Source organism: Gemella haemolysans (assembly GCF_001553035.1).
GTDB lineage: Bacteria > Bacillota > Bacilli > Staphylococcales > Gemellaceae > Gemella > Gemella haemolysans_B.
This window is the reverse complement of sequence record NZ_KQ959965.1, coordinates 1-57,671: the sequence shown is the minus strand read 5'-3', so window position 1 is coordinate 57,671 and position 57,671 is coordinate 1. Positions and strand designations below refer to the sequence as shown.

The 57,671-nt window shown below is 29.6% G+C and carries 57 protein-coding genes (1 of these 57 running past the window's edge); 5 read left to right on the top strand and 52 right to left on the bottom strand.

What is annotated here, in order from left to right; all coding sequences use genetic code 11:
* The 41 genes from HMPREF3186_RS05785 to HMPREF3186_RS05585 form a co-directional block, all read right to left on the bottom strand.
* Positions 1 to 274: the 5' portion of a LapA family protein gene (locus HMPREF3186_RS05785; protein WP_060914333.1), read on the bottom strand. Its footprint begins 2 nt before the window's first position; only the first 274 of its 276 coding nucleotides appear in the window; the start codon lies at positions 272 to 274; the stop codon is cut by the window's left edge — 1 of its three bases falls inside, at position 1.
* Complete coding sequence (gene ligA / locus HMPREF3186_RS05780; RefSeq protein ID WP_060914332.1) at positions 274 to 2,265, bottom strand: NAD-dependent DNA ligase LigA; 1,992 nt, start codon at positions 2,263 to 2,265, stop codon at positions 274 to 276. Before ligA ends, HMPREF3186_RS05785 begins: the two co-directional genes overlap by 1 nt.
* A gap of 6 nt (positions 2,266 to 2,271) precedes the next feature.
* Positions 2,272 to 4,455, bottom strand: a complete 2,184-nt coding sequence (locus HMPREF3186_RS05775) for an ATP-dependent helicase (RefSeq protein ID WP_060914331.1) — start codon at positions 4,453 to 4,455, stop codon at positions 2,272 to 2,274.
* A 356-nt stretch (positions 4,456 to 4,811) separates the two neighbouring features.
* Entirely contained in the window at positions 4,812 to 5,951 is a 1,140-nt protein-coding gene (gene recA, locus HMPREF3186_RS05770; RefSeq protein ID WP_003145575.1) for a recombinase RecA, read from the bottom strand.
* A 12-nt stretch (positions 5,952 to 5,963) separates the two neighbouring features.
* Positions 5,964 to 6,881, bottom strand: a complete 918-nt coding sequence (locus HMPREF3186_RS05765) for a fumarylacetoacetate hydrolase family protein (RefSeq protein WP_060914330.1) — start codon at positions 6,879 to 6,881, stop codon at positions 5,964 to 5,966.
* Between the two features lie 132 nt (positions 6,882 to 7,013).
* On the bottom strand, positions 7,014 to 8,762 hold the full coding sequence (gene uvrC / locus HMPREF3186_RS05760) for an excinuclease ABC subunit UvrC (RefSeq protein ID WP_060914329.1): 1,749 nt from the start codon (positions 8,760 to 8,762) through the stop codon (positions 7,014 to 7,016).
* Between the two features lie 85 nt (positions 8,763 to 8,847).
* A complete protein-coding gene (pknB, locus tag HMPREF3186_RS05755) occupies positions 8,848 to 10,752 on the bottom strand; it encodes a Stk1 family PASTA domain-containing Ser/Thr kinase (RefSeq protein WP_060914328.1) in 1,905 nt (634 codons plus the stop codon).
* Positions 10,745 to 11,488 carry a protein phosphatase 2C domain-containing protein gene (locus tag HMPREF3186_RS05750; RefSeq protein ID WP_060914327.1) on the bottom strand — a complete coding sequence of 248 codons (744 nt, stop codon included), beginning with the start codon at positions 11,486 to 11,488 and terminating at the stop codon, positions 10,745 to 10,747. The genes pknB and HMPREF3186_RS05750 overlap by 8 nt, the downstream gene beginning before the upstream one ends.
* A complete protein-coding gene (gene rlmN, locus HMPREF3186_RS05745; protein ID WP_060914326.1) occupies positions 11,466 to 12,599 on the bottom strand; it encodes a dual-specificity RNA methyltransferase RlmN in 1,134 nt (377 codons plus the stop codon). Before rlmN ends, HMPREF3186_RS05750 begins: the two co-directional genes overlap by 23 nt.
* A complete protein-coding gene (gene rsmB, locus HMPREF3186_RS05740; RefSeq protein WP_060914325.1) occupies positions 12,580 to 13,917 on the bottom strand; it encodes a 16S rRNA (cytosine(967)-C(5))-methyltransferase RsmB in 1,338 nt (445 codons plus the stop codon). Before rsmB ends, rlmN begins: the two co-directional genes overlap by 20 nt.
* A complete protein-coding gene (gene fmt, locus HMPREF3186_RS05735) occupies positions 13,910 to 14,872 on the bottom strand; it encodes a methionyl-tRNA formyltransferase (protein ID WP_060914324.1) in 963 nt (320 codons plus the stop codon). The genes rsmB and fmt overlap by 8 nt, the downstream gene beginning before the upstream one ends.
* A gap of 88 nt (positions 14,873 to 14,960) precedes the next feature.
* Positions 14,961 to 15,464, bottom strand: coding sequence for a methylated-DNA--[protein]-cysteine S-methyltransferase (locus HMPREF3186_RS05730; protein ID WP_060914323.1), 504 nt, complete (start codon positions 15,462 to 15,464; stop codon positions 14,961 to 14,963).
* A 111-nt stretch (positions 15,465 to 15,575) separates the two neighbouring features.
* The gene (gene lspA, locus HMPREF3186_RS05725; RefSeq protein ID WP_060914322.1) at positions 15,576 to 16,031 is read right to left on the bottom strand and encodes a signal peptidase II; all 456 of its coding nucleotides are present in this window, start codon (positions 16,029 to 16,031) and stop codon (positions 15,576 to 15,578) included.
* A 13-nt stretch (positions 16,032 to 16,044) separates the two neighbouring features.
* On the bottom strand, positions 16,045 to 16,689 hold the full coding sequence (gene nth / locus HMPREF3186_RS05720; protein WP_060914321.1) for an endonuclease III: 645 nt from the start codon (positions 16,687 to 16,689) through the stop codon (positions 16,045 to 16,047).
* Positions 16,670 to 17,191 (bottom strand): DnaD domain protein, encoded by a 522-nt coding sequence (locus tag HMPREF3186_RS05715; RefSeq protein WP_060914320.1) that lies wholly within the window; start codon positions 17,189 to 17,191, stop codon positions 16,670 to 16,672. The genes nth and HMPREF3186_RS05715 overlap by 20 nt, the downstream gene beginning before the upstream one ends.
* Before the next feature lie 9 nt (positions 17,192 to 17,200).
* Positions 17,201 to 18,487 carry an asparagine--tRNA ligase gene (asnS, locus tag HMPREF3186_RS05710; protein WP_060914319.1) on the bottom strand — a complete coding sequence of 429 codons (1,287 nt, stop codon included), beginning with the start codon at positions 18,485 to 18,487 and terminating at the stop codon, positions 17,201 to 17,203.
* A gap of 129 nt (positions 18,488 to 18,616) precedes the next feature.
* Entirely contained in the window at positions 18,617 to 20,467 is a 1,851-nt protein-coding gene (locus tag HMPREF3186_RS05705) for an exonuclease domain-containing protein (protein WP_060914318.1), read from the bottom strand.
* A gap of 28 nt (positions 20,468 to 20,495) precedes the next feature.
* The gene (locus HMPREF3186_RS05700) at positions 20,496 to 21,656 is read right to left on the bottom strand and encodes a CCA tRNA nucleotidyltransferase (RefSeq protein WP_060914317.1); all 1,161 of its coding nucleotides are present in this window, start codon (positions 21,654 to 21,656) and stop codon (positions 20,496 to 20,498) included.
* 61 nt (positions 21,657 to 21,717) lie between these two features.
* Positions 21,718 to 22,902, bottom strand: coding sequence for an acetate/propionate family kinase (locus tag HMPREF3186_RS05695; RefSeq protein WP_060914316.1), 1,185 nt, complete (start codon positions 22,900 to 22,902; stop codon positions 21,718 to 21,720).
* A gap of 281 nt (positions 22,903 to 23,183) precedes the next feature.
* Entirely contained in the window at positions 23,184 to 23,522 is a 339-nt protein-coding gene (locus tag HMPREF3186_RS05690) for a hypothetical protein (protein WP_060914315.1), read from the bottom strand.
* Positions 23,522 to 23,815: a glycosyltransferase gene (locus tag HMPREF3186_RS05685; RefSeq protein ID WP_231724169.1), complete on the bottom strand. Its 294-nt coding sequence runs from the start codon at positions 23,813 to 23,815 to the stop codon at positions 23,522 to 23,524. The genes HMPREF3186_RS05690 and HMPREF3186_RS05685 overlap by 1 nt, the downstream gene beginning before the upstream one ends.
* Before the next feature lie 172 nt (positions 23,816 to 23,987).
* Positions 23,988 to 25,367: a Fe-S cluster assembly protein SufB gene (sufB, locus tag HMPREF3186_RS05680; protein WP_060914346.1), complete on the bottom strand. Its 1,380-nt coding sequence runs from the start codon at positions 25,365 to 25,367 to the stop codon at positions 23,988 to 23,990.
* Positions 25,368 to 25,402: 35 nt separating this feature from the next.
* The gene (sufU, locus tag HMPREF3186_RS05675; RefSeq protein ID WP_060914313.1) at positions 25,403 to 25,831 is read right to left on the bottom strand and encodes a Fe-S cluster assembly sulfur transfer protein SufU; all 429 of its coding nucleotides are present in this window, start codon (positions 25,829 to 25,831) and stop codon (positions 25,403 to 25,405) included.
* Complete coding sequence (locus tag HMPREF3186_RS05670; protein ID WP_060914345.1) at positions 25,821 to 27,047, bottom strand: aminotransferase class V-fold PLP-dependent enzyme; 1,227 nt, start codon at positions 27,045 to 27,047, stop codon at positions 25,821 to 25,823. Before HMPREF3186_RS05670 ends, sufU begins: the two co-directional genes overlap by 11 nt.
* 5 nt (positions 27,048 to 27,052) lie before the next feature.
* On the bottom strand, positions 27,053 to 28,339 hold the full coding sequence (gene sufD / locus HMPREF3186_RS05665) for a Fe-S cluster assembly protein SufD (RefSeq protein WP_060914312.1): 1,287 nt from the start codon (positions 28,337 to 28,339) through the stop codon (positions 27,053 to 27,055).
* 1 nt (position 28,340) lies between these two features.
* The gene (sufC, locus tag HMPREF3186_RS05660; RefSeq protein ID WP_060914311.1) at positions 28,341 to 29,081 is read right to left on the bottom strand and encodes a Fe-S cluster assembly ATPase SufC; all 741 of its coding nucleotides are present in this window, start codon (positions 29,079 to 29,081) and stop codon (positions 28,341 to 28,343) included.
* A 200-nt stretch (positions 29,082 to 29,281) separates the two neighbouring features.
* A complete protein-coding gene (locus HMPREF3186_RS05655; protein ID WP_060914310.1) occupies positions 29,282 to 30,178 on the bottom strand; it encodes a C39 family peptidase in 897 nt (298 codons plus the stop codon).
* 12 nt (positions 30,179 to 30,190) lie between these two features.
* Positions 30,191 to 31,054, bottom strand: coding sequence for a DMT family transporter (locus HMPREF3186_RS05650; protein ID WP_060914309.1), 864 nt, complete (start codon positions 31,052 to 31,054; stop codon positions 30,191 to 30,193).
* Positions 31,044 to 32,192 (bottom strand): glycerate kinase, encoded by a 1,149-nt coding sequence (locus HMPREF3186_RS05645; protein ID WP_060914308.1) that lies wholly within the window; start codon positions 32,190 to 32,192, stop codon positions 31,044 to 31,046. The genes HMPREF3186_RS05650 and HMPREF3186_RS05645 overlap by 11 nt, the downstream gene beginning before the upstream one ends.
* A 497-nt stretch (positions 32,193 to 32,689) precedes the next feature.
* Positions 32,690 to 33,550 carry a polyprenyl synthetase family protein gene (locus tag HMPREF3186_RS05640; RefSeq protein ID WP_060914307.1) on the bottom strand — a complete coding sequence of 287 codons (861 nt, stop codon included), beginning with the start codon at positions 33,548 to 33,550 and terminating at the stop codon, positions 32,690 to 32,692.
* Positions 33,543 to 33,743, bottom strand: coding sequence for an exodeoxyribonuclease VII small subunit (xseB, locus tag HMPREF3186_RS05635; RefSeq protein ID WP_003145059.1), 201 nt, complete (start codon positions 33,741 to 33,743; stop codon positions 33,543 to 33,545). The genes HMPREF3186_RS05640 and xseB overlap by 8 nt, the downstream gene beginning before the upstream one ends.
* A complete protein-coding gene (gene xseA / locus HMPREF3186_RS05630) occupies positions 33,743 to 34,999 on the bottom strand; it encodes an exodeoxyribonuclease VII large subunit (RefSeq protein WP_060914306.1) in 1,257 nt (418 codons plus the stop codon). The genes xseB and xseA overlap by 1 nt, the downstream gene beginning before the upstream one ends.
* Positions 35,000 to 35,012: 13 nt before the next feature.
* On the bottom strand, positions 35,013 to 35,408 hold the full coding sequence (gene nusB, locus HMPREF3186_RS05625; RefSeq protein ID WP_060914305.1) for a transcription antitermination factor NusB: 396 nt from the start codon (positions 35,406 to 35,408) through the stop codon (positions 35,013 to 35,015).
* A gap of 14 nt (positions 35,409 to 35,422) precedes the next feature.
* Positions 35,423 to 35,728 carry an Asp23/Gls24 family envelope stress response protein gene (locus HMPREF3186_RS05620; RefSeq protein ID WP_060914304.1) on the bottom strand — a complete coding sequence of 102 codons (306 nt, stop codon included), beginning with the start codon at positions 35,726 to 35,728 and terminating at the stop codon, positions 35,423 to 35,425.
* A 186-nt stretch (positions 35,729 to 35,914) separates the two neighbouring features.
* A complete protein-coding gene (gene alaS, locus HMPREF3186_RS05615) occupies positions 35,915 to 38,536 on the bottom strand; it encodes an alanine--tRNA ligase (RefSeq protein ID WP_060914303.1) in 2,622 nt (873 codons plus the stop codon).
* A gap of 299 nt (positions 38,537 to 38,835) precedes the next feature.
* Complete coding sequence (locus tag HMPREF3186_RS05610) at positions 38,836 to 39,204, bottom strand: S1 RNA-binding domain-containing protein (RefSeq protein WP_060914302.1); 369 nt, start codon at positions 39,202 to 39,204, stop codon at positions 38,836 to 38,838.
* Positions 39,194 to 41,170, bottom strand: coding sequence for a transketolase (gene tkt, locus HMPREF3186_RS05605; RefSeq protein ID WP_060914301.1), 1,977 nt, complete (start codon positions 41,168 to 41,170; stop codon positions 39,194 to 39,196). Before tkt ends, HMPREF3186_RS05610 begins: the two co-directional genes overlap by 11 nt.
* Before the next feature lie 16 nt (positions 41,171 to 41,186).
* On the bottom strand, positions 41,187 to 41,783 hold the full coding sequence (gene recR, locus HMPREF3186_RS05600; protein ID WP_060914300.1) for a recombination mediator RecR: 597 nt from the start codon (positions 41,781 to 41,783) through the stop codon (positions 41,187 to 41,189).
* 1 nt (position 41,784) lies between these two features.
* Positions 41,785 to 42,102 carry a YbaB/EbfC family nucleoid-associated protein gene (locus HMPREF3186_RS05595; RefSeq protein ID WP_003144870.1) on the bottom strand — a complete coding sequence of 106 codons (318 nt, stop codon included), beginning with the start codon at positions 42,100 to 42,102 and terminating at the stop codon, positions 41,785 to 41,787.
* Between the two features lie 115 nt (positions 42,103 to 42,217).
* Entirely contained in the window at positions 42,218 to 43,927 is a 1,710-nt protein-coding gene (gene dnaX / locus HMPREF3186_RS05590; protein ID WP_060914299.1) for a DNA polymerase III subunit gamma/tau, read from the bottom strand.
* A gap of 421 nt (positions 43,928 to 44,348) precedes the next feature.
* Entirely contained in the window at positions 44,349 to 44,669 is a 321-nt protein-coding gene (locus tag HMPREF3186_RS05585; RefSeq protein WP_060914298.1) for a hypothetical protein, read from the bottom strand.
* Between the two features lie 250 nt (positions 44,670 to 44,919).
* On the opposite strand from HMPREF3186_RS05585, the gene HMPREF3186_RS05580 reads away from it, so the two are divergent.
* Positions 44,920 to 45,366 carry an FxLYD domain-containing protein gene (locus tag HMPREF3186_RS05580; RefSeq protein ID WP_060914297.1) on the top strand — a complete coding sequence of 149 codons (447 nt, stop codon included), beginning with the start codon at positions 44,920 to 44,922 and terminating at the stop codon, positions 45,364 to 45,366.
* Positions 45,367 to 45,429: 63 nt separating this feature from the next.
* On the opposite strand, the gene HMPREF3186_RS05575 is transcribed toward HMPREF3186_RS05580, so the two are convergent.
* Genes HMPREF3186_RS05575 through HMPREF3186_RS05555 form a run of 5 tightly spaced genes read right to left on the bottom strand, consistent with a single transcriptional unit; the run spans position 45,430 to position 49,777 of the window.
* Complete coding sequence (locus HMPREF3186_RS05575) at positions 45,430 to 46,509, bottom strand: ABC transporter substrate-binding protein (protein WP_060914296.1); 1,080 nt, start codon at positions 46,507 to 46,509, stop codon at positions 45,430 to 45,432.
* A 1-nt stretch (position 46,510) separates the two neighbouring features.
* Positions 46,511 to 47,311: an ABC transporter permease gene (locus HMPREF3186_RS05570; protein WP_003145718.1), complete on the bottom strand. Its 801-nt coding sequence runs from the start codon at positions 47,309 to 47,311 to the stop codon at positions 46,511 to 46,513.
* Positions 47,311 to 48,129, bottom strand: coding sequence for an ABC transporter permease (locus HMPREF3186_RS05565; RefSeq protein ID WP_060914295.1), 819 nt, complete (start codon positions 48,127 to 48,129; stop codon positions 47,311 to 47,313). Before HMPREF3186_RS05565 ends, HMPREF3186_RS05570 begins: the two co-directional genes overlap by 1 nt.
* Before the next feature lie 3 nt (positions 48,130 to 48,132).
* Positions 48,133 to 49,221, bottom strand: a complete 1,089-nt coding sequence (locus HMPREF3186_RS05560) for an ABC transporter ATP-binding protein (RefSeq protein ID WP_003144999.1) — start codon at positions 49,219 to 49,221, stop codon at positions 48,133 to 48,135.
* 10 nt (positions 49,222 to 49,231) lie between these two features.
* On the bottom strand, positions 49,232 to 49,777 hold the full coding sequence (locus tag HMPREF3186_RS05555; protein WP_060914294.1) for a helix-turn-helix domain-containing protein: 546 nt from the start codon (positions 49,775 to 49,777) through the stop codon (positions 49,232 to 49,234).
* A 334-nt stretch (positions 49,778 to 50,111) separates the two neighbouring features.
* Between HMPREF3186_RS05555 and HMPREF3186_RS05550 the strand changes: the two genes are divergently transcribed.
* Positions 50,112 to 50,960: an RluA family pseudouridine synthase gene (locus HMPREF3186_RS05550; RefSeq protein WP_060914293.1), complete on the top strand. Its 849-nt coding sequence runs from the start codon at positions 50,112 to 50,114 to the stop codon at positions 50,958 to 50,960.
* Positions 50,961 to 51,023: 63 nt separating this feature from the next.
* On the opposite strand, the gene HMPREF3186_RS05545 is transcribed toward HMPREF3186_RS05550, so the two are convergent.
* From HMPREF3186_RS05545 to rpsB, 6 genes are all read right to left on the bottom strand, one after another.
* Positions 51,024 to 51,269, bottom strand: a complete 246-nt coding sequence (locus HMPREF3186_RS05545) for a YneF family protein (protein WP_003145224.1) — start codon at positions 51,267 to 51,269, stop codon at positions 51,024 to 51,026.
* A 2-nt stretch (positions 51,270 to 51,271) separates the two neighbouring features.
* Positions 51,272 to 51,481, bottom strand: a complete 210-nt coding sequence (locus HMPREF3186_RS05540) for a DUF896 domain-containing protein (protein WP_003145137.1) — start codon at positions 51,479 to 51,481, stop codon at positions 51,272 to 51,274.
* A gap of 4 nt (positions 51,482 to 51,485) precedes the next feature.
* The gene (frr, locus tag HMPREF3186_RS05535; RefSeq protein WP_003145637.1) at positions 51,486 to 52,043 is read right to left on the bottom strand and encodes a ribosome recycling factor; all 558 of its coding nucleotides are present in this window, start codon (positions 52,041 to 52,043) and stop codon (positions 51,486 to 51,488) included.
* Between the two features lie 24 nt (positions 52,044 to 52,067).
* Positions 52,068 to 52,781 (bottom strand): UMP kinase, encoded by a 714-nt coding sequence (pyrH, locus tag HMPREF3186_RS05530; RefSeq protein WP_003145677.1) that lies wholly within the window; start codon positions 52,779 to 52,781, stop codon positions 52,068 to 52,070.
* 119 nt (positions 52,782 to 52,900) lie between these two features.
* Positions 52,901 to 53,788 carry a translation elongation factor Ts gene (tsf, locus tag HMPREF3186_RS05525; RefSeq protein WP_060914292.1) on the bottom strand — a complete coding sequence of 296 codons (888 nt, stop codon included), beginning with the start codon at positions 53,786 to 53,788 and terminating at the stop codon, positions 52,901 to 52,903.
* 57 nt (positions 53,789 to 53,845) lie between these two features.
* Entirely contained in the window at positions 53,846 to 54,580 is a 735-nt protein-coding gene (gene rpsB / locus HMPREF3186_RS05520; RefSeq protein ID WP_003144977.1) for a 30S ribosomal protein S2, read from the bottom strand.
* A gap of 364 nt (positions 54,581 to 54,944) precedes the next feature.
* Here rpsB and HMPREF3186_RS05515 point away from each other — a divergent pair, with 364 nt between their 5' ends.
* The 3 genes from HMPREF3186_RS05515 to HMPREF3186_RS05505 all read left to right on the top strand — a co-directional run bounded on the left by HMPREF3186_RS05515 (position 54,945) and on the right by HMPREF3186_RS05505 (position 57,600).
* Entirely contained in the window at positions 54,945 to 55,976 is a 1,032-nt protein-coding gene (locus tag HMPREF3186_RS05515) for a metal ABC transporter solute-binding protein, Zn/Mn family (RefSeq protein WP_060914291.1), read from the top strand.
* 126 nt (positions 55,977 to 56,102) lie between these two features.
* Positions 56,103 to 56,813, top strand: a complete 711-nt coding sequence (locus HMPREF3186_RS05510; RefSeq protein ID WP_060914290.1) for a metal ABC transporter ATP-binding protein — start codon at positions 56,103 to 56,105, stop codon at positions 56,811 to 56,813.
* Positions 56,806 to 57,600, top strand: coding sequence for a metal ABC transporter permease (locus HMPREF3186_RS05505; RefSeq protein ID WP_060914289.1), 795 nt, complete (start codon positions 56,806 to 56,808; stop codon positions 57,598 to 57,600). The genes HMPREF3186_RS05510 and HMPREF3186_RS05505 overlap by 8 nt, the downstream gene beginning before the upstream one ends.
* Positions 57,601 to 57,671 lie beyond the last annotated feature (71 nt).

The window sequence follows — 57,671 nt, the reverse complement described above, 5'->3', positions numbered from 1 at the left end:
ATTCAGTTTTATCTTCTATTTTTTCTTTTGTAAATAATAATTTTTCTGTTCTTTCGTATTTTTTAGCTAAACTTTTATACTTTTGATACCAATAAAAACTGGCTGCTATAATTCCCATAAAAAAACATACGAAGAATAAAATTGTTAAAGGTAATTTAACTGTAAAAAATATAAATGATACCGGTACTGAATTGTAGTTCATAATGAAAAAAGTTATTATAGATACTATTACAATAACAATACCAAACACTTTATACGGTAATTTATTGTCCATTATTCCACCTCTCTTACCATGTTAGCAAATTGTTCTTCATTTATTACCTCAATACCTAATTGCTCAGCTTTAGCAAGTTTAGACCCTGCCTTCTCGCCTGCAATTACTAGATCAGTTTTTGAAGTAACACTTCCAGTAACTTTTGCTCCGTTTTTTTCTAAAAATTCTTTTGCTTCATTTCTCGTTAATTCTACAAGCTTACCAGTTAATACTACTGTTTTCCCAGAGAATATATTATCTGTATTCACTGCATTTATTTCATATTGAGGATTCATTCCAATATTAATTAAATCTTTGATAAACTTAATATTATTATCATCAGATAAATAATCTAAAATAGATTCTGCTGTAATTTGTCCTATATCATCAAGATTAATTAGTTCCTCTAATGTTGCATTCATAAAATTACAAAGGTTCAAATATTTTTCTGCGAGTATTTTTCCTGCTTTTTTACCTACATTCAATATTCCTAGAGCATAGATAACTTTATCTAAAGAACTTTCTTTTGATTTTTCTATTGCGTTTAATAGATTATCAACAGACTTTTCACCCATTCTTTCTAAATCAATAAGTTTTTCTCTGTCTAATGAATATAAGTCTATTGTATGTCCAATAATACCCTTATCATATAAAGTCGCCACTACTTTATCACCTAATCCCTCAATATTTAAAGCATCCCTTGAAGCAAAATGGATTATTCTTCTAATATTTTGATCAGGACAATCAGGATTTTTACATCTAGTAAAAGGATCATTCTCTTTCACATAAGTTTCCTGATGACACGATGGACAAGTAGATGGCATTTGATATTTTGTAGTTCCCTCAGCTCTTAACTCTTTAATAACACGAACTACCTTAGGAATAATCTCACCAGCTTTCTTAACTACTACCATATCCCCAATATGAATATCTAGTTCTTCAATAATATCTTTATTATGTAAAGATGCTTTTGATACTGTAGAACCAGAGATTACAATTGGATCGAGTATAGCAACAGGTGTAATTATCCCTGTTCTACCTACACTAAGTTCTACATCTAATAATTTAGTAGCAAGTTCTTCTTCAGGGAATTTATAAGCCGTAGCCCATCTAGGACTTTTTTGGGTATAACCTATCTCTTCTTGCAGGTTATATGAATTCACTTTAATAACAATTCCATCAATATCATACGGTAAATCTTGTTTGTGTTCGGTCCAGTAGTTAATATAGTCAATTACTTCATCAATACTTTTACAAAGTTTAAAATTTGGATTTACAGGAAGTTCATATTCTTTCGCTGTATTTAAAGCACTCTCTTGTGAACCAATGCTATCATCGCCAACTATTGAATAAATAAAAGCCGATAACCTTCTTTTTGCTGTTATTTTAGAGTCAAGTTGTCTTAAAGATCCTGCTGCTGCATTACGAGGATTCGCAAATAATACCTCATTATTTTCTTCTCGCTCTTTGTTAAGTATATTAAAAGATTTCTTTGGGAGATAAACCTCTCCCCTAACCTCAAATGATTTTTTATCTTTTAATACTTTTGGAATCGAAAATATTGTTTTTATGTTCTCAGTAACATCTTCTCCGACTGTTCCGTCTCCACGAGTAGCTGCACTTACTAATTTACCATTATCATAGTTAATAGAAATGGCAAGACCATCTATTTTTAGCTCACATATATACTCAACATTTTCACCAGAAACTAATTTTGATACTCTAGCATCAAAATCTATCAAATCTTCAGTAGAAAATGTATTTGATAAACTTAACATCGGAATTTTATGAGTAATTTTCTCAAACTCATCAAGAACTCTATCTCCTACTCTTTGTGTAGGAGAATTTTCTAGTATTAACTCAGGATATTTTTCTTCTAGTTTCTCTAATTGTTTATATAAAGTATCATACTCAGTATCAGTTATTTGCGGATTGTCTTCAACATAATACTCATATGAATATTTATTTAGTAGTGAAACTAGTTTGAAAATTTCTTCTTGAATTTGTTTCATAATTTATTAATCCTTTCTAGTCAGATTAGCATACTCAATTAATAAAGTTTTTACACCAACCTCACTAAATTCAACTTTTACACTATCTGTAGATATGACTAAGACTTTACCTTCTCCAAATTTCTTATGAAGCACAGTGTCACCTACACCATAATTTGTACTAACTGAAGACTTAGGTTTCTCAGAAATTTTAATTTTTGGACTAAGTCTGCTGATAAACTTATTGGCTTGATCTACATTTGACTCAGTACTTTCAAAACTTCCTCCGAATGAAGATTCAAAATGCATTAATTTGTTAGGAACCTCATCTAAGAACCTAGAACGTTTATTCATCTTGATAGAACCAAATTGCATTCTTCTGTTTGCATAAGACATAAATAATCTTTCTTTTGCACGAGTAATAGCTACATAAGCTAATCGACGTTCTTCTTCCATTTTATTCTTTTCGTCAGCGCTACTCTCAGCATCTCTAATAGATGGGAATAAATTCTCCTCTAACCCCATTATGAAAACTACTTTATACTCTAATCCTTTAGAAGCATGAACTGTAGATAGTACTACTGCATCTTCTTGATTCTCATCATCAGAATCAGAAGTAAGTGACATTTCTGAGATAAAATCAATAAGACTATCATTCATATTAGAGAATTGTTTAGCAGAAGATACTAACTCAGAAATATTTTCAATTCTACTTTCTGCATAAGGATCATTAGATTCTTTTAGCATATTTTCATATCCAGAATCTTTATAAATACCAATAATTAATTCATCTATTGAGTATTTATCTATTTCTGAATATTTCTCAATTAGATTTGTTAGTAGTTGGATGTTCGTTACTATTTTTTTAGAGACTCCTACTGCTTCGATATTTTTTAAAGCTTCAAATAAAGAAATACCGTATTGTTCTGCATACTTATCAATTTTATCCATTGAACTAGCACCAACACCTCTTTTTGGTACATTAATAATTCTTCTTAAACTAAACTCATCGGCTCTATTAACAATAACGTTTAAATAAGCAAGTAAATCACGCACCTCTTGGCGTTGTAAGAATTTTAGAGAACCAATTAACTTATATGGTATTCCGAAAGATAAACATGAATTCTCCATTTGACGTGATAGGTAGTTAGCTCGATATAAAATTGCAATATCTTTATAATCGATACCTTCTTTTTTCAATTCAAGTATTTTTTTAGCAATATCATCTGTTTCATCTTTATCATTAGAAGCAGCGTAAACAGATATTTTGCCTCCACCTTTATTTTCAGACCACAATGCTTTTTCTTTTCTATCAGTATTATTTTTAATTACGGCATTAGCAGCATCAAGAATTGTTGAATTAGAACGGTAGTTCTGATCAAGGAACACTAGTTCAACATCGTCAAAATCTTTTTCGAAATTTATTATGTTATCACTACATGCACCACGCCAGCTATAAATACTTTGGTCATCATCACCAACAACACATACATTTTTATGAACAGCAGATAACATCTTAATTAATCTGTATTGAATAACGTTAGTATCTTGATACTCATCAACATGAATATATTGAAATTGATTTTGATAAATCGCTAAAACTTCAGGGAATTTTTTAAATAATACAATTGTTTTAAGCATTAAATCATCAAAATCTAAAACACTATTTTTCTTTAAATAACTTTGGTAGTGTGCATAAATTTCTGCTACATTTTTCATGAACCCAAAACGAGATTGTTCTCTCATTTTTTTTACAGAAATTAAACTATTCTTTGCATTTGAAATTATTTTTAATACGTTAGCTGGTTGATATGCATCTTCTGATAAATCTAAAGACCTAACAATATTTTTTATAATACTTTTTTGCTCACTTGTATCAAGTATTGTAAAGTTTTTATTATATCCTAAAAGTTCTATATGTTGACGTAAAATTCTTACACACATAGAGTGGAATGTATTTATCCAAATATATTTTGAAGTCTCACCAACTAGAGCATATATTCTTTCTTTCATTTCCTTAGCGGCTTTATTGGTAAAGGTAATAGCCAAGATATTATTTTCTAATATATTTTTTTCAGAAATTAAATAAGCTATTCTATTTGTTAAAACACGAGTTTTACCACTACCTGCTCCAGCTATAACCATTACGGCACCTTCTGTTTTTAATATAGCTTTTAGCTGATTATCATTCATATTTTGTACTAAATTCACTATTATTTCTCCTATTCATTCTCTAATAATATTTTATCATATTTTCAAAATAAAAGGGAGTGACTCAAAAATCGTGATTTCAGAGAAATCGATTTTGTCGAGTCACCCCCGCAAAGTTTATCGATATCTAAAAAACTTTTACAAAGTGTGTTTAGATATCAATAAACAACTGCGTCTATGAGTTCTCATATAAACTTTTTTAAAAATTTATGACTTTTGGGGCATCCCCTTTTATTTTCATTTACTATGTATCTAGATTATAAGAATATTGCTATAGCTGAAATAAATCCACTAGCTAATATAATAAAAATCATTAACCATAATACAATTTTAAATAATTTTTTATTCATATACTACTATTCAACCTCACCTAAAGTTTCTATCCCTAAATCAAGTTCATCAATATTATCATTTGATTCTTCTTCGTCTACTGAGTTATTCTTTTTCCCAGTTTTACTCATAATTTCATCCCTTACTAGGCCGTAAATTTCATTATATAGTTCTTCATTTTCTTCGAATACTTTTTTAACATTTTCACGTCCTTGACCTAATCGCTCTCCATTATATGAAAACCATGATCCAGATTTGTTAATAATATCTAAGTCAACTGCAAAATCAAGAGTTTCTCCGATTTTTGAGATTCCTTCACCGAACATAATATCTACTTCAGCAACTTTGAATGGTGGAGCTACTTTATTTTTTACAATTTTTATTTTAGTTCTATTACCTAAAATTTCACTATCAGCACCTTTAATTGCTTCACCTTTACGTACATCGATACGTACAGTTGAGTAGAATTTTAATGCACGTCCACCTGTTGTAACTTCAGGACTACCAAACATAACTCCAACTTTTTCACGAAGTTGGTTAATAAATAGTGCAATAGTATTAGCTTTATTTATTTGACCAGTTAATTTACGAAGAGCTTGTGACATAAGTCTAGCCTGTAAACCAATATGGTTAGCTCCCATTACTCCATCAATTTCAGCTTTTGGTACTAATGCAGCTACTGAGTCAATTACAATAATATCAATTGCACCAGATAAAATAAGTTTTTCAGCGATATCCAGTGCTTGTTCACCACTGTCAGGTTGTGATAAGAAGAATTTACCAGGAGTAAAATCAACCCCTAATGCTTTAGCATATTCAATGTCTAAGGCATTTTCAGCATCTATGAATGCTGCTATTCCTCCAGTTTTTTGTACCTCAGCAATCGCGTGTAGTGCAATTGTTGTTTTACCTGATGACTCTGGACCATATACTTCAACAATACGTCCTTTTGGATATCCGCCTATTCCTAGAGCTGAATCAATTGCTAATGATCCTGAAGATACTGCTTCTACTTTAATTGGATTTTCTGATGAAATATCCATAATAGCACCCTTACCGTATTCTTTTTCTATAACTTTAATAGCTTCATTAATCGCGGCTTGACGTGCTTTTAAATCGTCTTTTTCAATATGTGTAACTTGTTTGTCTTTTGATTTCTTTGCCATTGTTTTTCCTTTCTACTTGTCTCCAATAACAGTAGTTAATGTACCAATTCCTTCGACAGTAATTTTAATTTCATCCCCTGGTTGTAAGAATCTAGGTGGTTTTTGAGCAGAACCTACTCCTGCAGGTGTTCCAGTAGCAATAATATCCCCAGCTTCTAAAGGAACTACTTTACTAATTTCAGCAAGAACATCATCAATTCTAAATAGCATCTCAGATGTCATAGCATTTTGTTTGATTTCTCCATTAACTTTTGTCACAATACTCATAGATTCTGGTGAGCTAACTTCGTCTTTTGTAACTAAGTAAGGCCCAACAGGTGCTGATTTTTCCAATGATTTCCCTAAGAAAAATTGACCGTGTTTATATTGTAAGTCTGTAGCTGTGATATCATTCAAAATTGTATATCCGAAAATATAATCTAAAACTAGAGGTTTTAGTATGTTTTTCCCTGGTTTTGCTATTACTACAGCTAGTTCCCCTCCAAAATCTAAACTATCTGTAATATCCTTATGAGATGGCACTACTTCATTATTTCCAGCTAAAGCTGTTGTAGCTTTTGTAAAGATAAGAACATCTTTAGGAGTTTTTGCCAACTCATCACCAAGTTCATTAACATGAGCTTCATAGTTGTGACCAACACAAAGAATATTTTTTGGTGTTCTTGTAATTGGTGAACGCCAAATTATTTTATCAAATGGTACTTTATAGTTATCAGCATTACTGCTTTCTTCAACTAATTTTAATACTTTTCTAACTTTTTCTATAAACGAAACACCATATATTTCAATTGCTTCTCTTAACGATTGTGGAATAGTTTCATTATTATCAAAGTCTTCAAGTACTTTAATTAAGTCCCATGCACTTTCTTCACGTTTTACTTTTACTCCATATAATTCTTTATCGTTATAACTGAATGATAAAAATTTCATAGTTGCCTCCTCGACTTTTATAATTTCTTTACGTTATTATACCATACTTTTAAGAATATTACTATAGAATAATTCAAAAAAATTAAGTTATCCGTATATTTTATCTAATTAAAATATGGATAACTTAATTAATTATAATTTTTTCTTTAAATTTTTTATTACATCTTTAGGAATGCCTAGTTTTAAGAGTTTCTCATCTGGTGCATTCTTAATTTCTTCTAATGAAGAAAATGATTTTAATAATAAGTTCTTTCTAACTTTTCCGATGCCTTGTATATCATCAAGGCTAGATTTATACATATTTTTATTCTTTGTCGCTCTATGATAAGTTATGGCAAACCTATGAACCTCATCTTGTATTTGCTTTAAGAATAAATATTCTGCTGATGTCTTAGGAAATTCTATAATCTCATAATCATCAGTAATAATGTACTCAGTAATATGTTTGTCATTTTTCGCTAACCCAATAATCTTAATTTGTTTTAAACCAAGCGTATTATGAACAACATCAATGGCTACATTAAGATGGTTCTTTCCACCATCGACTATTAATAATTCCGTATTAGTCTTCCTATCTTTATAATTCCTATAAAGTACTTCTTTCATAGTTTGAACATCATTAATTCCCATAGATTCATCAATTTTAAATTTTCTATAATTGTAAGTATTCTTTTTCCCATTAGTGAAATTTACTTTTACAGAAACTGCATCTACCCCCATTATATTAGAATTGTCAAAGGCATCAATGCTATTGATAGAATTTACCCCTAATTTTTCAGCAATATTATTAAGTGTAACTTGTAATTTTCTTTCTTTAAGTTCTTCAATAGCAAGATTATTGTTTAAGTAATAAGTTGCATTTTCTTTAACTGTATCTAATATTTTTCTATGATTACCTCTTTTCGGAATTATAACTTTACAATCTACTACATCAGAAAGGAGATTACCATCAAGTTCATCAATATATATTTCTTTCGGGAGTTTGTTCAGAGCGTAGTATTGTAATAAGTAAGAATATAAAATCTCTTCAGGCGTATCGTATAAATTAAAATATTCTACTTTACGTTCTATAATATTACCTAATCTAGATAAAAATATTTGGATACATATATAATCATTATTAAAAGTAAAGCCAATATAATCTCTATCTACATTAGTACTATCTGCAACAACTTGATTTTGAACCGAAACTTCTATTGATTTAATATAATTATGGACTTGTCCAGCTGCTTCAAACTCTAAATTTTTAATGTGCTCTTGCATTTTACTTTGTAAATCAGCTAATATTTCTTTTGTATTTCCTGTTAAGAAAGATTTAATTTTAGAAATCTGTGACTTATAATCATTAGCAGTAATTTTTTTAGCACAAGGACCTATGCACTCACCAATTTGATAGTACATACATGGTCTTTTTTCTACTGGATTACACTTCCTTAATGGATATATTTTATCTAATATTTTCTTAACCTCTGTAGCTGATTTTATATCAACGTATGGTCCAAAATATATATTTTTATTATTTTTTTTATATTTTCTAGTCATCAGCAATCTAGGGTGTTCTTCTTTTGTAATCATTAGGTACGGATAACTCTTATCGTCTTTTAAACGAATATTAAAATATGGTCGATATTTCTTTATTAAATTATTCTCTAATAATAATGCCTCTTTCTCAGAATTAACAATTATATATTCAAGATCTTCTATTTTTGATACTAAAGTCTGCGTTTTTTTATTATGAGTACCTGTAAAATAACTTTTTACTCTGTTTTTAAGATTTTTAGCTTTACCTACATAAATAATTTCTCCAATATTATCCTTATATAAATAACACCCTGGATTATCAGGAAGTAATTCTAGTTTTTTTTGTAATGTTAAATTCATATTAATCACCATATAATAAATTTATAGCTTTTGTGAAAAAGCACAGTTGAAATAAATATCTCCCCTGTGCTTTTATAATCACTAATTAGTTACTATTGTTATTTCTACTATTATTAGAATTATTTCTTGTTGAGTTTTTTCTATTAGTTCTTTCATCATTTGATCTAGAACCTACACTCGAATCATCACTAGATTCATCTCGTGAAGAACTTCTTTCTTTTCCTTTTGAGATTACTATTTCTAGAGATTCATCACTAGGAACTATATTTGATCCAGTTTTGATACTTTGCGAGATAACAATCCCTTCCTCTTTGTCAGAGTATTCTTCTCTGTAAGTAACATTCTTAAATCCATATGATGCAACAGTACTTTCTACAGTTGTGCTATCTTCACCAACAAGATTAGGCATAGTCACTTTCTTTTTACCTGTAGATACTTGAATTATTAATTCTTTTTCTTTTGGTATTATTTCCATACCAGCTCTAATGTTTTGAGAAATAACCTTCCCAGTATCATAAGAATTACTTTCTACTTTCTCAACAGTTATATTTTTGAATCCTAATTTTGAAGCATTTTTCTTAACCGTTTCTTCATCCATACCAACAAAATTAGGCATATCTACTGTTTTTTTACCAGAAGAAACTCTTAGATCAACCTTCGAACCTTTTTTCACTTTTTTACCAGCTTTAGGATCACTGTCTATTACAGTTTTTTCTTTTACATCGTCGCTAGCAACTTCCGTAACATCCCCTACCTCAAGTCCTGCTTTAACTATTACAACTTTAGCTTCTTCTAAAGTTTTATTACGAACATCAGGAGCAGAAACACTATTAGATCCAATAACGTAATTATAGATGAAAAATGTACCAACTACTATGGTAATAATAGCCACTATTGCAAGGAATATATGTTTAGCTTTAGATGTCTCTTCTTTTTCATCTCGTTTACTTACATTATTATAGTTATTCTTTGGTTTATTATTTTGTTGATAACGTCCGTTATTATTTCTATTATCTTGATTATAATCATAATAATACTCATCATCTTCATTGTTATAATCGGCATAATCATATTGATTGTTATTACTACTATTATCTATATATTGAGTTTCGTTATAATTATTTGCAGGTTGTGCAGGGATTTTAAATCCAGTATATTTATTTTCATATAAACGTTCTGGATTAAGAACTGTACTTAGATCCTCAAATAATTCTTTAGAACTAATGTATCTCTCATTAGGATTTTTCATAGTAGCTTTTAAAACAATATTTTTTACACTTTGTGGTACATTCTCTCTATATTTATCGATATCCGGAAGTTCTTCTTGTAAATGTTTTAAAGCAATTGCTACTGCAGATTCTCCTTTAAATGGTATTTGACCTGTAATCATTTCAAATATCAAAATTCCTAATGAATAAATATCACTTTGAGCTGTAGCAACATTACCACGAGCTTGCTCAGGTGATAAATAATATACTGTTCCTAACATTTGATTTGTTTGAGTAAGTGTCGTATCACCATATGCTCTTGCAATACCAAAATCAGTAATTTTACATGTAAGATTATCATTCATTAGAATATTTTGTGGTTTAATATCTCTATGTATTATTCCATTTTGATGAGCATGACTTAATCCAGAAGCTATTTGTTTGGCAATATGAACTATAGTTTCAATAGGAATACGAGGATTTTTTATCATATAATCTTTTAAAGTCATTCCCTTAACATATTCCAGTATTAAATAGTAAAATTCACCTTCATTTTCTACATCATAAATTGATACAATATTTGGATGAGATAAACTTGTTACTGCTTTTGCTTCTCTATTAAATCTTTTAACCGCATCTTCATCATTTGCATCGATTTTAAAAGTTTTAATAGCTACTTGTCTATCTAAAATAGTGTCATATCCTAGCCAAACTGTAGCCATACCACCAGTTCCTAGATGATCCAAAATTTTATATCTATTACAGATAATTTTATTAATCATGGTTTTCACCCCCTAGATTTTTTATTATAGCTACAGAAATATTATCTACTCCACCACGGTTAACACATTTTTCAATTAAATCATCAACAGCAATCGATAATTCATTATTTCTTACAATATTCTGAATTTCATCATTTTCTATCATATTCGTTAATCCATCTGAACATAATAGGAAATAATTATATTTATTTAAATCATCGATAAAAGTATGTAAATCAATCGATTCTCTTGTAGCTAATGCTTGTGTTAGAACATGTCTTTCTGGATGACTTTTTGCTTCTTCTTCAGTAATTGCTCCTGCTGATATTAAGGCCCCAACAAATGAATCTTCAACTGTAACAATATTCATTTCATTATCCTTTGTAAGACCATAAGCACTGCTATCACCAATATTATAAACAACAACTTGTCCATCAAAAATAGCAACCGAAACAATTGTAGTTCCCATTTTCTCATTTTTGTCTTTTGATTTGGTAAATAATTCAGTATTGAACTTTTCAATTCTATCACAAAGCCAGTTTTTCATATTGTTAAAATTAGCAAATGTTAAATCTTGCCACTCTTTTTCTAAAGTTGTGACTATATAGTTACTAGAATATGCAGCATTACTATGACTTCCTACACCATCACAAACAATAGCAATTAATGCTCCTTGCTTGTTCTTCGAAACACTGACAGCATCATCATTTTTTTCTTTTCTTCCTCTATTACTATTATACGAATATACTAGTGGCATCTGGAATTCCTCCTTTTACCTCTTCCTTACGTTCTTTAGCACGAAGTTGACCACAAGCAGCATCAATATCATCACCTTGTGTTCTTCTAATTGTTACATTAACTTTATTTTTCTTAAGAATTTTTTCAAAAGCAAAAATATCACTCTTACTAGTTCTAACATAATTACGTTCAGGTACATAGTTAATTGGAATTAAATTAACGTGGCAATTTAAGCCTTTTATTATTTCCGATAATTTTTCTGCATGTTCTTTTTGGTCATTTACTTTACCCATTAAACCATATTCGAATGTAATACGACGATTCGTAGTTTCTTGGTAATATTTCAATGCTTCCATAAGCTTATCAATATTATAGGCTCTGTTTACTGGCATGATTTTACTACGTAATTCATTAGTGGGTGCGTGTAATGATACCGCAAAATTAATTTGAACTTTTTCATTCGCAAAATCATAAATTTTCGGTACTATACCAGAAGTTGAAACGGTAATATGACGAGCACCAATGTTAAAACTTTCATCACTATTTACTATTCTGATAAAGTCCATCATCTCATCGTAGTTTTCAAATGGTTCACCGATACCCATAATTACAATACTTGAAATACGTTCACCTTTTTTATCTAATTCTTGTTGTACTTTTAGTACTTGTGAAACAATTTCTCCTGCTTCTAAGTTACGTTTTAAACCACCAAGTGTTGATGCACAGAAAGTACATCCAATTCGACAACCTACTTGTGTTGTTACACACAATGAGTTACCATATTTATTTTTCATAAGTACACTCTCAATAGTATACTTATCTTGTAGCTCAAATAGGAATTTCATTGTTCCATCAGCAGATTCTTGCTTAATAATTGTTTTTAGAGTTGTAATCTCGAACTCTTCAGAAAGTTTCTCTTGTAGAGACTTAGGTACATTTTTCATTTCTGAAAAATCTGTAATTCTCTTTTTATATAACCAATCAAAGATTTGTTTTGCTCTAAATTTTTTCTCACCGATACTTACAATATATTCTTCTAATTGATCAAGTCTTATAGAATATATAGACATTTTATCGAAATCTTTTAACCATCTAGACTTTTTATAGCCTTTAAAATCTGAAATTAACATTTTTCCTCCATTTTTTTAGTTTAGCGATAAAGAATCCATCGCAACTATACTCATCAGGTAGTATTTCTAATACACCATTTTCTCGCGTTTTTACAATACTATTATTTAGAGAAATACTCTCTAAACTAAAATCTTTATTCTCTTTTAAAAACTTCTCTATATTTTTTATATTTTCTCTCTTATCAATCGTACAAGTTGAATACATTAAAATTCCTTCTTGTTTTACATAGTGTTTGCTATTGTCTAAAATATCATATTGAAGTTTAGCAATATCTTTAACATATGCATCTGTTATCTTATATTTAATTTCAGGTTTATTTTTTATAACCCCTATTCCTGAACATGGCACATCACAGATTACTATGTCAAACTTATTATTAAATGAAGTATTGTTTAGAGTAGCATCTTGTTCTTTAACATCAATATTGGTAATTCCAAGCTTCTCTTTATTATCTTCAATTAATTTTAGCTTATGTATATATTTATCACATGAAATTAAACTAGAATTAAAATACTTACTAGCTATATGTAAACTTTTACCACCCGGAGCAGCACAAGTATCTAATATTTTGTATTTTTTATCTAATGGTAAGCCAATTGACGATGCAACTAGAGCACTAGCCTCATCTTGTACAATATAATATCCTTTTGTAAATAAACTACTATCTAAGTTTAATTTATTTAAAACTAGGCTGTCTTCACAGATTTCACTCTCACTAACAGCATCTCCTAATTTTTCTATTAACTCTTTTTTAGTAATTTTTAATGGATTATATCTAATACTATTTTTGCTCTTTTCATTAAAAGACACAACTATTTTTTGAGCTTTTTCAACTCCGTATTGTTCTTTAAGTATATTATATAATTCACTAGGGCAACTATTTTCTATACAGAATTTTTCAGTAGCATTTTTATATTTAAGATCTAAATTGCTAGCATTTCGCTCAATATTTCTTAAAATACCATTTACAAATTTTCCTGTGATATTTCCTGCAATTTTTTTACCTAATTTTACAGCTTCATCAATAACTGCAAAACTCGGTGTCTTATCCATGTATAGCAATTGATAAATACTCATTAATAAAATAACTTTAACTTTAGGTTTTACTCTACCTTTAGAATAAGATTTAAGAATGTGTTCTAAATACAATTTATTTTTTATAGAACCATATACTACTTCACTGATAAATCTCTTATCTTGTTCTTCAACTTTATGCTGATTAAAATATTTATTTAAAGTAATATTACTATAGCCATTTTCCTGGATAATTGTATATAAAACCTCGTAAGCAATATGTCGAGCATTAATATTACTCATTTTCTTCACCTAAAACGGTTCCTACATAGTCTTTTTTATTTGATAAGAAATTTACAACTGGCATACGTTTTTTACCAGAAACTTGAAGTTCATTGACTTTTAACACTGTTTTATTACCACATAGAATATAGATATTTTTCTTATCTTGTTTAATTATAGTTCCAACTTTGTCAAAATTAGATTCAAAGCCTTGCTTAACTTCTTCAGTTGACCAAATTTTTAGCACATTACCTTCTAAATAAGTAAATGCTCCAGGTGTTGGATCTAATGCGCGAACTTTGTTAAATACATCTCTAGCTGAAGCGTTCCAGTCAATCTTCTCGTCTTCTCTTAGGATATTGCGAGCAAATGTAGCCTCTGCATCATCTTGTTTTTCTGGGCTGATATCACCACTAAATATTTTTGGAAGAGTTTCATTTAATAGATCACGCCCTGCAATTGACAGTTTATCATGTAGAGTTTCATAGTTATCACTGTCAAGAATATCTACCTCTACTTTTGATAACATATCTCCTGCATCCAGTTTTTTAACCATATACATAATTGTTATCCCAGTTTTCCCGTGATCTTCAAGTATTGAATACTGAATAGGTGCTCCTCCACGTAATTTTGGTAATAATGAGCCATGAACATTGATGCACTTATGTTTAGGAATCTCTAAAATCTTCTCTGGTACAAGTTGTCCATATGCTGCGGTAATAATAATATCCGGATTCAATTCTTTTAATGTTTTATAAGTCTCTTCATCTGTTGATATTTTTTCAGGCTGTAATACTTTAATATTATTTTCTAAAGCTACAACTTTTACTGGAGGAGGTGTTAGTACTTTCTTTCTACCAACTTTTTTATCTGGCTGAGTGATAACTAAATCCACTCCGTAATTTTCTATTAACATTTCTAAAACAGGAACTGCAAACTTTGGAGTTCCCATAAATACTATTTTTTTATCGTTCATTTATTTCTCCTAAAAAAGAATTTAATCTATTTAATTATACCATATTTTAGTATATTCTTCTATTGTTGGACAGTATTTCATCCTTTAATTAATAATGATTATTATCAGATTCTAGATTTAATAGAAATCTCTTATTATTAAGTCCGGCAGCATAACCTGTTAAACTTCCGTCTACCCCTATTACTCTATGACATGGAATAAAAATTAACAGTGGATTATGTCCAACCGCTCCTCCGACTGCTTGAGATGACATAGTTTTTATACCTTTGGCCTTAGCAATTTTCTCTGCTATATGTTTATATGTAACTAGCTTTCCATAGGATATTTCTTTAAGTACTTCCCATACTGTTTTTCTAAATTCAGTCCCAATATAATTTAAAGGGATTTCATCTATACTTGGATTTTCACCATTAAAATATTTTTCTAACCAGACTTTAGATTTTACCAATATACTTAATTCTTCATTCATATAATAGTTATCAATATTATTAGGAAAATACTTCTGTCCTTCTAGATAACATCCGGTAAGACTATTACCGTCTGAAATTAAATATAAAAGTCCTATTTTGCTTTCATAAGTACAATAATACATTTAAATCTCCTTTGAATTTATACTAATATACTTTTATTATAACAAAAAAAGAGGGAGTGACTCAAAAATCTCGATTTTGAAGAAATCGATTTTGTCGAGTCAGCCCCTTTATTATTTATCTTCTTCTTTATAAATCTTAAATAGTAAAAATAATACTCCTACACAAATAAAGCAATCCGCTAAATTAAATATAGGAAAATCATATCCGAAAATTCTAAAATCAAGAAAATCAACTACCTCATGCCTAGTTAATCTGTCAATAAAATTACCAATTGCTCCTCCATATACCAAGGCAAAAGTACCCTTATCAAAGCTAGATAAAGTATTTTTTTGCTTAAATAGATAGTATGTTAAAATAGCAATAAAGATAACCGTAACAATTAAGAAAAATAAACGACTATCTTGTAAAATTCCCCATGCAGCTCCTCTATTCCTGTGAGACGAGATACTGAAGAAATTTACTATAACTTCCTTGCTTTCTCCTAATGAGAAATGATTTACTATAAAATTTTTACTAAGTTGATCTAGCAATATTAGAAAACACGCTAATATAAATATAATTAACATATTCCATCTCCTCTTATTTCAATACTAATAATTTTTCTAATTCTGGATCAATAGTTCGCTCACCTCTTGCTGGAAGTTTATAACGCCCTAAATGAATTAGTTGATGATGTATTTTCCCCCAACTTTCCATAGGGAAAATGCTCATAAGACTCTTTTCTACCTGAAGCGGACTATCAGTCAAATCAGCCAAACCAAACATCTTCGCTACACGTTCAACATGTGTATCAACAGCAATAGCAGGGATATTAAATCCAACTGAAAGAACTACATTAGCAGTTTTTCTTCCTACACCGGGTAGTTTTTCTAACTCTTCTCTAGTCTGTGGAATTTTATAATCATAAACATCCCTTAACATATTTGCCATACCAACTATATTTTTTGATTTTGCTTTATATAGCCCTAGTGTTCGAATATACTTTTCTATATCCTCTACCTTTGCATCAGCATAATCATCAATTGTCTTATAATTTTCAAATAATCCTACTGTTGCTCTATTTACGTATTCATCTTTACATTGTGCCGATAAGAGAACAGCAATAACTAATTCCAAATTATTAGAAAAATCTAGTTCGCATTCTACATCAGGAAATACTTTGTCCAAATATTCCATGATTTTTTTTGCTTTATTCTTTTTTTGTCTATTTGTTAAACCAGTCATAACCTAAACTACTTCCACTTTCTGATTGAATATCTTTATTTACTTTGTTATTTAATATACCATTAACATAACTAATATTTTTAGACAAAGTTAATGCTTCATCTATCTGCTGTTTTGTATAATTTTTTTCAAACCAAGAAGTTACAATATCAATCTCTTTAGAAGTTAATATTCTTCCAGTTACACGTTCTGTTAATTTTAATAACTCACGCAGAGTATAATAATCTTCCTTTTTATTAAAAATAATAAAATTTAACTTGCTTTCAGTTGAAATAACAATGTATCCTTTATTAACTAAATTATCAAGCATAGAAAAAATTTCATTTTCTGATTTATTTGATTGATCTGTAAATAAGTCTATTGAAAATGGTAAATCTCCTTGATTTGTCAAATAACTTATCTGAAGAAGAAACATAGCTTCCTCTCCAGATAAGTTATAAGATTTATAATTCATTAAAAAATCAGCATCAACTAAAAGACCTTTTATATTGATATTGATCATTTTCGACTCCTAAGGTGTTAATCTGTTTAATAAACGTGGGAATGGCGCAGTTTCACGAACGTGTCCATTACCTGTAATCCAAGCTACAGTTCGTTCTAACCCTAATCCAAATCCAGCATGTTCTACAGAACCGTATTTACGTAGATCTAAATACCAACCATAGGCATCAAGATTTAAATCATGTTTCTTAATGTTTTCTAATAATTTATCATAGTCGTCAATACGTTGAGAACCACCGATGATTTCTCCATATCCTTCTGGAGCTATTAAGTCTGCACATAGCACTACACCAGGCTCATTCGGATCTTCGATCATATAGAATGGTTTAATATCTAATGGCCAGTGAGTAATAAATACTGGTTTATTATAGCTGTTTGCGATAAATGTTTCATGAGGTGATCCAAAGTCATCACCATATTCAATATCATCAAATCCATTATCTTTTAGTAATTGAATAGCATCTTTATATTTAATACGTGGGAATTCTCCTCTTGCATTTTCTAAGGCTTCTAGATCACGCCCAAGAACTTTAAGTTGTTCTTGACATTTTTCTAATACATCTGTTAAAAGGTGATTAACAAATGATTCTTGCAATGCTAAACTTTCATCATGATTACAAAACGCCATCTCAGCTTCAATCATCCAGAACTCGATTAAGTGACGACGAGTTTTAGATTTTTCAGCTCTAAAAGTAGGACCGAATGAAAATACTTTACCAAATGCCATAGCTGTTGCTTCTAAGTAAAGTTGTCCAGATTGAGAAAGGTATGCTTCCTCATCGAAATATTTAGTATTAAATAATTCTGTAGTTCCTTCTGGTGCAGATGATGTTAAAATCGGTGGATCTGTTTTTAAGAATCCTTCTTTTTCAAAGAAATCATATGTAGATTTAATAATTTGATTTCTAATTGTTAAGATAGCATGTTGTTTCTTAGAACGTATCCAAATGTGACGATTATCCGCTAAGAACTCTACCCCGTGTTCTTTTGGAGTGATTGGATAATCGATTGCTTCTGAAATAACTTCAAAGTCTTCAATTTCTAATTCAATACCAGAAAGTTCTCTTTCATTTTCTTTAATTAATCCAGTTACTTTTAATGAAGTTTCTTGTGGTAAATGACGTAATTGTTGGTATTTTTCTTCTCCTAATGCCTCTTTTAAAGCAATAGCTTGAATAAATCCAGCTCCATATCTTAATTGGAAAAATGCAATTTTACCACTACTTCTCTTGTTCGCAATCCATGCACCAAGAGTTACTTTTTGACCTAGTTGTTCTTTTAAATTATTAATGTTCAACTTGAAGTCCCTCCTAATTTAAATTATTATTGTATTCAAAAATTTTTAATATTCATAGTTATATAAAAACTATTTATATTATATCATAAATTTAATATTTTTTTAATTATGTATTTTAATTTTTATAATTTAATGTTCTAAATCACGAATTATGACTATACAATCAAAAATATCTTTTAAATAGTATCTATATTCTAATATATCCTTCGTTGCATAACATCTACAAGTCAAACGATTATTTTTTTTAACATCTTTATATAATTCGTTAAAATTTTCTTTAATAGAAAAATTATAAAATTTTATATAGCTTTTTTTCTCTCGTTTACTAAAATATAAATCCTTATATTTATTACCTTCAAAAATATATAAAATTGACTCAGTACTCTTTGTATTAATTAACTCATCTTCACCATTTGAATATAAGTAGTTTGCTTTTGATTTCAAGTTTAAATACTTATGCTTTCTAGCATGGATTATATTAATTAAAGATTTAACCTTTTTATCGTTAACAACTGTAAGTTTCAAGCTGTTTTCTTGATCTAATATGATAAATTTATATGTATTCTTAGAATTTGTTAGCACACTTCTCAATTTCTTCATAAATTTATAAGAAATCGGAACCTCGTCTTTATATTTTTTTAAATCAATAAGTATAGCATCAACATCCTGTAATATAAAACTTAAACTATCATTATATAAAAACAAACTTTCTGAGATATACATTTCATGTAAAAATTTAACCAATCCATCTATATTATTTCTTAAATCTCTAATATCCTTGTTTTTTAAGTTTTTAGAGACTGCTACATTTAACTCTATAATTACATTTTTATAGTAATAGTCTTTAGTATTTATAGAGTCTAATTCTCGACCTAATATTTTTTTATGTTCAAAAATAAATGTATGATTTCTAAAAATATCACTCTCTATTAAATATTCTATAGATTCATAATTCGTTATGATGTTCTTACAACTCTGAGCAGCTTTATTCTTTTCATCAAAATAGTATGATTTTGAGCTAATAGAAACACCTTTTTTAATACCCTCAATATACATTTTTTCCAGATATAATAAATTAAGTTCTGAAAAATCACCAGTTTTTGTTTCTAATATCCATACGTATAATTTTATTAATAGTTTATCTAGATTAGGATCTTCTTTTTTAGGAAAAAGTGAGAATATATTTAATGGTACATATGAACTTTTTTTCTTTATAATTACAAAGTCAGAAATATTAAATTTCCTAACGTATTCTTCTTCATCTATTGATGAAAAAAGTATAAATTTTTCTTTGTCATTTGTAGGTCTAGTTTTAAATTTTACTTTTCTATAATCCACACCTTCGAAATACAAGAAATCATTAAATTTATCTTTTGTGTTAGTTATGTTTTCTCTACAGAATTTAGAAAACATATACATATTAATATCAATTTTTTCTAATAAATCTTCAATCTTTTTATAATTATTATTACTAATAAAAGAAATTTTCTTTGCTATTTCAATAAACAATTTAACTGTTACTTTTACATCTACTGCTGCATTATGATATCTTTCACCGGTGTAAAGGTCAAGAGAATTCGATAAATCCGAAAGTCTAAAACTATTTTGTGACGGTAAAAATAGTCTTGCTAATTCGACAGTATCTAACGATTGTATTGCCTTGTATTGAATTCCAACATCATGAAATCTTTTCTTTAAAATAACATAATCTGAAGGAAGACCATGACATACAAGAATATCATCTTTAATAAAATCATATAAATCATCAGCAACTTCCTCGAAAAATTTCTTATCTTCCAGCATCTCATTACTTATTCCCGTTAATTCAGTCACAAAAGTAGATACAGGCTTTTTAGGTTGAATATAGTAATTTATCGATGAAACTTCATTAAAACTTTTATCAAGCTTTGTTGCAGAAAATTGAATTATTTCCTTATCATCAGTTAATTCTATATCAACAATACAAAATAATCTATCCATAAATTCTCTCACCTCACTTTCAAATTATTTATATATTATCTCTTAATTTAGACAAAAAATCTAGTATATCTTTTTTATTATTATTTAATCTTCCTAATAAAATTTCTTTTTCCAATTCTAATGTTATACTTTTTATCCAAGGACCAGGATTTTTATTAATAGTACTTATGATTTCTTGTGACGTAATATCAATATCATTAAATGAATTAATAGTTAGAATACGTTCATCAATATTTTTTTCTTTATCATAACCAAAATATTCACATATAAACTTAATATCTTCACGATTATATTTATATAAAATTAGTTCTATTTGAGTATTATTTTTAAATTCCTGATTTATTAAATCAAATTGTTTTACTAATTTTATTTCTTTATTAGACAATTTCAAGAATTTTAATTTTTCAAATGAAATATCGTTAATAATTGATAGAATATACAAACTTTGACAGAATGAATAACTTGATAAATCTTGAATCTCATTAACCTCTTCAAAAAATGGAATATATGAATTAAGCTTACTATCTATTAATAATTCTAAACTCTTTAAATTACCTTTTCCTGCTAAAAGTTTTTTAAATTCGTTTACAATACGTTCTATAGATACAAATTTTATAAGTTCTGCATTTTTCTTAATAGCATCTAATGTATTATTCTCTATTTCAAAACCTAACTTAGAAGAAAAACGAAACGCTCTTAACATTCTTAAGGCATCCTCATAAAATCTCTCATTAGGATTATTTACAGTGCGAATAATTTTAGAACTTAAATCATTGTCTCCGTTATGATAGTCGAATAACTTCCCCTTATAATCTAACGCCATAGCATTAATTGTAAAATCACGTCTATCAAGATCTTCTCGTAAATTACTTACAAACTCTACCTTTTCAGGAGAACGATGGTTTGCATAGTCCTCTTCAGTTCTAAATGTAGTGACTTCATAACTATCACCATTAACTAAGATTGTTACTGTTCCATGCTGAATTCCTGTATCAATACTCTTACGAAAAACCTTTTTTACTTCGTCAGGTAGGGCATTTGTAGTTATATCAATATCAGAAAAATCTTCACCTAACAAATAATCTCTTACACAACCACCAACAAAATATGCCTCATAGCCATTTTGATTAAATCTCTTTAAAATATCAATAGCTCCTTTAAACTTATTATTGAAGTTATTTCTTACCATAGTGTCCTTTCAAATTATTAAAGGACTGGAGAGAAACCCCCAGCCCTTGTAATCTTATTTATTATTTAGATAAGTTATAAGTATCTCTAGCAATCATAACTTCTTCATCTGTAGGAATTACGAAAGCTTTAACTTTAGAATCTGCTGTTGAGATTTCTGCAACTTTTCCACGTACATTGTTTTTCTCTTTATCGATTTGTACACCTAGGAAAGTTAATCCTTCTAATACTTCTTCACGAACCCAAGTAGCATTCTCACCAACACCTGCAGTGAAGACAATTGCATCTACTCCATTCATAGCTGCTGCATAAGCTCCAACATACTCTTTAATTCTGTTGATGTATACTTCAACTGCTTCTGCTGCGTGTGAATTAGTATCCCTAACATCTTCAATATCACGTAAATCTGAAGATAATGCTGATACACCTTTTAATCCTGATTCGAAGTTGAAAATACGCACGATTTCTTCAAGAGATAATCCAGTTTTTTGTGCGATGTAAGGGATAGTAGCTGGATCAATGTCCCCAGTTCTTGTACCCATCACTAAACCTGATAACGGTGTGAATCCCATAGAAGTATCGAATGATTTACCATTTTTAATAGCACAAATTGAAGCACCGTTACCAATGTGACAAGAAATTGTTTTTAGTTCTTTAGGGTCTTTTCCTAAAATTTCAGCAACTTTTTCTCCAATGTATCTGTGACTTGTTCCGTGTGCACCGTATTTACGAACTCCATATTTTTCATAGAATTCTCTTGGTACTGCATACATATATGTAGATTTAGGCATACTTTGGTGGAATGCTGTATCAAATGTTAATACGTTTGGAACTCCTGGTAATTCTTTTTGGAATGAACGAACACCTTTAATATTCGCTGGGTTGTGTAAAGGTGCTAAATCTTCGATTGAATCAACTTTAGCTAATTCTTCATCTGTTACTAAAACTGAAGAATCATAGAATTCTCCACCATGAACAACACGGTGACCAACTCCTTCGATTTCTTTAACGTCTTGGACAATACCTAATTTTGTTAATTTTTCAAGTAGCATTTCAATAGCCACGTCATGGTTAGGAATATCTAATGTTTCTTTATTTTTTTCACCGTTGAATTCGATTGTGAATACACTGTTTTCAATTCCGATTCTTTCAACTAGTCCTTTTGTAATAACTTTTTCTTCAGGCATTTCAAATAATTGAAATTTTAAAGATGAACTTCCTGAGTTAATAGCTAAAATCTTTGTCATAAGTATAAATCTCCTCTTAATCTATTTGCATTATATATACTATTATCTCATTAAATATAATTAATTACAAGAGGTATTTAAAATTTTTTATAAATAAATTTACAAAAAAACTAATAACTAGAATACGTTATCTATATTTTAGTTATCAGTTTTGTATGTTTAAATTATTTTTCAGCTAATATAAAAATATTTCAGTTAAATAATTTTACTTACTCTATATTCATAGATATAATATAATAAACTCTATAAATAATCTAGAAGCTCACAAGGTTTCTATAATATTATCTTGCAATTAAATAAAGAATCTCTGTACATCTTCGATAAATTTCAGTATCTTCTAAACCTGCTTCCTTAGCCTGTAAACAGCGGATTTGTAGCCTATCTATTAAGTTCACTTTTTCTTCAGAAATATCTATTCCAATTAAACTCAAAACAGCTATTCTCTCCAATAAGGCTTCTAATATGTCGACTAATAATTTCTCATTCATTTCATCGTTCAAGCTACCTTTTCTTATTCTGTAAACATAAAAATCTTTATGAATATAAGTTGAGTTATAAGATTCCAGATATAATTTATAATTAGTTCGAGTATCTTCTATATTTTTACCAACAGGAAACATTACATTTTCAAATAACCTTCTATGGAATAAACTTCCCAAGTTGGCTGAAATTCCAAACCTTTTCTCTCTAATAAAGATATTTTTTCAATTAATTCTTTATTTATATAATTTTCTTCTCTATAATCAAATATATGAATATAATATTTAGTATCTTCTTCATTAAATTGTTTATAACTTCCTATAACAACTTCAGAATTATTTTTTAATGAAACGTGATATAATTCTTCCAAATAATTAGGTTTAATAAAATCATCTCCATCTATGAAAATAATAAACTCTCCCTTTGCACGCATTTCTAGCTGCTCAAAGTCCTCCATTCTCTTGCTTAATATACTTAAACCTAGTATCCCTTTCAGCAAACTCTAGACATATATCTTTCGAATTATCCCTAGAACCTTTATTCATACCAAAAAGCCCTCAAAATCAATATTAGAACTTTGAGGGCAGAATATATGGCCTATTAAATTATCCTATTGATCCTTCCATTTCAAATGAAATTAATCTGTTTAATTCAACAGCGTATTCCATAGGAAGTTCTTTTGTAAATGGTTCGATGAATCCCATAACTATCATTTCTGTAGCTTGGCCTTCATCAAGACCTCTACTCATTAAGTAGAATAGTTGCTCTTCTGATACTTTAGATACTTTTGCTTCGTGCTCTAATGATACGTTAGAATTTTTAACGATATTATAAGGAATAGTATCTGAAGTTGAGTATTCATCTAAGATTAATGTATCACATTCAATATTCGAACGAGAACCTTCAGAGTTTTTACCAAAGTGAATCCATCCACGGTAATTAACTTTACCACCACGACGAGACATTGATTTAGAAACAACAGTAGACGATGTTCTAGGTGCTAAGTGAATCATCTTAGAACCTGCATCAAGCACTTGTCCTTCACTAGCCATAGCGATAGATAATGTACTTCCACTTGCTCCTTCACCAACTAAAATACATGCTGGGTATTTCATAGTTAATTTTGAACCTAAGTTTCCATCTACCCATTCCATAGTACCGTTTTTCTCTACAATTGCACGTTTTGTAACTAGGTTATAAACGTTTGTTGACCAGTTTTGAATAGTCGTATATCTGAAACGAGCATTTTCTTTGATAAATATTTCTACAACAGCAGCGTGTAATGAACTTGCTGAATAAGTCGGAGCTGTACATCCTTCTACATAGTGTAGAGAAGAGTTTTTCTCAATAATAATTAATGTACGCTCAAACTGCCCCATTTTTTCACTGTTAATTCTGAAATATGCTTGAAGCGGTGCTTCTACTGATACATTCTCTGGACAGTAGATAAAAGATCCACCTGACCATACTGCAGAGTTTAAGGCTGCAAATTTATTGTCGTTAAAATCAACAGCTTTTGAAAAATATTCTTTGAAGATTTCTTCATGATTTTTTAATGCTGTATCAGTGTCTTCGAAGATAATTCCTTTTTCTTCGAATTGTTTATGCATATTGTGATAAACTACTTCTGATTCATATTGTGCAGATACACCTGCAAGGTATTTTTGTTCAGCTTCTGGAATACCAAGTTTTTCAAAAGTATTTTTAATTTCTTGTGGTACTTCGTCCCATGAACGTTCTGTTTTTTCTGATGGTTTTACATAGTATGTTAAGTCCTCAAAATCTATTTCAGATAAGTCTCCACCCCATGTAGGCATTGGCATTCTGTAGAACTCTTTTAATGCATTTAGACGGTATTCTAACATCCATTTTGGTTCTTCTTTTCTTTCAGAAATTGTTTTAACGATTTCTTTTGTTAATCCTTTATCAGTCTTGAATATAGATACATCTTTATCTGAAAATCCATACTGATAATCGGTAAACATTTCTTCATTTTTATTCAATGCAATCACTCCTTCTTCTATTTATTTTCTTCTAAAATTTTTTCTGTAATTTTCCATGCTAACGTAGCGCATTTAACCCTAGCTGGAAGTTGAGAAATATTTTGTAATGAAATACTATCTTCTAAGTTTTCTTCATTAAATTCATTTCCCATAATCATATTTAAAAAGTCTTTAATCTTGGCATTAGCTTTTTCTACTGATAAACCTTTTAATTCCTCAGTTAACATAGAAGCTGAAGCTAGTGAAATTGAACAACCTGTTCCTACGAATTTTATATCTTCGATAATATCATCTACTAAATTTATACTAACTGTTATTTTATCCCCACAAGATGGGTTCAACATCTCCAACTTATAATCGCTTTCTATTTCCCCATTATTTCTAGGATGCTTACTATGATCTAAGATTACTTGTTTATATAAACTTTTTAAATCACTAAAACTCATTTTCAAAAAACTCCTTCGTTTCTTTTAATGTTTGAATAAAGAAATCTATTTCTTCTTTTGTATTATATAAATATAGACTCGCTCTAGCTACTGAGTATGTTCCTAGCTTTCCTAATAATGGTTGAGTACATTGATGCCCTGCTCTTATGCAAATACCTTTTTCATCTAAGAAACTCGTTAAATCATGAGGATGTACTCCTACCAAGTTAAAAGTAATTAGTGAAACTCTCTCCTCAATATTCTTTGTTCCATAAATCTCTATATTATCTATTTTAGAAAGTTCAGAATACATATATTCAGTGAGTTCTTTAGTGTACTTTTCAATATTTTCTAATCCAATACTGTTTAAATACTTAATAGTCGCTCCTAACCCTGCAGCTTGAGCAAGCAGTGGTGTTCCGGCTTCAAATTTATCAGGAAGAATTGCCCATGTTGCTGAATTATCTTCAACGATACCAATCATTCCGCCACCGAATTCAACTGGATCAAATTTTTCTAGTAGCTGTTTTTTACCATATAGCACTCCAATACCAGTTGGTCCACACATTTTATGCGCACTAAAGGCCAAAAAGTCACAGTTCATTTTTTGAACATCAATCTTTAAATGAGGAACGGATTGCGCTGCATCTACTACAAAATAAATATCCTTATCTTTTAATAATTCTCCAATTTCATAAACAGGGTTTATATTACCTAGTACATTAGAAGCATGACACATTGATACAATTTTAGTTTTATCTGTAATAAATTCTTTTAATTGTTCAATACTAATTCTTCCTTCTTCATCTAATTCTAAATATTTAAGAACAAGATTTTTTCGTTTAGCCAGTTGCTGCCAAGGAATAATATTAGCATGATGTTCCATGTAGGTAAGGATAATTTCATCACCTTCAGTTACATCTTGTTCTAAAATTCTTGCTGCGAAATTTAAACTTTCCGTAGTTCCACTAGTATAGATAACTTCTTCGTAACTACTTGCATTTATAAATTCTCTAACTAACTCTTTAGATGCTTCGTATATTTTCTCTGATTCATTACCTAAGGTATAAACAGATCTATGAATATTTGAATTATAATTTTTATAGTAATCTGTAATTGCATCGATCACTTGATTAGGTTTTTGAGTAGTAGCTCCATTATCAAAAAATATCAAATCATTTCCTGATATTTTTCTTTTTAATATAGGAAAGTCTTCTCTATATTTACTAAAATCTATCATTGTTACTCACTCTCATTATTGTTAATTTTTTCATCAATAAGCACTGTTACAAGTTCTTTAATTTTATCTACTGTTAACTCTGAGATTACTGGAGATAGGAATCCATGAACTAATAATCTACTAGATTCTTTTCTAGTTAATCCTCTACTTTGTAAGTAGTATAGTTGCTCTTCATCAATACGCCCTAGCGATGCTCCGTGACCAGCCATAACATCATTTTCATCGATTAATAGCATTGGGTTTGCATCTGCTTTTGCTTCTGAAGAAAGTGTCAACATTCTTGAACTTTGGTAAGCGTTAGAACCTGTCGCACCTTTTACGATAAATCCTACACCGTTAAATACGATATGTGATCTATCTAATAGTACACCGTGTTGTAAAATATCACCTTTACTACTTAAGCCTTGGTTAACTACTTCACTATTGAAGTAAGTTTTTTGTTCTTTAACCCCTAAAGTAACAATCTTAAGATTTGCTTCAGAACCATCTCCTAGAATGTTCGTTGTATTATCGTGATATACGTCTGCCTCATCCATTGCAGCAACATTCCAGTTAATTAATGAATCTCTATAAGTTAAACCACGACGTAAAATAGTTCCACGTTTTTCACCTGGTTGGTTCGTAATTGAACTATAGTTAATTTGAGCTCCTTCATGTGCAACTACTTCAGAAACTAAACTAAATGGAGCCTCATCCTCTTTTTGATTATTTACGTAGTTTTCAATAAAGTTAAACTTAGCGTTATTTCCAACCTGAATAGTTACATGGTTGAATAAACTTTGTTCTTTATCAGAAATTACGATATATTGAAGCGGTTTTTCAATTACAGCATTATCTTTAACATCGATAAATAATCCAGCATTTAATAGTGTATAGTGAACAGCTGTTACTTTGCTTTCTGCATAGTCAACTACACTCATAAAACTATCTTTAACATGATCATCATTCATTGCAGTGAAAATATCTTTAATGACAACTTTATCAGCATATTTTTCTGGAATATTAACATGTACAATAGTATTGTTCTTTTGAACTACAGCAAAATCATCGCTATTAATACCATATTCAGCTATATTTACATTTCCTTCATTTTCTAATCTTAGAGTTGAAAAATCAACATTAAATAAGTTCCATCTTTCTAACTCCATCGACTCTAATTTTGGAAAAGGTAACGTATAACTCTTATACAAAGCTAATTTTCTAGTATTTAAAAACCAAGTAGGCTCATTAGTATTAGAAAATATGCTTTGTAAAGTTTTAATACTTAGTTTTAATTTATTATTCTCCATATTAAACCTCTTCTTTTAACCAGTCATAACCTTCTTTTTCTAAACGAAGTGCTAGCTCAGGTCCACCTGATTTTACGATTTTTCCATCCATAAGTACGTGTACAAAATCCGGCTCAATATAATCTAATAATCTTTGGTAGTGAGTGATGATTAAGCAACCGAAGTTTTCTCCACGCATTTTATTAACACCTTTTGATACAATTTTTAGTGCATCAATATCTAATCCAGAGTCGATTTCATCTAGAATAGCAAATTTTGGTTCTAACATCATCATTTGTAATATTTCATTACGTTTTTTTTCTCCTCCAGAGAAACCATCATTTACATAACGTTGAGACATTTTTAGATCCATTTCTAAAAATTCCATAGTCTTATCTAATTTTTTAATGTATTGCATTAAAGGAATATTCTCTTCACGTTGTGCATTAATTGCAGATTTAATAAATTCTGAAGTTGGTACTCCTGGTACTTCAGATGGATATTGCATTGCTAGGAATAGACCAGCGCGAGCTCTTTCATCAACTTCCATTTCTAGTACTTCTTCACCATCTAATAAAATACTTCCACCATCTACTTCATATTTTGGATGACCCATAATTGCTGATGCTAAAGTAGATTTACCTGCACCATTTGGTCCCATTACGGCATGTATCTCACCAGATTTAATTTCTAAATTTAGTCCTTTTAATATTTGTTTTTCATTAATTGATACTTCTAAATTTTTTATATCAAGAACTGACATTTTATTTCCTCCATCTTTTATATTTATTGCGATTAAATCATATAAAACATTAATTATCGCAAATTACATAAGTATTATTATAAAGGTTTTCACATGTTTTATCAAATTATTGGTTCGAACATCTCTAGATAAACACTTCTATTTATAAAAAAAATAAATCCTCAAATTTCATTTGAAATTCGAGGATTTATCTATATAATTTATTTTGAAAATTCCCACATAGCTACTATTTCAGTTTTTAATTCGTTATAAGACCATTTTTTTAACGTTCTTGTGTAACTATTTGGATCATTAATTATAAATTTACCTTCATCATCTACTCCTGTTATCAAAATAATATGTCCAACAGTTGTAAACTTACCTGGGTGAACAGAAGCGATAATAGGATTCCCTTTACTTAAAACAGATTTCATTGCCTCTTGATTAAGAGGTACACCAGTTGATTTAACTCCATATTCTTTAGCAATATATTCGAAGAAACTCCATTTTGTACCTGCATCTGTAAAATATCCACTGGCATCTTCTTTTTCAGCAATATTTTTTGGAGTAATTGATTTATCATCTAATATTCCACTTAGCGCCATTGCTACACAAGTTGGCCCACAACCACCTATAGCAACATTTGTTCCACCTAATTTATCATAAGCCCAACGTTTATCCCATTGAATATAGTAAGGAAACTTCCTGTTAATTTCAACTGTTTCTCCTTGTTCAAACGGCGTTGCTTCTTGACCAGCAAGATAACCAAGTACATATTGAGTAGCATCCTTATTATTAACTAATAATTTTTGTTCTGCTTCTGGAAGATTCTCTCTTTGTAAGTAAATTAATTGCCCTATAAGACTACCATTAGCATTTTGAAGTAAATTATTTTCTACTCCATTTGGATTGGTAATAAACGGGTAAGGTTGCGTTACCCCTTTTATACCATCTCTTGCATTAGCTACATTTTCTGTTTTTAACACATTAGTACTGTTATTTTCATCTTTTGAATTTTTATTAAACCAAGCAATCTTATTATTTTGAATAACATAAAGTACAACTGTACATAGGACAACAAACACTATTGTCATTATTTCAATTCTTTTTCTTTTCATAATTACACCTCTCTATTTATTTTTTATCACTAAAATTATTCCTACAGAGATAACTATAATATATCCGATTAAACTTTGCAAGTCAGGTAACTCGTTAAAAAATATAAATCCTAAGATTCCCGAAAATAATACTTGTGAATAATCAAACACTGAAATATTTTTTGCCGCTGCATACTTATACGCAAATGTGACTCCATATTGACCAATTGTCGCGGAAGCACCGGCTAATATTAGCATCGATAGTTGATACATTGTCATTACTCTATAATCAAAAATTAGATACGGTAAGAGTAATATTGTTGATAATGATGAGAAAAAGAATATAATAAACTCTCCAGAAACATTATGAGTTCCAAGATATCTTACACACGTATACGCAATTCCTGAGCAAAATGCTCCTAAAAGTGCTGCTAGAGCTCCCATACTTATTAAACCCGCTCCAGTTGGCTTAACAATAAATCCTACACCAATAAATGCAATTACTATGGCAACAAACTGAAATTTTGTCATACGCTCTTTAAAAAAGAAATAAGACAGTATTATTATCACAAAAGGCGAAAGTTTTTGTATGATTGTTGAGTCCGCAAGAGTAATATGTGAAATTGCATAAAAGTTAAATACTAATCCTATTGTACCAAAAATAGTTCTAGAAAATAGTACTATCCAAGACACCTTATTTGCAGGAAAATTAATATTTTTCCAATGTTTAATTAACGGTATTGACGATATTGCAACAGCTATAATATTTCTAAAAAATCCTTTTTGCATTGAGGGAAGATCACCAGAAAGTTTAATAAATAAAGCCATTAACGAAAATCCTATCCCTGACATTATTATGCAAAATATTCCCATTAATATATTATTCTTAGTATTCATTATAAAACTCCAATAAATTAAATATCTGTATAATCGTATTTTCAATATTTGCTTTTGAAACTTTTTTGTTCATCGCTGTATTCAAAGAAGTGAATTTTCTTTGAATTGAAAATGAAGCATCAATTAAGTTTTCATCCTCCGGAGATAAATCTTTCAATTCATCATCTAAAATACTACCCGCTAGAAAGATTACTTTCTTATTAAATTTTTTTGCGATTTTTGCAATCTCAATTGGTGCCTTTCCCATATAACTTTGTCTATCTAATTTTCCCTCACCAGTAACAATGATGTCCATTTTTTGTATAATTTCCTCTAATCCTAAATAGTTAATCATAAATTGTGAACCAGATTGAATAGTAGCATTACAAAATGTCATAAATGCAAAACCTAATCCACCAGCAGCACCACTACCTTCTTTTAAAGCATTATTCAAGTTTGTTTTTATATTAACTAAATTGGCAAATCTTTCTATGTACGAATCAACTTTTTGAAATTCTATTTCTTTTAATCCTTTTTGTTTTGAAAATACATATGTTGAACCATTTGGTCCTATAAGTGGATTATTCACATCGCTAATTATAGTAAATCTAGAATTTTTTAATTTATCATTAACGAGTTCAGTATTAATATTTGAAATCTTCTTCAACTCATTTATACCATGTTTGCAAGTAGCGCCATATTCATCACTAAATTTAATACCTAACTCATTTAACATCCCAATTCCACAATCATTAGTTGCACTGCCACCAAGACCAATAATAAAATGTTCAATTCCCTTATCTAATAAAAAAGAAATCAACTTTCCTAATCCAACAGTTGTCGTAATATGCGGATTTTTTTGCTCTTCAGTTAAATATTTAATGCCAATTACCTCTGCAACTTCAATTACAGCCTCTTTTTTCTCTAAATTAATTAAATAATTGACATCACATTCTTCGTGGGCTGCATTAATTGTTGTAAACTTTTCTTTATTAAACCCTTGAAAAATTGATAAAAATCCATCACCACCGTCTGCAATTGGTTGAACAATTGAAGAGATATAATCATAATTACTTGTTAATTTATCAGAAATAATTTCTCCAATCTCCAATGATGTTAACGATCCTTTAAACTCATTTACTGCTATTAATACTTTCATAAACTTACAACTCCACTTACAAAATTCTTATAATCATTTAATTAATTTTATCATTAAAAGCATATTAATTAAAGTTTTTAACTTGAAAAATAATATAAAAACATTTTCATTGATAAAATTTACACAAATACTTTAAATTTATTATTTTTTTTAGTATAATAATTATGTAAAGTATTTTTACTTTATGTTTAGGGTTTAAATTAGGACTCAATTTTTGATTATATCAAAAAATACAGTATTAATTTGTCAACTGTAGAAGCAAACTACTTTTAGTTTTACAATTAATAAGTAATCCTCATGTTTGTGCCAGTAATCTACAGCCAACATTTTAAATATATTAGTTTACGAGTATCCTAAACCCTAATGTTAAACTAATATTACTACTGTAAAAAACCACGAAGTTTACCCCTAAACTTTCGTGGTTTTTAGTTAATATCAAAAAAATAGAGATATCCTAGAAAACGTGTTTGTTTCTAAGATATCTTTTATTATCTATTTTATTTATCTCGTTTTAATAAATAATTAGCGAAATCTTCCAGCAAATTATTATTTAGATGTTTTGCTACAGTTATAGCATTAAAAGTATGTTGTTTTAATAATTCTTCACACTCTTCAATTCCATAGAAACTAAGGTATGTAATCATATCTTCATCACTAGGTAATTTTCCAATTTTTTCAAAATCACCATAATAATCTAGAATATCATCTTTTATCTGATAAGCAATACCTAATTGTTGACCAAATTCCTTAACATCATCATAATCTTCTAGTTTATTAGCTACTAAACATGCAAAATCTAATGGCAACTCTATTAAACGCCCTGTTTTTAAACTATGCATTTTTCTCAAATAGTCTGCATCAACATCATAGTTCTTTTGTTTAACATCATAAATCTGCCCTGCAATCATTCCCATTGCACCAGAATAGTTGGCAAATTGCTTAATTAATCTTACCTTCAATTCTGGAGTCACATCTGCATCACTAAGAACTTCAAATGCTAATGTTAACATTGCGTCTCCTGTAAGTACTGCAACATCTTGTCCAAAAACTTTATGATTAGTATGTTTACCCCAACGATAATCATCATTATCCATCTCTGGTAAATCATCGTGAACTAACGAATATGTATGAACTAATTCAATAGCTAATGCTATATCAAAATATTTACTATAATCTATTCCATAATACTTTAGTAAATATAGAAAAGATAACGGCCTAATTTTCTTTCCATCGTTAACCAAAGAATAGGTTATTGATTCTTTTAAAATATCTGGCATTTCTAGCTTTTCTACATAATCTTTTGCAAAAGCATTTAATTTATCTTTATTAGTTTCTATGAAAAGTTTAAAATTATTCATTGTCTTTAAAATCCTTAGTTAATTTCGCTACTTCTTTTTCAGCATTCTCAATTAATGCATTACAGTTTTTTATTAAATCTATTCCTTGTTTATATCTTTCCAGTGAATCTTCTAATGATAACTTTCCAGATTCTAATTCAGCAACAATTTTTTCCAAATTCATTAAACTTGTTTCAAAATTTTCTTTACTCATTACTTAACTCCTTTATCGGATATATTATTTACTTTACATTCAAGACTACCATCTACAAGTTGTACTGATATCTCATCACCAGCATTAATTTCTTTTACTGTCGTAATTTTTTTATCACCCAAGAAAGCCACAGAATATCCTTTTTTCATTATATTCAACGGTGAATTAGCCTCTAATTTATTTATTTCATTTGTAAAGTTTTCCTTAAATTTTCCTAACAGGTCAATATTTAAAAATTTTTCAGTTGATACTTTCAATTCATGCTGTTTATCTTTAACAAATATTTGTAAAGATTTATTTAGCTCTTTTTCTAATAATTCAACTCTATTATTATAATCAATGAAAACTTTTGAATAATTTTTATAATATGGATTATTTTCACTGTTAAGAACTCTAGTTTTATATGTTTGTATAATGTAATTAATAGTATTTGTTAGTTTATCATAATTAAACGATATTCTATTTTTTATATCCTCTATATTCGGTGTTACTAATTCTGCAGCCGCAGTCGGCGTTGATGCTCTTCTATCTGAAACAAAATCAGCAAGAGTAGTATCTGTTTCATGTCCAATCCCAGTGACAATTGGTGTTGTACAGTTAAAAATTGCTCGAATTACTTCTTCAGTATTAAAACTCCAAAGATCTTCTATTGATCCTCCACCACGCCCCAATATGATAACATCGTTAGTACCATCATCAGCTAGTTTAATATTTTTAACTATATCTTGTACTGAATTCTCACCCTGTACTAGAGTCGAATAAATATTAATTTTAGCAATAGGAAATCGTCTTTGAATGGTTCTTGTAATATCTTGTACTGCAGCTCCTGTTTTCGCAGTAACTACCGCTATATTTTGACTGAAGCTTGGGATTCTTTTTTTATATTGAGGTAAGAACAATCCTTCTTTCTCAAGTTTTTCTTTTAACTCTAAAAACTTCTGATACAGCTCACCTATTCTATCTTTTTTCATATCAAGAACAACTAGGTTTACTTCTCCACGCTTCAGGTAAAAATCAACCTTAGTTTTTATTAGTACTGTATCACCATCTTTAAAGTCCTTTGATCTAGCTCCAAACCAGTTTGCTCGAATTACTGAATTTTCATCTTTTATTGAAAAATAAATATTATTTCCATGAGGCTTAAAATTTGATATTTCACCTTTAATATATACCTCACCTAAATATGGATCTAATTTAAACTTACGTTCAATATATTTATTTAATGCTGTAACGGTTAGATACGTCTTTTCTTCCATCTAACTTTACCTCTTATTTTGTTGAGTTTTCTACAATACCTTTTAATACTCCATTGATAAACTTATAACTTTCATCTTTTTCACTATATTTTTTAGAAAGTTCAACAGCTTCGTTAATTGAAACTTTATAAGGAATATCACTATATAGTATTTCATATGCAGAAATACGTAAAATCTGTCTATCCATTTTTGAAAGACGTTCTAATTTCCAATCTTTTAAATTATTAGAAATAATTTCATCAATTTCATCTTTTTTTTCTAGTATTTCTGTTAACGTTCTATTAACATAAATACTAGTTGAGATTTCTTCTTGTTCTAAATCTAAAAGTTCTATAAAATCTAATTCCGTATTTTCTACTTGGAATAAAATTTTAAAAACTGCTTCTCTAAGTTCGTGTCTACTCTTCATTTATATCTCCTAAATTAAAAATCAATTCCTATAATATTAACATTTACAGTTTTAGTACTAATTTCTGTCATATTAAAAATAGAATTTCTAATATTCTCTTGAATTTTTCTTGCTGTTTTAGTTACTGAATACCCAGCTTTTAAATTACAGTATACATCAATAATTAATTCTGAACCTGCAAATTCTAATTCAACTCCACGTGAATATACTTTTTTTCCTAATAATTTAGAAACACCCTCTACCTCAGTTGTTGCGATATTAGCAATAACTTCTAAAGCGCTTGGATTGATTTCTACTTTTCCTAATTTTTTTGTTTCCATTTACTTATCCTCCAAAATTATATTTAATATTAAAACAATCTAATATTAAATTATTATTTGTCCATAATAATCCTATTAATTATACCATATTTTCAGAGAAAAAGGGAGAGATTACCTCAAAATAGTTATTGCTAAAAATACTATTTTATCTAGGTAATCCCTTCCTTATGATTTATGTATCAGTAATTAAATATTAGCTATTAATTCATCGAATGCTTTATCGATATTATCTTTATTCTTAGCTCCTGCTTGAGCCATATCTGGACGTCCACCACCACGTCCATCACATACTGTAGCTAGAACGTTTACTAATTTTCCTGCATTATATTTATCAGTGATAGCTTTATCTACAGCTACTACAAAGTTTACTTTATCTTCATTTACAGAAGCAAAGGCAATAACATAATTCTCTAATTTAGACTTAGCGTTATCAACAAGTTGTTTTAAGTGATTCATATTTTCTGATTCAACAACACTTGTAAGTACATTAACACCATTAACTTCTTTAATATTATTTACTAAGTTGTTTAATTCAGCATTAGCAATTTTTTGTTGTAAACTTTCTTTTTCTTTAGATAGTTTCTTAATATCAGCTTGTAATGCAGAAACTTTTTCTACTACATTTGAAGCATTAGCTTTTGTTAATTTTTCAACAGAGCGTAGGGTTTCTTCTTGTTCTCTTAGGTATTCATACGCAGCTTTTCCTGTTAAAGCTTCAATTCTACGAACCCCTGCAGCTACACCTGATTCAGATACAATCTTGAAGATACCTACTTCAGCACTGTTAGCATTGTGAGTTCCTCCACATAGTTCGATAGAGTAATCACCAATAGAAACAACACGCACAACATCTCCGTATTTTTCACCAAATAATGCTTGAGCACCAAGTTTTCTTGCTTCAGCGATAGGCATTTCTTCTGTTTTGATTTCTAACGCATTCCAAATTTGTTTGTTTACTTCTTGCTCAACTTTTTCAATTTCTTCTTTTGTCAGTGGAGCAAAGTGAGTAATATCAAATCGTAATTTTTCATCAGTTACTAAAGATCCTGCTTGTTTAATGTGGCTTCCTACTTCATGACGAAGTGCTTCATTTAGTAAGTGAGTTGCAGTATGGTTTTTCTCAATATTTAATCTGTAAGGTCTATTAACTTCAAGTTTGTATTCTTTACCAACTACTAATTCCCCTTCTAGTACTTTTACTAAGTGAATGTGACGTTTGTCAGGAAGTTTCTTAACATCTATTACTTCAGCTTTGAATCCTTCTGCTAATACTAAACCTCTATCAGCTACTTGACCACCACTTTCAGCATAGAATGGAGTTTTATCGAATACTACTTTTACGTTCTCTTCACCTTTATAGTTTTCTAATAGATTATCTTCTTTATCAACTATAGCTAATAATTTACCTTCATCTGTAAGTTTAGTATATCCAGTAAACTCACTGTCTCCTACTATTCTGTTGTATAAATCAGATTGTACTTGCATTGAAGAATCTTCTTGACGAGATGAACGAGCACGTTCTTTTTGTTTTTCCATCTCTTCATTAAACCCATCAATATCAATTGTTAATCCTAATTCTTCTGCATATTCTTCAGTTAATTCAATTGGGAATCCAAAAGTATCATAAAGTTTGAATGCATCTTTACCAGAAATTACTTTCGTTGTATCTTTGACTTCTTTAGCAATATTATTTAAGATTGCTTCACCTTCGTTTAATGTTTCATGGAATCTGTCTTCCTCTTTAAGAATTACATCTTTAACAAAGTTTGCACTTTCTTTAACATTTGGATAGTAGTCTTCCATAATTTCAGCAACAACATCAGTTAATTTATACATGAATGAGTTGTTTAAACCTAAAACTTTTGCATATCTTACCGCACGACGTAATAATCTTCTTAAGATATATCCACGTCCTTCATTTGATGGTAAAGCTCCATCTGCAATAGCGAATGCTACAGTTCTGATGTGATCAGCGATAACTTTAAACGCTACATCTTGTTCAGCATTTACACCGTATTTTGCTCCTGAAAGTTTTTCGATTTCTCTGATAATAGGGATAAATAAGTCAGTATCAAAGTTTGTTGGTACATCTTGTAATACAGATACTATTCTCTCTAATCCCATCCCTGTATCTATGTTTTTCGCAGGAAGTTCTGTATATGTACCATCAGCATTGTGATTATATTGACTGAATACTACGTTCCATACTTCAAGATATCTATCGTTTTCTCCACCTGGATACATTTCTTCTTTTGGAGACCATGTATCAGCATCTTCTCCACGGTCATAGAAGATTTCAGTGTTTGGTCCTGAAGGCCCTTCACCGATATCCCAGAAGTTACCTTCAATACGAATAATTTTTTCTTCAGGTAATCCAATAACATTGTGCCATAAATCATATGCTTCTGTATCTTCAGGGTGAATTGTTACTGATAATTTTTCTTTTTCTAATCCTAACCATTTCTCAGAAGTTAAGAATTCCCAAGCCCAAGGTACTGCTTCATTTTTGAAGTAATCACCAATTGAGAAGTTACCTAACATCTCGAAGAATGTGTGGTGACGTGCAGTTTTCCCAACATTTTCAATATCATTTGTTCTAATTGATTTTTGTGAGTTAGTAATTCTTGGATTTTCAGGTATTTCTCTTCCATCAAAATATTTTTTAAGAGTAGCTACTCCTGAGTTAATCCATAGTAAAGTTGGATCATCTACTGGTACTAAAGAAGCACTTGGTTCAATTTTGTGCCCTTTTTCTACGAAGAAATCTAAGTACATTCTTCTAATTTGTGTTGATGTTAGTTGTTTCATTAATTTTTCTCCTTTCAAGCTAACAAATAAATAAAAAAGCCCCTTGTGTAAAATTTATTACACAAGGGACGACTATAATCGTGTTACCACCCTAATTCGAGCACATCTTGTACTCCTCATTAGTTTTTATAACGGCTTAAATGCCGATGAAGTACTACATAGGTAGCATAAAAGTTCTATTATGAATCCTTTTCACCACTAGATTCTCTCTGTTAAATAATATGCTTAACTTTTAATTCCTAAACTTCATTGTATATGTATGTTATTATAAACAGATAAGTTACGTTTGTCAATAGATATTACTTAGAATTTCTCATTTCAAACATAGCTTTCTTTTGCCAAAGCTTCATGTTTTGTTTTAGCGTATCAAAACCATATTCAAAATTCAATGTATCTAAACTATTAATCTCTTTTTTTTCTGTATCTTTTTTCTGTTTAAAGTTTAATGTTGCATTAATTTTATTATCTTTTATTGATAATACTTTAACTTCTAAAATCTCATCTTGTTTTATATAACTACTTATATCAAAAATAAAACAATTAGTAATTTCAGAAATATGAATTAATCCTACCATTTTATCTCGTGTTTCTATAAAGGCACCGTATGGTTTCACGGCTGTTACTTTGACCTTTATAATATCACCTGGACGAACTTCTCTATAGCTCATTTTTGATTTTCTCTACAACTGCTTCAACTGTAAATCCGTATTCTTCGATTACTTTATTCGCAGGTGCAGATGCTCCAAATTTATCAATTCCGATAGCTAATCCATCTAAACCAACATATTTGTACCATAGAGCACTATTACCCATTTCTAATGATACACGACGACGGATATTTAATGGTAGTAATTCCTCTTTATATTCTTTAGATTGTTCTTCAAATAATTCTACTGATGGCATACTTACTACACGTACTTTAGAACCGTCTGTTTCTAGTTCGCGTGCTACATCAATTGCTAATGCTACTTCTGAACCTGTTGCGATTAAAATAGTATCGAAGTCTGCCGCTGTTTCATAAACTACATAAGCACCTTTAGCAACTTTTTCGAATGAAGAATTTTCTAAGATTGGTAAGTTTTGACGAGTTAGAACAATTGAAGTTGGTCTATCGTTAGTTTTTTGTGATAAGTACCAAGCAGCTTGTGTTTCAGTCGCATCAGCTGGTCTGAATACATAAGTATTTGGTATTGTTCTTAATGATGCTAAGTGTTCGATTGGTTCGTGAGTTGGACCATCTTCACCTACTGCAATACTATCATGCGTGAATACATATGTTACCGGTAGGTTTTGTAATGCTGATAATCTTAACGCTCCTTTTAGATAGTCTGAGAATACGAAGAATGTACCACCAAATACACGTACACCACCATGTAGCATTAATCCATTTAATACTGTTGCCATTGCGAATTCACGTACACCGAATTGAACATTACGTTCTGTTCTGTGAGCATCATCTTGTAAGTTATCACCTTTAATAAATGTCATATTAGAGTGAGAAAGGTCAGCTGAACCTCCGAAGAATGTTGGTAATACTGCCGCAACACTGTTAATAGCATCTTGAGAAGAGTTACGAGTTGCTTGTGCTTCTCCTACATTTTTGAATGAAAAACTTTCTTTTGTTAAATGTTTAATATCTTCACGCGTAAGAGCTTCTTCTAACTCTTTTGCTAACTCAGGGTATGCTGCTTTATAATCGGCATATAATTTTTTCCATTTAGCGTATTCACTTTCTCCACGATCTGCAACATTAGCTTTGAAATCAGCATATACATCAGCAGGAATATCGAATGGTTCATTTTCCCAACCGATTTCTTTTCTGAATAATGCAGTTTCTTCATCACCTAAAGGAGCTCCATGCACACCATTTGTTCCTTGTCTATTAGGAGAACCAGCTCCGATAATAGTTTTAACTTCAATTAATGTTGGTTTATCAGATTTTTTAGCTTGTTCAATTGCTGCGTTTACTGCTTCTACACTAGCTCCATCTTCAACTAGAATTGTATTCCATCCGTATGCTTCATATCTAGCACGCACATTTTCTGAGAATGCATCTTTAGTTTCACCATCTAAACAAATATCATTTGAATCGTATAATACTACAAGTTTGTTTAATTTTTGAACTGCAGCAAAACTTGATGCTTCAGAAGCAACACCTTCCATGATATCCCCATCACCACAAATTACATACGTATAATGGTCAAATAGATTATATCCTTCTTTATTATATTTAGCTGCTAAGTATCTTTCTGCTAAAGCCATACCAACTGCAGTAGAGATACCTTGACCAAGTGGTCCTGTTGTAGCATCGATACCTTTAGTGTGTCCAAACTCAGGGTGTCCTGGTGTTTTAGAACCCCATTGACGGAAGTTTTTAACTTCTTCTAAAGATACATCTTCAAATCCTGATAAGTGTAATAATGAGTATAATAACATTGATCCGTGTCCTGCTGATAATACGAATCTATCTCTGTTTATCCAATCTGTTTTCTTAGGGTTTACTCTTAAATGTTTAGTAAATAAAGAATAAGCCATCGGTGCAGCACCCATTACTACTCCAGGGTGTCCTGATTTTGCTTTATTAATCGCATCAACACCTAAAACTTTTATCGCGTTAACTGATTTTTGTGACATAAAATGTCCTCCTAAATTATAATTCTATTCTACCAGATATAGCTCTTGATAAAGTAACCTCATCCACGTATTCGATATCACTACCAAAAGAAATACCTTGAGCTATTCTAGTAACTCTTATATCTGTATTTTTTAAATATCTCGAAATAAAACTTGCTGTTCCCTCACCTTCAGGAGATGAATTTGTAGCAAGAATAATCTCTTTTACTGTTTCATCTTGTGCTCGTTCAAAAAGGGATTTTATGTTGATATCTAAAGGGCCAATTCCATCCATCGGAGAAATTAATCCATCAAGCACATGATACACTCCCCTATATTGTTGCATATTTTCCATAGCAACTAAGTCATTATCATTGGCAACTACGCAAATAGTCGACTTATCTCTACCAGGATCTGAACAAATATCACATACGTGTTCTTCACTAAGTCTTCCACATACTTCACAATTAGTTAGTTTTTCTTTAAGACTTACTAAACTATCTGCAAAGTTTTTGATATCATTATCATTCATTTTTAGAGTGTGAAAAGCCAATCTTACAGCTGTCTTCTTCCCTATTCCTGGTAATAGAGAATAACTTTCTATTAAATCTAAAATTGGTTTTGGATATTGCATCTTATAGACCTGGGATACTTAATCCGTTTGTAAATTTACCTAATGTTTCTTCTTTTAGTTTAGTTGATTTTTCTAATGCATCATTTACTGCTGTTAACACTAAATCTTGAAGCATTTCGATATCTTCTGGATCAACAACTTCTTCTTTAATTTTAATATCTAAAATTTTACCATCACCATTAGCAATAGCAGTAACCATCCCACCAGATACAGTTCCTTCAACAGTTTGGTCTTTTAATCCTTCTTGGGCTTCTAGCATATCTTTCTGCATTTTTTGCATCTTTCTCATCATTTGTTGCATATTTCCCATTCCGCGCATAATATTTCCTCCTAAGTTCTAATTATATTATAATTCTATTTAAAATTTTACAACTTGTCAATAATTTGCAATTCATTTCAAATTATTTCATTTTTATTACATAAATATTTTCATTTTATTCAGTTTCTATTATAATATCACCAAATAATTCATCTATCTTTGTTAAATTTTCTTCTTCAACTTGTTCTTTCTCTTCATGTACTTCTTGTACGGGATTGTCTAATTCATCTTTTAGTATTTCATATTGATGATCTTGTATTGTGTAAATTTCATACTCGACACCAATGAATCTCTTAAATAAACTCTCTAAATACTTTTTATATTTAGAATTCGGAGCCATTTTAACCATATTATCCATTTCATTAAAAACTAGTAAACCACCTTCTTTAGAAGATGCTATAAGTTTACACGACTTAAATAAATCTCTCATTGTAGTTACTTCTGGATTATTTGTATTTAAACTCTCATTAATTATTTTTATAAATACATTAGATGCATAGTTTGTAAGATTAGGATTTGAATCCTGTATAAGTTTGATAATCTTATTTTTATCTTTTATTATTACTTCTTTTATTTCTTCTTTTGGTGTATTAACTATACCAGTATTTTGAAGTATATTACTATTTGTACTAGTTTGGATACTGTTAGTTTGAGATAATTCCGTAATATTTTTCAGTTCTGTTCTTAATTGAAATAGCTTGTCTTCTAATAGTTTTACTCTATTTTCTAACTCAATATTTCTTGTACTAGACACAGAACCTTTTATACTATCGTTAGTCAAATTATTTTGATTAGTACCTTCTTCTTTAGAACATATTTTTACTATACAAATTTGCATATAACTCATATATTCAGTTGAGAATCTAATGTGCTGTTCTGTTTGAGATAAGTACTCTATTATTTTATAGAAATAATCAAAACCTACACCATCTATTTCTGTTGAGATTTTTTCAACATTATAAACAGTATGTTTAGTGTCTTTTAAATTTTTATATACTACAATATCTCTAGTTACATTTATTAAATCATTAAGTAGTAACTTAGTATCTTTTGCTTGAGCTACAAATTCATTATATTTTAATAGTGATTTTGTAACATCACCTTGCAGTAATCCTCTGTAAAATTCTAGTATATCATCTTCACTTATAGATGAAGTAACTTCTAATATATGATTCAAAGTTATCTCTTCAGCATAATTAGAAACTTGGTCTAAAATACTAATCGCATCTCTTAATCCACCTTTAGCCAGTGTAGCAATTTTCTCTATTGCTGCTTCTTCAATAACTAAATTTTCTTCTTTTGCAATGTATTTTAATCTATCAATTAACTGTTCTTGAGATAAATTTTTAAACTCAAATCTTTGACATCTTGATAAAATTGTTGCAGGTATTTTATGAATTTCAGTTGTAGCAAGTATAAAGATTACATGTGCTGGTGGTTCCTCTAGCGTTTTTAATAATGCATTAAACGCAGCAGTTGTTAGCATATGTACTTCGTCTATGATATAGACTTTATATTTACCTTCAGTTGGTAGAAATTTAATAGCTTCTTTGATATCACGAACTTCGTCAACACCATTGTTACTAGCTGCATCTATCTCAATTATGTCAACATTTTCTTTTTGATATATTTCATTTCCATTAACCTCATTAGCAAATATTTTCGCTATAGAAGTTTTACCAGTTCCTCTTGATCCATAAAATAAATAGGCGTGACTTATTTGATCTTTGTCAATCGCATTTTTCAACACAGAAACTATATGATTTTGACCAACTATATCATTAAACGTTTGTGGTCGATATTTCCTATATAATGCTTGAAACATACAAACCTCCTAAATTATTTTAACTTAATAATTATACCATATTTTTGATATATCTTATAGTAAAAAAGAGAAACAATAGAATCACAATTTATAAAAATATGACTCCTAGTTCCTCACTTAATTCACATACTTATCTTTAAGTTTATTATATCGATATCTTAATTGAACTGGGGTTTCTGTTAAATACCATCTTCCTTTGTACTTTTCTACAGTTAAAAACTTATGCCATCATTTATTAAATATTTTTTATCCAACTCGTCGTTATTATTTAATTTCTTAAATCTAACCAGTTTATTAATTGAGTAATTATTTAATAGTCTTTTAAAACTATTATTTAAATCATTTATCATATATATTAATCCTTTTCTATGAACATTATATAGTATTTTAATTAATCTTTATTTAGTTTTATCTATATGAATTAAAATAAAATTAAATACAATCCAACTACTAGGCAACCAACACCAGTTATTTGCAAAATTCTCCCAGTTCTTTTACTATCCTTTGCGTACTTTTTAATATTTTCTGGTAACTTCGCTTCTTCATAACTTATGCTGATACCACTAATTAAATGAGCATTATCCCCCCTTAGAATATACTTGGCTATAATAAAGAATACCCCCGCCATATAAAACATCATAAAAGCTATTGCATAATCTATATATTCACTAGGCAAAAGGATAGACGAAAAAATTAAGATTTCACATGGTAACATCAGTAGAATTGCTGTACTTACTTTCATAGTAATGCACCCCTTTTGTACTTCACTTAGCTATACTATATTTCAATTTTATTATACAATAACAAAACACCAATGGTCAAAACTTATCCAAAAAATAACTCTCCTTACTGTAATTTCCATTCAGTAAAAAGCATCTTATATCTGCTATATAAATTTCTTATAATATTATTGAATAATTGCATTTCCCCTTGACTATATATATATATATATATATATAATATTAGTATAAAAATTTTTAGGAGGAGTTATTATGTCAAAAAAAATTACAGATCAAGATGGAAATGTATATATTCAAAAAAAACCTATCTATAAAAGAGTTTGGTTTATAGTTTTAGCTGCAATTGTACTTATATTAATTATTCAGCAAACAACTGATAACAAGAAAAAAGATGTAGAAGTTAAAAATTCTACTCAAGAAACACAGAAAGCGAAATATGAAGTTTCTGAAATTAATATTGAAAAAGATTCATTTTCTAGCTATGTTACAGGAGTATTAAAGAACAATACTGATAAAGAGAAATCATATGTTCAAATTACTATTCCTGCGTATGATGCTAATGGTAACAAAGTTGGTGATGCACTAGCTAATGTTAACGATTTAAAACCAAATTCAACATGGAAATTTAAAGCTATGTATATTGGTTCAGAAAAAAATGTTACATTCAAAACTGAAGAATTAAAAGTAAGCGGCTTTTAAGAGTATTCACATAAATTTTAAATTATTAAGAGAGACTATCAAAAACGATAATCTCTCTTAATTTTATTTTCTATTGTTAATTTTGAATTTCAAGAATAGATCGTTATAGAATTGAAGCATTTTTGGATCTAAATCTTCGTACACTTCAGCTCTATTTCCAAAACTTTCCAAATCTGGATAAAATTGTTCATCACTTGTAGTTTCTTCTGATAACAATTCTTTAGCTTTAGCGTTAGGAGTTGCATAGCCGATAAATTCAGAGTTTTTTGCTGCATTTTCTGGTTTTAACATAAAGTTAATAAATTTATATGCAGCCTCTTCATTTTTAGAAGTTTTTGGAATTACTATATTGTCAAACCATAGGTTAGTTCCTTCTTTAGGTAATGCATAAACCATATTTTCATTTTCTTCCATAATTGATTTTGCATCCCCTGAGAATACTACTGATACCCATGCTTCATTATTAATCATAAGCATTTTCTTCTCATCAGAATTAATTGCTTTAATATTAGGATGAAGTAACTCTAATTTCCTTTCTGCTAAATTTAAATCTACTTCATTAGTATCATTTACTGAATTCCCTTCTGATTGAAGAGCAATTCCCATCATTTCACGTGCACCATCAATTAATAAAATATTATTTTCTAAACGTGCATCCCAAAGGTCATTCCATTTTTCGAATTTAAGGTCTTCTGGAACTTTAGTTTTATCATAAAGTATTCCTAGAGTTCCCCAGAAATAAGGAATTGAATATTCATTCTTTGGATCAAAACTTTTATCTCTAAATTGTTCTTCAATATTATCAAATCCTTCAATTTTACTGTGATCTAATTTTTTTAGTAGATTTAGCTTTTTCATCTTTTTAATCATATAATCAGATGGAATTACTATATCATAAGGTGTAGATCCTGCTTGAATTTTTGTAAGCATAGCCTCATTAGAATCAAATGTTTCATATACTACTGAAATCCCAGTTTCTTCTTCAAACTTTTTAATTAAATCCGGATCAATATATTCTCCCCAGTTGAAAATTGTTAAAGTTTGTTTATCACCACTATTTGAACTATTTATAAAATTACGACTATATAATAATCCTAAACAGATAACTAATATTGAAATTGCTGAAATAAGTAATTTTTTCATATTATCTTACCTCCCTTTTTAATTTACTAGTATTGATTACATAATAAATTAATACCGCTACAACAACAAAGATAGTTAAAACTGTAGATAAAGCATTAATCTGTAAGTTAATTCCTTGTCGTGCCATTGAGTAAATTTCAACAGAAAGTGTTTGGAATCCATTACCTGTAACAAAGAACGTCACTGCGAAATCATCTAACGAATAAGTTAATCCCATAAAGAATCCTGCCCAAATCCCTGGTGTAATATAAGGAATTACAATCTTACTTAATACTTGAGGATAAGTCGCTCCTAAGTCTATTGCTGCATCAACCATACTTCTTGGCATCTCGTATAGTTTAGGTAATACCATTAATACAACTATCGGAATACTAAATGCAATATGTGATAATAATACAGACCAAAAACCTTGAATAGTATCTAATCCTGTGTACTTAGAAATGAAAGTAAACATTAATAAGAATGAACATCCTATAATAACGTCAGGACTTACAATAAGAATATTATTCCCTACTAAGAAAGAATTCTTTTGTTTATTAGATTTTAAAGAATATATTCCTAATGCTCCTAGTGTTCCAAAAATAGCAGAAAATAATCCGCAAAGTAGTGCAACTACTATCGTATTAATTACAATAACCATCATACGCGTATTTTCAAATAAATCTACATAATGTTTCCAAGAAAAACCTTCGAAATCAATCATTGTCTTACCTGAGTTAAACGAGTAGTATGCTAAGTATATTAGAGGTATATATAATATTGCAAAGATAACCCCTAAATATATTTTTGAAGTTAATTTCATTATTTTCTACCTCCAAAATTAGTTTTATCTTTAGTATTTGTAAGAACCATTATGATTCCCATTACTACTATTAAGAATACTGCGATTGTTGAACCAATTCCCCAGTTTTGAGTAACTAAGAAATGCTCTTCAATAGCTGTACCTAAGTTGATAATTTTGTTTCCAGCAACAAGTCGTGTAATCATGAATAATGATAGAGCTGGAATAAATGTTACCTGAATACCAGTTTTAACACCATTAATACTTAATGGTAAAATAATTTTTAAGAACGTAGTTTTAAAGTCAGCACCTAAATCATATGATGCTTCAATTAAGTTTTTATTCATACCAGAAACCGAGTTATAAATAGGTAATAACATAAATGGTAAGAATATGTAACTTGATACAAAAATAAAACTAAATGAATTAAATAGTAAACTTTGAGAACCTATACCAATATACTCTAAGAAACTATTAATTGTTCCATATTCACCAAATAATCCTAAAAACGCATAAGTTTTTAATAAGATATTAATCCATGTTGGTAAAATAATTAATAGAAGCAACAGTTCTTTATACTTACTTTTATTAATAGCAAATGCTAATGGATAACTAATCACTAAACATATAAGTGTAATTAAAAATGCATACCAAAAACTATAAAGTGTCATTAATACATAAGTACTACTAAAAAATATCTTATAATTTTCAAGTGTAAAATTACCATCTATATCTCTAAAAGAATAATAAACTATTAGTAATATTGGAAATACTACAAAAAGCAACATCCACATTATATACGGAATCATAAAAAATGAGCGTGTTTTTTTATTGAACATTCTTTATTCCTCCTCTTCATATGATTCAAGACGAGCATCAAATTCTTCTTCAGTTTCTCCAGGCACCATGATATGTATTGCTTCAGGATCAAAGTTTAAACTTACAGCTGCTCCTGGTTTTGCTTGTTTCGTCGAATGAACAATCCATTCATTGTATTGATCATCTAAACAACAGATTTCATAGTGAACTCCTCTAAACAGCTGAGTATCTACTACTACACTGATTTTACCTTTATCAGCACTTGTAATCTCTAAGTCCTCTGGACGAATAACTACTTCTACTCGTTTATTTTTATCTAAACCAGCATCCACGCATTCATATTGTTTACCGTAGATTTCAACTAAATAATCATCTAACATAACAGCATTAACAATATTAGATTCACCAATGAAATCAGCAACAAAACGGTTTACCGGCTCATCATAAATATCAGTAGGCGTACCACTTTGTTCAATTTTCCCATGATTCATTACGAAGATATAGTCACTCATCGCTAGAGCTTCCTCTTGGTCGTGAGTTACATAGATAAACGTAATACCTGTTTGTTGTTGCAGTTCACGAAGTTCATATTGCATCTCTTGACGAAGTTTTAAATCAAGTGCTGATAGTGATTCATCTAACAGGATAATTTCAGGTTCATTAACAATTGCACGAGCTATAGCAACACGTTGTTTTTGTCCACCACTCATCTCGCTTATATCACGATTTTCAAAACCAGCTAAATTAACTTGTTTAAGAGCTTTTTTTACTTTCTTATTAATTACTTCTTTCTTTTCATTTTTAATTTTTAATCCAAAAGCAACATTTTCAAATACATTCATGTGTGGGAATAATGCATAATCCTGGAACACAGTATTTACATGTCTCTTATTCGCAGGTAGATCATTAACCACTTTGTCATCAAGTAGTACATCACCTGATGTTGGACTTAAAAATCCACCAATTAATTTTAAAATTGTACTTTTACCACATCCACTTGGTCCTAGTAATGTATAGAATTTTCCTTTTTCTATTTCTAAATCAATATTCTTTAATACATGTGTATTACCAAAAGACATTGATACATTTTTAAATTCAACAATATTTGCCATTATTTTCTCCTTATAAATACGAATTTGTCGCTACAATTAACACTTCACATTCTTCATCAAATGGATTTGATATTCTATGTTCTGACGTAGCTAAAAAATAAAAACTTTCATGAGTAGAAGCAATAAACTCCTCATCACCTAATCTCAATTTACATTTCCCCTTCAGCACATAACATAATGTTTCTGATTCAGAAGGATCAAATGTTTTATAATTACAATTTTTATCAAGTTTTAATATAAGAGATTCCATCTCTTTCTCATTTGATTCTGGAACCAACCATGTAAGTTTATATCCTTCATCAGTTTCTTCATAACTAGTCTGATCTTCTAATGAATAATATACTTTCTGACTAGTACTCTCCTTATCGAAGAAATCTTTAGGAGCACATCCAAGAACTTGTAGTATATTAAAAAAAGTTTCCATTGATGGTGACGCTAAATCACGCTCAACTTGAGATATATACCCTTTACTAAGGTCTGTACGTTCCCCTAACTCTTCTTGGGTGAGGTTTTTTTGAATTCGTAATCTCTTTAATCTTTCACCTATAGAATACATAACTTCTCCTTTCTATAGTTAATAAGTCAATTTGTTTAACAATACATAACTTTTAGTTAATTTTGTTTATTATTATCTAACAAAACGTTAATAATGTTTACTATCAGTAAACTTCTCGTTATTTAAGTTTATTAATAATAAACTCTTTGTTTAGTATGATTAAATCACAAATTATATAATACTATATTTTTAAGTTAAAATCAAGTTAAAATCGACTTATTTTTCAACTTTTTAATAATAATAATTTTATCTATAAAGCTTATTATTCTTTATTATCTTAACGTTTTAGTATATAATGGTACTATTAATATAAGAAAGAAATCAAGGTACCATAATGAAATTTAAAATACTACAACCTTTCCCAACAGTAGAGGTTTATTTAAGTCAATTTTTAAAAGTGTCAAAAAAAAATATACATACTATTAGAATGCAAAGTCATCATGATAAACAAACAATTAAAGTTAATGAGAAAGAAGCAGATTTAACATCAAGTTTATCTACAAATGATTCATTAGAATTAAATATAGTTCTAGCTACATCTAATTACTTATCAAACACAAATACTACAATAAACAAGGAATATGAGGATGATTATATACTTATTGTATCAAAACCATTCAGTATAAAAACTCATCCAAATGATATAGAAGCTGAAAATGATACGCTAGTTAACTATTTAATAGCTGACTATAGCTATCTAGAACCTATTCACAGACTTGATATAGATACTTGTGGTTTAGTGATTCTAGCAAAAACTCCTCTAATCAAAGCTAAACTAGATCAAATGCTTGAACAAAGAGCAATTAAACGTTACTATACAGCATTAATAAAAAACAATATTAAACCACAAACTATTAATACTAATATAGGAAGAGATAGTAAAGAAAAAAACAAAATGGCAGTGACAAGAAATGGGAAAAATGCTATTACTAATATACTTGAGTGCAGTAAATTAGATCAAAATAAATTTTCAGTTCTAGTATCACTTGAAACAGGTAGAACTCATCAAATAAGAGTACATTTAGCTTCTATAGGAGTTCCAATAATCGGAGATAAATTATATTCAAAAGATGGCTATAAATACGATAAAATGTATTTAGGAGCACTTAAAGTAAATTTCCCACACCCTGTTACAGGAAACACTTTAGAAATTAAATCGTCAATTGAAAAAGATTTTATATAATAAATTTTATACAATAATAAGAAAAAGAGATGTGCAAAATTATTACACATCTGTTTTCTTAAATTATTTTTTCATTTGTTTTTGAGCTTGTTTTTGCGCTTTTTGCATGTTGCTCATAACTTGATTGATTTTTTTACGAGATGGTTTTTGTCCCATTTGACTCATCATACTCATAACCATATCTTCGTTAATTTGAGGATTTTTTTCCATGTAGTTCATGAAATTACGTCTTGCTAGATAGAAACCTCCAACAACACCGATAAGTAAACAAATTGCTCCAACTAAAATTGTAACTGCAGTTTCACTCATTGTTAATTTCCTTTCTTCTTAGGAGTTATATCTTCTCCATTTTCATTAATTACTTTAGTATTATCTAATATGTTTCTCATATTAGCTTTAAAATTTTGTAAATATAATTGTCTATATTTAGCTAATTCTTCTGATTCCTCAGTAGTTAATTCACGCTCTCTTTTTGTCGCATTAAGTGAATTAATTTTAGCAATAACTTCATTCATTTCCATATTATTATACACTCATTAACTCTTCTTGTTTTTCTTTAGTAACTTTGTCGATTTCAGCAACAAATTTATCAGTTACTTTTTGAATATCATCAGAATATCCTTTTAAATCGTCTTCAGTAATTTGAGAAGATTTTTCTAATTTTTTCATAGCATCCATTGCATCACGACGAACATTACGTACAGCAACTTTAGCACCTTCAGATTCTTTACCTACTAATTTAGCAAGTTCTTTACGACGTTCCTCAGTTAATGCTGGGAATACAATACGAATTACTGTTCCATCATTAGCTGGGTTTAATCCTAAATCTGATGCTTGAATAGCTTTTTCGATATCTCCTAATAAAGTTTTTTCGTATGGAGAAATTACAAGCATTTTAGGTTCTGGTACAGAAACCCCTGCAACTTGATTAATCGGAGTTGGTACACCATAGTAATCAACTGTTAATCTATCTAAAACAGCTGCACTAGCCTTACCAGCTCTGATAGATGCTAATTCACGACGTAAACTAGCAATCGCTTTTTCCATTCTTTCGTTTAAATTATTCATTATTTGTTCAGGCATAATTGTAAACTCCTAATATAAATTTTATTCAATAGTTGTTCCCAGATTAGAATCAGAAACAACTTTAACAATATTTTCTGCATCATCTATTGAAAAGACAATAATTGGCAGGTGATTATCCATACAGAATGTAATTGCTGTAGAATCCATTATTGTTAACCCTTTGTTCATAATATCCATGTATGATAACTTATCATATTTAGTTGCTGTGCTGTCAAGTTTTGGATCAGCAGAGTAAACTCCATCAACACCATTTTTACCCATTAAAATAGCTTCAGCACCGATTTCTTTAGCACGTAATGCTGCTGTTGTATCTGTTGAGAAATATGGATTCCCAATTCCAGCTGCAAATATAGCAACACGACCTTTTTCTAAGTGTCTTATTGCACGTCTTCTGATATATGGCTCAGCCATTTCTTTCATTTCAACTGATGTTAATACACGTGTATCCACACCTTTTTGTTCTAATGCATCTTGTAATGCTAATGAATTCATAACTGTAGCTAACATACCCATTGAGTCAGCCGTAGCGCGTTCCATTCCTAGTTCTTCACCAGTTTTTCCACGCCAGATATTTCCTCCACCAACAACGATAGCAACTTCTACCCCTTGTTTTACTACCTCTACGATTTGAGAAGTTATTTTTGTAACAACTTCAGAATCAATACCGAATCCTTTTCCACCTGCTAGTGCTTCACCACTTAACTTATATAAAACTCTTTTATATTTAGTAGCCATTTCTATCCTCCTAATAAATTACAGACATTATTGTTTCCACTATACTAATTTTTTAAAAAAGCACACACAAGAAGTGTGTGCTTAACCTCTTTTAATAAAATATATTAAATAGAGAATTATTATTTGCTAGCGTTAACTTGGCTCATTACTTCTTCAGCAAAGTTATCTTCTTTTTTCTCGATACCTTCACCAACTTCGTAACGTACGAATTTAGCAAGTTTTCCACCTTTTGATACTAAGAATTTTTCAACAGTGAAACTATCGTCTTTAACGAATTTTTGGTTAACAACTGTGATTTCTTCTAAGAATTTGTTAATTCTACCAACGATCATTTTTTCAACGATGTTAGCAGGTTTTCCTTCGTTTAATGCTTGCTCAGTTAATACTTTTTTCTCGTGCTCAAGTACATCAGCTGGTACTTCGCTTTCGTCTAAGTATTTAGGAGCTAAAGCAGCGATGTGCATTGCAACATCTTTAGCTGCTTCTTCGTCAGTGCTTCCTTCAACAAGAGTAAGAACACCAATTCTTCCTCCCATGTGAGAGTATGCACCGAATGCATCAGCGTCAGATTTAGTTACAACTTCAAATCTTCTTAATGAAAGTTTTTCACCAATTGTAGCGATACCTTCGTTAATTACTGCTTCAACAGTTCCACCTTGAGCTTCTACTTGAAGAGCTTCTTCTAAAGTTGCTGGTTCAGCTGCTAAGATAGCTTCTGCAACATTTTTTACTAAAGCAACGAATTTTTCGTTTTTAGCAACGAAGTCAGTTTCTGAGTTGATTTCTAAGATAACAGCTTTGTTACCTTTAACCTCGATGTAAGAAAGACCTTCTGCAGCGATTCTGTCAGCTTTTTTAGCTGCTTTAGCGATACCATTTTCTCTTAGGTAGTCGATTGCTGCATCGATATCTCCATCAGTTTGAGTTAGTGCTTTTTTACAGTCCATCATACCAGCACCAGTACGTTCTCTTAATTCTTTTACCAAACTAGCTGTAATTTGTGCCATTTTGATTTGCCTCCGTTATTTTATTATTAATTTTTTTATTTGTTTTATAATCTAAAATTATTCTTCAGTTGCTTCTACTTCTTCAGAAACTTCTTCAGTTTCTTCGATGTTACCTTCGTTGTAAGCTACAAAAGCGTCTGCCATTTTAGCTGTTAATAATTTAACTGCACGAATAGCATCGTCGTTTGCAGGGATTACGTAATCAACATCATCTGGATCACAGTTTGTATCTACGATACCTACTACAGGAATTCCTAATTTTTTAGCTTCAGCAATTGCGTTGTGCTCTTTCTTAGGATCTACTACGAAGATTGCATCTGGCATACCTTTCATTTCACGAATTCCACCTAAGAATTTAACTAATTTATCGTATTCTTTTCTTAATTCGATAACTTCTTTTTTAGGTAGTACTTCGAATACTCCATCAGCTTCCATTTTTTCGATTTCAGTGATTCTGTCAATACGTCCTTTAATTGTTTTGTAGTTAGTTAAAGTTCCACCTAACCAACGGTGATTGATGTAGTATTGACCACTTCTTTCAGCTTCTTCTTTAATAGCATCTTGTGCTTGTTTTTTAGTACCTACGAATAACATTTTTCCGCCTTGATCAGCAACTGATTTTACGAATTCGTATGCTTCATCAACTTTCTTAACTGTTTTTTGTAAGTCGATAATGTAGATACCGTTTCTTTCTGTGAAGATGTATTTATCCATTTTAGGGTTCCATCTTCTTGTTTGGTGACCGAAGTGTACACCAGCTTCTAATAATTGTTTCATTGAAATAACTGCCATAGTTATTTTCCTCCTTGGTTTTTTCCTCCGACATTCTCTAAGCTTACTGCAAACATAAATGCACCGAGCAGCTACTCAAATGTCGTGTGTTATATTTTTGTTGATTTTAACTCAACTTTATTAATTATATAGCATTACCAACTAAAAATCAAGTATTTTAATAAATTTTACATCAATAATTATCTTCTATATTAATAACTATTTTATTTATTTTTTATTACTTTTTATTTTTATGTATTATGAAAACAAATGTAATTTTTTTACATTAATCAAAATTATTTCGTTTAAGAACTTGATTTTTTTATAAAGTAGTATTATAATTTATTAGAACGTAATAATTACGAATAACGGAGGAGTATTACAAATGAATAAATTTTTAAAAATAATTTCAGTAGTTGCTGCATTCGCCCTACTTTTAGTCGGATGTTCAAGCAAAACTAATTCTGGAGCTACAAACTCTGGAAGTAAAACAAAAATCGTTACTTCTGTAAACTTTTATGCAGAAGTTGCTAAGAGTATAGCAGGAGATAAAGCAGACGTTTCGTCTATTATAACTTCTACTTCAGTAGATCCACATGATTTTGAACCAACTGCTCAAGATGCTAAAACTGTTGCTGATTCTAACATCGCAATTCTTAACGGTGGTGGATACGATTCTTGGTTCGAAAAACTTACTGCTAATAGTAAAGACATCAAAAAAATTGACGGTGCTAAACTTCTAGGACTTAAAGATGGAGATAATGAACACATTTGGTACAACCCAGAAGTAATGAGTAAAGTTGCAGATGAACTTACTAAAGTCTTATCTGAAAAAGATTCTGCTAATAAAAATTTCTATGAAAAAAATAGAGATAACTACAAAAAAGAACTTTCAAAAATTACTGATAAAATTAATTCTTTAAAAGATAAAGCAAATGGTAAATCAGTACTTACTACAGAACCTGTTTTCGAATATGCAGTTGAATCTCTTGGACTAAAAACAACAGATCAAGTTAAAAAACTAGCTCAAGCAACTGAAGAAGGAAATGACCCTGCTCCACAAGACTTAAAAACTATTCAAGAGCAAATCAAATCTAAACAGATTTCATTAATCATCAACAACGTTCAAACAACTAATAAAACTATCGAAGGTTTAATTACTCTAGCTGAACAAAATAAAGTACCTGTTCTTAATGTAACAGAAACACAACCAGACGGAAAAACTTACATTGAATGGATGTTAGATCAATATAATAAATTAGAAGAAATTCTAAATGGTGGTTCTGGTGAAAAAGCATATCACGTAGAAGGCGCTTCTGAAGGTCATTCACATGATCACAGTCACGAAGGTCATTCTCATGAAGGTCACTCACATGATGATCATGATCACGATCACGAAAAAGAACATAAACATTAATACGAAGATTAAAAATTAGTCTTCACATATTATAAATATGTAGTATAATATAAAGAAGAGATTCTAAATCGTATCTCTTCTTTTTTATATTAAAAATAAAAATTTTAAATTTACTTAGGAGATTTTATGGCTGAACTTAAAATAAAAAATCTCACTTATTCAATAGGAGATAAAACAATATTAGATAACATTACGTTTTCTGTTACTTCAGGAGATGTTATTGCTGTTGTTGGAAAAAATGGTGTTGGTAAAACAACATTATTAAATAATATTCTAGAAAAATTAAATAAAACTAGCCAGATAACACTTGTTGGAGAAAATCCAACTCTTGGATATGTACCTCAGTTCAGACAGATAGATGAAGAACTTCCATTATCTGCTGCTGACTTTGTATCACTTCCTATTCAAAAAGGGCTTTTACCATGGCTTAGTAAAAAAGAAAAATCAAGTATTAAAGAAGCACTAGAATTAACAAATTCACTAAAACTTCAAAATAAATCTATAGGTACTCTATCAGGTGGAGAAAAACAACGTATATTTTTAGCACAAGCACTAGTAAATAAACCAAACCTACTACTTCTTGATGAGTTTACATCAAATTTAGATAAGACTAGTGAAATTGAATGTATGACTCTTGTTAAAGAAATTACAAAGAAAGAAAATATCATAACTCTTTGTATAACACATGAACTATCACTTATCGATGAAAAATACGTTGATAAGATACTTTATCTAGAAGAAGGTTGCTTCAAATTTATTAGTATAGAGGATTACAATATAGAAAAAAATAATCTAAAGCTATGCAAACATTATGTAGGAGATAACAATTATGCTTAATTATGATTTTATGCAGAATGCCTTTATAGCTGGAACTATTGTAGCTATAATGGCAGGCTATATTGGTGTGTTTGTAATGGCTAGAAATATGTCATTTATCTCACACACCCTTTCACATGTTGGGTTCGCTGGTGCAGCCTTCGCTGTTTTCTTAGGTATTAACCCAATTTACGGACTATTAATATTCACTATTACTATGTCTTATCTAGTAGGTCATCTAAGTGTAAAAGCATTTAGACGTGAAGCTACAGTAAGCGTAATGTTAGGAATATTCTTAGGTTTAGGATTATTATTCCTATCACTAACACCCAAAAGTACAAGTTATGTTAACAATATACTATTTGGTAGTGTTGTTTCAATAACTCGAGACGATGTTAAATTAATTTTTACACTAGCAGTAGCAGTTATTCTATTACTTTCAATTTTTTATAGAAAAATCAAATTCGATTCTTTCGATGCGATTGGTGCTCGTGCATTAGGATTAAATGGAAAATTTATTTCTATCTTTTTCCTAGTTTTACTATCAGTGGCAACTAGTATTACAGTTCCAGTAGTTGGTGCATTATTAATGTTCGTCCTTCTAACAGTTCCAGCTAGTGCAGCAAGATATCTTACTAATAAAGTAGGACTAATGATAGCTATATCAATATTGTTTGCACTTATCGGTACATGGGCAGGGATTACTCTTTCATATTACACTTCCCTACCTACTACTTTCTTTATAGCTACTATAGAAGCACTATTCTACTTTTGTAGTCTAGGCTACTATAACCTAAAGAGAAAATAATAAAATATAAAGTCAACCACTGTTGCTATCACATTTTATAGGCTCTTTGTCAAATTCGGGGCATGGAGAAA

What these genes read in the sequence shown, in the direction of transcription:
- rlmN (WP_060914326.1), bottom strand. Translation starts at nt 12,599, where the DNA reads ATGTTAATTTCAGATTTTAAAGGCTATAAAAAGTCTAGATGGTTAAAA.
- HMPREF3186_RS05750 (WP_060914327.1), bottom strand. Translation starts at nt 11,488, where the DNA reads ATGCCACTAGTATATTCGTATAATAGTAATAGAGGAAGAAAAGAAAAA.
- pknB (WP_060914328.1), bottom strand. Translation starts at nt 10,752, where the DNA reads ATGATTAATAAAATTATCTGTAATAGATATAAAATTTTGGATCATCTA.
- sufB (WP_060914346.1), bottom strand. Translation starts at nt 25,367, where the DNA reads ATGTTTACCGATTATCAGTATGGATTTTCAGATAAAGATGTATCTATA.
- HMPREF3186_RS05620 (WP_060914304.1), bottom strand. Translation starts at nt 35,728, where the DNA reads ATGGAAACAAAAAAATTAGGAAAAGTAGAAATCAATCCAAGCGCTTTA.
- rpsB (WP_003144977.1), bottom strand. Translation starts at nt 54,580, where the DNA reads ATGGCAGTTATTTCAATGAAACAATTATTAGAAGCTGGTGTACACTTC.
- HMPREF3186_RS05580 (WP_060914297.1), top strand. Translation starts at nt 44,920, where the DNA reads ATGTCAAAAAAAATTACAGATCAAGATGGAAATGTATATATTCAAAAA.
- HMPREF3186_RS05550 (WP_060914293.1), top strand. Translation starts at nt 50,112, where the DNA reads ATGAAATTTAAAATACTACAACCTTTCCCAACAGTAGAGGTTTATTTA.
- nth (WP_060914321.1), bottom strand. Translation starts at nt 16,689, where the DNA reads ATGACTGGTTTAACAAATAGACAAAAAAAGAATAAAGCAAAAAAAATC.
- nusB (WP_060914305.1), bottom strand. Translation starts at nt 35,408, where the DNA reads ATGAAGAGTAGACACGAACTTAGAGAAGCAGTTTTTAAAATTTTATTC.
- pyrH (WP_003145677.1), bottom strand. Translation starts at nt 52,781, where the DNA reads ATGGCTACTAAATATAAAAGAGTTTTATATAAGTTAAGTGGTGAAGCA.
- HMPREF3186_RS05510 (WP_060914290.1), top strand. Translation starts at nt 56,103, where the DNA reads ATGGCTGAACTTAAAATAAAAAATCTCACTTATTCAATAGGAGATAAA.
- recR (WP_060914300.1), bottom strand. Translation starts at nt 41,783, where the DNA reads ATGCAATATCCAAAACCAATTTTAGATTTAATAGAAAGTTATTCTCTA.
- HMPREF3186_RS05650 (WP_060914309.1), bottom strand. Translation starts at nt 31,054, where the DNA reads ATGAATACTAAGAATAATATATTAATGGGAATATTTTGCATAATAATG.
- HMPREF3186_RS05540 (WP_003145137.1), bottom strand. Translation starts at nt 51,481, where the DNA reads ATGGAAATGAATGAAGTTATTGCTAAAATTAATTCACTTAATGCGACA.
- HMPREF3186_RS05640 (WP_060914307.1), bottom strand. Translation starts at nt 33,550, where the DNA reads ATGAATAATTTTAAACTTTTCATAGAAACTAATAAAGATAAATTAAAT.
- tkt (WP_060914301.1), bottom strand. Translation starts at nt 41,170, where the DNA reads ATGTCACAAAAATCAGTTAACGCGATAAAAGTTTTAGGTGTTGATGCG.
- HMPREF3186_RS05585 (WP_060914298.1), bottom strand. Translation starts at nt 44,669, where the DNA reads ATGAAAGTAAGTACAGCAATTCTACTGATGTTACCATGTGAAATCTTA.
- HMPREF3186_RS05765 (WP_060914330.1), bottom strand. Translation starts at nt 6,881, where the DNA reads ATGAAATTTTTATCATTCAGTTATAACGATAAAGAATTATATGGAGTA.
- HMPREF3186_RS05595 (WP_003144870.1), bottom strand. Translation starts at nt 42,102, where the DNA reads ATGCGCGGAATGGGAAATATGCAACAAATGATGAGAAAGATGCAAAAA.
- sufD (WP_060914312.1), bottom strand. Translation starts at nt 28,339, where the DNA reads ATGGAGAATAATAAATTAAAACTAAGTATTAAAACTTTACAAAGCATA.
- lspA (WP_060914322.1), bottom strand. Translation starts at nt 16,031, where the DNA reads ATGTTAATTATATTTATATTAGCGTGTTTTCTAATATTGCTAGATCAA.
- HMPREF3186_RS05700 (WP_060914317.1), bottom strand. Translation starts at nt 21,656, where the DNA reads ATGGTAAGAAATAACTTCAATAATAAGTTTAAAGGAGCTATTGATATT.
- sufC (WP_060914311.1), bottom strand. Translation starts at nt 29,081, where the DNA reads ATGTCAGTTCTTGATATAAAAAATTTAGAAGTATCAATTAATGAAAAA.
- sufU (WP_060914313.1), bottom strand. Translation starts at nt 25,831, where the DNA reads ATGAGTTTTAGTGATTTAAAAAGTTTATATAAACAAGTAATCTTAGAT.
- HMPREF3186_RS05645 (WP_060914308.1), bottom strand. Translation starts at nt 32,192, where the DNA reads ATGAAAGTATTAATAGCAGTAAATGAGTTTAAAGGATCGTTAACATCA.
- HMPREF3186_RS05560 (WP_003144999.1), bottom strand. Translation starts at nt 49,221, where the DNA reads ATGGCAAATATTGTTGAATTTAAAAATGTATCAATGTCTTTTGGTAAT.
- HMPREF3186_RS05695 (WP_060914316.1), bottom strand. Translation starts at nt 22,902, where the DNA reads ATGACAAAGATTTTAGCTATTAACTCAGGAAGTTCATCTTTAAAATTT.
- frr (WP_003145637.1), bottom strand. Translation starts at nt 52,043, where the DNA reads ATGCCTGAACAAATAATGAATAATTTAAACGAAAGAATGGAAAAAGCG.
- HMPREF3186_RS05565 (WP_060914295.1), bottom strand. Translation starts at nt 48,129, where the DNA reads ATGTTCAATAAAAAAACACGCTCATTTTTTATGATTCCGTATATAATG.
- recA (WP_003145575.1), bottom strand. Translation starts at nt 5,951, where the DNA reads ATGGCAAAGAAATCAAAAGACAAACAAGTTACACATATTGAAAAAGAC.
- HMPREF3186_RS05610 (WP_060914302.1), bottom strand. Translation starts at nt 39,204, where the DNA reads ATGAGCTATAGAGAAGTTCGTCCAGGTGATATTATAAAGGTCAAAGTA.
- HMPREF3186_RS05715 (WP_060914320.1), bottom strand. Translation starts at nt 17,191, where the DNA reads ATGATCAATATCAATATAAAAGGTCTTTTAGTTGATGCTGATTTTTTA.
- HMPREF3186_RS05685 (WP_231724169.1), bottom strand. Translation starts at nt 23,815, where the DNA reads ATGCGTGCAAAGGGAGAGTTTATTATTTTCATAGATGGAGATGATTTT.
- HMPREF3186_RS05575 (WP_060914296.1), bottom strand. Translation starts at nt 46,509, where the DNA reads ATGAAAAAATTACTTATTTCAGCAATTTCAATATTAGTTATCTGTTTA.
- xseB (WP_003145059.1), bottom strand. Translation starts at nt 33,743, where the DNA reads ATGAGTAAAGAAAATTTTGAAACAAGTTTAATGAATTTGGAAAAAATT.
- fmt (WP_060914324.1), bottom strand. Translation starts at nt 14,872, where the DNA reads ATGAACGATAAAAAAATAGTATTTATGGGAACTCCAAAGTTTGCAGTT.
- HMPREF3186_RS05570 (WP_003145718.1), bottom strand. Translation starts at nt 47,311, where the DNA reads ATGAAATTAACTTCAAAAATATATTTAGGGGTTATCTTTGCAATATTA.
- HMPREF3186_RS05730 (WP_060914323.1), bottom strand. Translation starts at nt 15,464, where the DNA reads ATGTATTATTGTACTTATGAAAGCAAAATAGGACTTTTATATTTAATT.
- HMPREF3186_RS05545 (WP_003145224.1), bottom strand. Translation starts at nt 51,269, where the DNA reads ATGAGTGAAACTGCAGTTACAATTTTAGTTGGAGCAATTTGTTTACTT.
- HMPREF3186_RS05705 (WP_060914318.1), bottom strand. Translation starts at nt 20,467, where the DNA reads ATGGATAGATTATTTTGTATTGTTGATATAGAATTAACTGATGATAAG.
- HMPREF3186_RS05655 (WP_060914310.1), bottom strand. Translation starts at nt 30,178, where the DNA reads ATGAAAAGAAAAAGAATTGAAATAATGACAATAGTGTTTGTTGTCCTA.
- xseA (WP_060914306.1), bottom strand. Translation starts at nt 34,999, where the DNA reads ATGGAAGAAAAGACGTATCTAACCGTTACAGCATTAAATAAATATATT.
- HMPREF3186_RS05515 (WP_060914291.1), top strand. Translation starts at nt 54,945, where the DNA reads ATGAATAAATTTTTAAAAATAATTTCAGTAGTTGCTGCATTCGCCCTA.
- alaS (WP_060914303.1), bottom strand. Translation starts at nt 38,536, where the DNA reads ATGAAACAACTAACATCAACACAAATTAGAAGAATGTACTTAGATTTC.
- dnaX (WP_060914299.1), bottom strand. Translation starts at nt 43,927, where the DNA reads ATGTTTCAAGCATTATATAGGAAATATCGACCACAAACGTTTAATGAT.
- ligA (WP_060914332.1), bottom strand. Translation starts at nt 2,265, where the DNA reads ATGAAACAAATTCAAGAAGAAATTTTCAAACTAGTTTCACTACTAAAT.
- HMPREF3186_RS05555 (WP_060914294.1), bottom strand. Translation starts at nt 49,777, where the DNA reads ATGTATTCTATAGGTGAAAGATTAAAGAGATTACGAATTCAAAAAAAC.
- tsf (WP_060914292.1), bottom strand. Translation starts at nt 53,788, where the DNA reads ATGGCACAAATTACAGCTAGTTTGGTAAAAGAATTAAGAGAACGTACT.
- uvrC (WP_060914329.1), bottom strand. Translation starts at nt 8,762, where the DNA reads ATGAATTTAACATTACAAAAAAAACTAGAATTACTTCCTGATAATCCA.
- rsmB (WP_060914325.1), bottom strand. Translation starts at nt 13,917, where the DNA reads ATGAGTAATATTAATGCTCGACATATTGCTTACGAGGTTTTATATACA.
- HMPREF3186_RS05690 (WP_060914315.1), bottom strand. Translation starts at nt 23,522, where the DNA reads ATGTTTCCTGTTGGTAAAAATATAGAAGATACTCGAACTAATTATAAA.
- HMPREF3186_RS05505 (WP_060914289.1), top strand. Translation starts at nt 56,806, where the DNA reads ATGCTTAATTATGATTTTATGCAGAATGCCTTTATAGCTGGAACTATT.